The organism is Microcoleus sp. N9_A1, from assembly GCF_036701795.1.
GTDB lineage: Bacteria > Cyanobacteriota > Cyanobacteriia > Cyanobacteriales > Microcoleaceae > Microcoleus.
The window spans coordinates 91,889-149,559 of the sequence record NZ_JAUBRI010000009.1; the positions used below are offsets into that span (position 1 = coordinate 91,889).

The 57,671-nt window shown below is 45.2% G+C and carries 52 protein-coding genes and 1 tRNA gene (1 of these 53 cut by a window edge); 27 read left to right on the top strand and 26 right to left on the bottom strand.

What is annotated here, in order from left to right; genetic code table 11:
* Window positions 1–60: 60 nt before the first annotated feature.
* Entirely contained in the window at window positions 61–954 is an 894-nt protein-coding gene (locus QUA58_RS06440; protein ID WP_333393370.1) for a M28 family peptidase, read from the bottom strand.
* 47 nt (window positions 955–1,001) lie between these two features.
* On the opposite strand from QUA58_RS06440, the gene QUA58_RS06445 reads away from it, so the two are divergent.
* Together QUA58_RS06445 and QUA58_RS06450 are read left to right on the top strand one after the other, a co-directional pair.
* The gene (locus QUA58_RS06445) at window positions 1,002–2,141 is read left to right on the top strand and encodes an AAA family ATPase (protein ID WP_333393371.1); all 1,140 of its coding nucleotides are present in this window, start codon (window positions 1,002–1,004) and stop codon (window positions 2,139–2,141) included.
* 1 nt (window position 2,142) lies between these two features.
* Window positions 2,143–2,820, top strand: a complete 678-nt coding sequence (locus tag QUA58_RS06450) for a phage tail protein (protein WP_333393372.1) — start codon at window positions 2,143–2,145, stop codon at window positions 2,818–2,820.
* Between the two features lie 57 nt (window positions 2,821–2,877).
* Here QUA58_RS06450 and QUA58_RS06455 read toward each other — a convergent pair whose 3' ends face one another.
* Window positions 2,878–3,948, bottom strand: coding sequence for a DMT family transporter (locus QUA58_RS06455; protein ID WP_333393373.1), 1,071 nt, complete (start codon window positions 3,946–3,948; stop codon window positions 2,878–2,880).
* Window positions 3,949–4,312: 364 nt separating this feature from the next.
* Here QUA58_RS06455 and sppA (QUA58_RS06460) point away from each other — a divergent pair, with 364 nt between their 5' ends.
* The 4 genes from sppA (QUA58_RS06460) to QUA58_RS31480 all read left to right on the top strand — a co-directional run bounded on the left by sppA (QUA58_RS06460) (window position 4,313) and on the right by QUA58_RS31480 (window position 6,480).
* Window positions 4,313–5,131 carry a signal peptide peptidase SppA gene (sppA, locus tag QUA58_RS06460; RefSeq protein WP_333247894.1) on the top strand — a complete coding sequence of 273 codons (819 nt, stop codon included), beginning with the start codon at window positions 4,313–4,315 and terminating at the stop codon, window positions 5,129–5,131.
* 195 nt (window positions 5,132–5,326) lie between these two features.
* On the top strand, window positions 5,327–5,734 hold the full coding sequence (aroH, locus tag QUA58_RS06465; RefSeq protein ID WP_333247892.1) for a chorismate mutase: 408 nt from the start codon (window positions 5,327–5,329) through the stop codon (window positions 5,732–5,734).
* A 228-nt stretch (window positions 5,735–5,962) separates the two neighbouring features.
* Window positions 5,963–6,208, top strand: coding sequence for a hypothetical protein (locus QUA58_RS06470; protein WP_265237140.1), 246 nt, complete (start codon window positions 5,963–5,965; stop codon window positions 6,206–6,208).
* Between the two features lie 92 nt (window positions 6,209–6,300).
* Window positions 6,301–6,480, top strand: a complete 180-nt coding sequence (locus QUA58_RS31480; RefSeq protein ID WP_445301865.1) for an HNH endonuclease — start codon at window positions 6,301–6,303, stop codon at window positions 6,478–6,480.
* Window positions 6,481–6,782: 302 nt separating this feature from the next.
* Here QUA58_RS31480 and crtR read toward each other — a convergent pair whose 3' ends face one another.
* Window positions 6,783–7,673, bottom strand: coding sequence for a beta-carotene hydroxylase (crtR, locus tag QUA58_RS06475; protein WP_333393374.1), 891 nt, complete (start codon window positions 7,671–7,673; stop codon window positions 6,783–6,785).
* Window positions 7,674–8,128: 455 nt separating this feature from the next.
* Between crtR and pyk the strand changes: the two genes are divergently transcribed.
* The 3 genes from pyk (at window position 8,129) to QUA58_RS06490 (ending at window position 13,026) form a co-directional block, all read left to right on the top strand.
* On the top strand, window positions 8,129–9,916 hold the full coding sequence (gene pyk, locus QUA58_RS06480) for a pyruvate kinase (RefSeq protein WP_333247888.1): 1,788 nt from the start codon (window positions 8,129–8,131) through the stop codon (window positions 9,914–9,916).
* A 94-nt stretch (window positions 9,917–10,010) separates the two neighbouring features.
* Window positions 10,011–10,082: transfer RNA gene (locus QUA58_RS06485), tRNA-Thr, on the top strand.
* 586 nt (window positions 10,083–10,668) lie between these two features.
* Entirely contained in the window at window positions 10,669–13,026 is a 2,358-nt protein-coding gene (locus tag QUA58_RS06490) for a bifunctional serine/threonine-protein kinase/ABC transporter substrate-binding protein (RefSeq protein WP_333393375.1), read from the top strand.
* A gap of 195 nt (window positions 13,027–13,221) precedes the next feature.
* On the opposite strand, the gene QUA58_RS06495 is transcribed toward QUA58_RS06490, so the two are convergent.
* From QUA58_RS06495 to QUA58_RS06525, 7 genes are all read right to left on the bottom strand, one after another.
* Window positions 13,222–14,280, bottom strand: coding sequence for a potassium channel protein (locus QUA58_RS06495; RefSeq protein ID WP_333393376.1), 1,059 nt, complete (start codon window positions 14,278–14,280; stop codon window positions 13,222–13,224).
* 125 nt (window positions 14,281–14,405) lie between these two features.
* Window positions 14,406–17,231 (bottom strand): AAA-like domain-containing protein, encoded by a 2,826-nt coding sequence (locus QUA58_RS06500; RefSeq protein WP_333393377.1) that lies wholly within the window; start codon window positions 17,229–17,231, stop codon window positions 14,406–14,408.
* A 19-nt stretch (window positions 17,232–17,250) separates the two neighbouring features.
* Window positions 17,251–17,754: a type IV pilin-like G/H family protein gene (locus QUA58_RS06505; RefSeq protein WP_333393378.1), complete on the bottom strand. Its 504-nt coding sequence runs from the start codon at window positions 17,752–17,754 to the stop codon at window positions 17,251–17,253.
* 107 nt (window positions 17,755–17,861) lie between these two features.
* Window positions 17,862–18,377 carry a type IV pilin-like G/H family protein gene (locus QUA58_RS06510; protein WP_333393379.1) on the bottom strand — a complete coding sequence of 172 codons (516 nt, stop codon included), beginning with the start codon at window positions 18,375–18,377 and terminating at the stop codon, window positions 17,862–17,864.
* A gap of 143 nt (window positions 18,378–18,520) precedes the next feature.
* Complete coding sequence (locus tag QUA58_RS06515; protein WP_333393380.1) at window positions 18,521–19,081, bottom strand: SPFH domain-containing protein; 561 nt, start codon at window positions 19,079–19,081, stop codon at window positions 18,521–18,523.
* A 170-nt stretch (window positions 19,082–19,251) separates the two neighbouring features.
* The gene (locus QUA58_RS06520) at window positions 19,252–19,791 is read right to left on the bottom strand and encodes an NfeD family protein (protein ID WP_333393381.1); all 540 of its coding nucleotides are present in this window, start codon (window positions 19,789–19,791) and stop codon (window positions 19,252–19,254) included.
* Window positions 19,792–20,336: 545 nt separating this feature from the next.
* A complete protein-coding gene (locus QUA58_RS06525; protein WP_333393382.1) occupies window positions 20,337–21,164 on the bottom strand; it encodes a type IV pilin-like G/H family protein in 828 nt (275 codons plus the stop codon).
* Between the two features lie 175 nt (window positions 21,165–21,339).
* On the opposite strand from QUA58_RS06525, the gene QUA58_RS06530 reads away from it, so the two are divergent.
* Complete coding sequence (locus QUA58_RS06530; protein WP_333393383.1) at window positions 21,340–23,172, top strand: AAA-like domain-containing protein; 1,833 nt, start codon at window positions 21,340–21,342, stop codon at window positions 23,170–23,172.
* A gap of 7 nt (window positions 23,173–23,179) precedes the next feature.
* Here QUA58_RS06530 and QUA58_RS06535 read toward each other — a convergent pair whose 3' ends face one another.
* A complete protein-coding gene (locus QUA58_RS06535; RefSeq protein ID WP_333247869.1) occupies window positions 23,180–23,740 on the bottom strand; it encodes a Uma2 family endonuclease in 561 nt (186 codons plus the stop codon).
* Window positions 23,741–24,014: 274 nt separating this feature from the next.
* Between QUA58_RS06535 and QUA58_RS06540 the strand changes: the two genes are divergently transcribed.
* The 4 genes from QUA58_RS06540 (at window position 24,015) to QUA58_RS06555 (ending at window position 27,462) form a co-directional block, all read left to right on the top strand.
* The gene (locus QUA58_RS06540; RefSeq protein WP_333393384.1) at window positions 24,015–24,857 is read left to right on the top strand and encodes a type IV pilin-like G/H family protein; all 843 of its coding nucleotides are present in this window, start codon (window positions 24,015–24,017) and stop codon (window positions 24,855–24,857) included.
* Window positions 24,858–24,880: 23 nt separating this feature from the next.
* Window positions 24,881–25,813, top strand: a complete 933-nt coding sequence (locus QUA58_RS06545; protein WP_333393385.1) for a sterol desaturase family protein — start codon at window positions 24,881–24,883, stop codon at window positions 25,811–25,813.
* 24 nt (window positions 25,814–25,837) lie between these two features.
* Window positions 25,838–26,185 carry a rhodanese-like domain-containing protein gene (locus QUA58_RS06550; RefSeq protein WP_333393406.1) on the top strand — a complete coding sequence of 116 codons (348 nt, stop codon included), beginning with the start codon at window positions 25,838–25,840 and terminating at the stop codon, window positions 26,183–26,185.
* A 176-nt stretch (window positions 26,186–26,361) separates the two neighbouring features.
* The gene (locus QUA58_RS06555; RefSeq protein WP_333393386.1) at window positions 26,362–27,462 is read left to right on the top strand and encodes an iron-containing redox enzyme family protein; all 1,101 of its coding nucleotides are present in this window, start codon (window positions 26,362–26,364) and stop codon (window positions 27,460–27,462) included.
* A 172-nt stretch (window positions 27,463–27,634) separates the two neighbouring features.
* Here QUA58_RS06555 and QUA58_RS06560 read toward each other — a convergent pair whose 3' ends face one another.
* The 3 genes from QUA58_RS06560 to QUA58_RS31485 all read right to left on the bottom strand — a co-directional run bounded on the left by QUA58_RS06560 (window position 27,635) and on the right by QUA58_RS31485 (window position 29,474).
* Complete coding sequence (locus QUA58_RS06560; protein WP_333247861.1) at window positions 27,635–28,354, bottom strand: methyltransferase; 720 nt, start codon at window positions 28,352–28,354, stop codon at window positions 27,635–27,637.
* 636 nt (window positions 28,355–28,990) lie between these two features.
* On the bottom strand, window positions 28,991–29,278 hold the full coding sequence (locus QUA58_RS06565) for a YqhA family protein (RefSeq protein ID WP_333247859.1): 288 nt from the start codon (window positions 29,276–29,278) through the stop codon (window positions 28,991–28,993).
* Window positions 29,217–29,474 (bottom strand): YqhA family protein, encoded by a 258-nt coding sequence (locus tag QUA58_RS31485; RefSeq protein ID WP_445243723.1) that lies wholly within the window; start codon window positions 29,472–29,474, stop codon window positions 29,217–29,219. The genes QUA58_RS06565 and QUA58_RS31485 overlap by 62 nt, the downstream gene beginning before the upstream one ends.
* 24 nt (window positions 29,475–29,498) lie before the next feature.
* Here QUA58_RS31485 and QUA58_RS06570 point away from each other — a divergent pair, with 24 nt between their 5' ends.
* The 3 genes from QUA58_RS06570 (at window position 29,499) to QUA58_RS06580 (ending at window position 32,032) form a co-directional block, all read left to right on the top strand.
* Entirely contained in the window at window positions 29,499–29,657 is a 159-nt protein-coding gene (locus QUA58_RS06570) for a hypothetical protein (RefSeq protein WP_333247857.1), read from the top strand.
* A gap of 684 nt (window positions 29,658–30,341) precedes the next feature.
* Entirely contained in the window at window positions 30,342–31,217 is an 876-nt protein-coding gene (locus QUA58_RS06575) for a hypothetical protein (protein ID WP_333247855.1), read from the top strand.
* Between the two features lie 71 nt (window positions 31,218–31,288).
* Window positions 31,289–32,032, top strand: a complete 744-nt coding sequence (locus QUA58_RS06580; RefSeq protein WP_333247854.1) for a DUF4142 domain-containing protein — start codon at window positions 31,289–31,291, stop codon at window positions 32,030–32,032.
* A 181-nt stretch (window positions 32,033–32,213) separates the two neighbouring features.
* On the opposite strand, the gene QUA58_RS06585 is transcribed toward QUA58_RS06580, so the two are convergent.
* The gene (locus tag QUA58_RS06585) at window positions 32,214–32,582 is read right to left on the bottom strand and encodes a Lin0512 family protein (protein WP_190736353.1); all 369 of its coding nucleotides are present in this window, start codon (window positions 32,580–32,582) and stop codon (window positions 32,214–32,216) included.
* A gap of 316 nt (window positions 32,583–32,898) precedes the next feature.
* Between QUA58_RS06585 and QUA58_RS06590 the strand changes: the two genes are divergently transcribed.
* Window positions 32,899–33,813, top strand: coding sequence for a branched-chain amino acid transaminase (locus QUA58_RS06590; protein ID WP_333247852.1), 915 nt, complete (start codon window positions 32,899–32,901; stop codon window positions 33,811–33,813).
* A gap of 376 nt (window positions 33,814–34,189) precedes the next feature.
* Here QUA58_RS06590 and fghA read toward each other — a convergent pair whose 3' ends face one another.
* Window positions 34,190–35,044, bottom strand: a complete 855-nt coding sequence (fghA, locus tag QUA58_RS06595) for an S-formylglutathione hydrolase (RefSeq protein WP_333393387.1) — start codon at window positions 35,042–35,044, stop codon at window positions 34,190–34,192.
* A 91-nt stretch (window positions 35,045–35,135) separates the two neighbouring features.
* Window positions 35,136–36,245 (bottom strand): S-(hydroxymethyl)glutathione dehydrogenase/class III alcohol dehydrogenase, encoded by a 1,110-nt coding sequence (locus QUA58_RS06600; protein WP_333247848.1) that lies wholly within the window; start codon window positions 36,243–36,245, stop codon window positions 35,136–35,138.
* A 77-nt stretch (window positions 36,246–36,322) separates the two neighbouring features.
* Here QUA58_RS06600 and QUA58_RS06605 point away from each other — a divergent pair, with 77 nt between their 5' ends.
* The 3 genes from QUA58_RS06605 to sppA (QUA58_RS06615) all read left to right on the top strand — a co-directional run bounded on the left by QUA58_RS06605 (window position 36,323) and on the right by sppA (QUA58_RS06615) (window position 40,295).
* A complete protein-coding gene (locus QUA58_RS06605) occupies window positions 36,323–37,006 on the top strand; it encodes an SDR family NAD(P)-dependent oxidoreductase (protein WP_333247846.1) in 684 nt (227 codons plus the stop codon).
* 224 nt (window positions 37,007–37,230) lie between these two features.
* A complete protein-coding gene (gene fni, locus QUA58_RS06610; protein WP_333393388.1) occupies window positions 37,231–38,313 on the top strand; it encodes a type 2 isopentenyl-diphosphate Delta-isomerase in 1,083 nt (360 codons plus the stop codon).
* 161 nt (window positions 38,314–38,474) lie between these two features.
* Window positions 38,475–40,295 (top strand): signal peptide peptidase SppA, encoded by a 1,821-nt coding sequence (gene sppA, locus QUA58_RS06615; protein WP_333247843.1) that lies wholly within the window; start codon window positions 38,475–38,477, stop codon window positions 40,293–40,295.
* A gap of 475 nt (window positions 40,296–40,770) precedes the next feature.
* On the opposite strand, the gene QUA58_RS06620 is transcribed toward sppA (QUA58_RS06615), so the two are convergent.
* Complete coding sequence (locus tag QUA58_RS06620) at window positions 40,771–41,043, bottom strand: GlsB/YeaQ/YmgE family stress response membrane protein (RefSeq protein WP_333393389.1); 273 nt, start codon at window positions 41,041–41,043, stop codon at window positions 40,771–40,773.
* A 299-nt stretch (window positions 41,044–41,342) separates the two neighbouring features.
* Between QUA58_RS06620 and QUA58_RS06625 the strand changes: the two genes are divergently transcribed.
* Window positions 41,343–42,530, top strand: coding sequence for a tetratricopeptide repeat protein (locus QUA58_RS06625; RefSeq protein WP_333393390.1), 1,188 nt, complete (start codon window positions 41,343–41,345; stop codon window positions 42,528–42,530).
* 32 nt (window positions 42,531–42,562) lie between these two features.
* Here QUA58_RS06625 and QUA58_RS06630 read toward each other — a convergent pair whose 3' ends face one another.
* The gene (locus QUA58_RS06630; protein ID WP_333393391.1) at window positions 42,563–43,723 is read right to left on the bottom strand and encodes a transposase; all 1,161 of its coding nucleotides are present in this window, start codon (window positions 43,721–43,723) and stop codon (window positions 42,563–42,565) included.
* A gap of 340 nt (window positions 43,724–44,063) precedes the next feature.
* Window positions 44,064–44,774, bottom strand: a complete 711-nt coding sequence (locus QUA58_RS06635) for a carbonic anhydrase (RefSeq protein WP_333247837.1) — start codon at window positions 44,772–44,774, stop codon at window positions 44,064–44,066.
* Between the two features lie 234 nt (window positions 44,775–45,008).
* Here QUA58_RS06635 and QUA58_RS06640 point away from each other — a divergent pair, with 234 nt between their 5' ends.
* Entirely contained in the window at window positions 45,009–45,824 is an 816-nt protein-coding gene (locus QUA58_RS06640; protein ID WP_333247835.1) for an MOSC N-terminal beta barrel domain-containing protein, read from the top strand.
* Window positions 45,825–45,843: 19 nt separating this feature from the next.
* Here QUA58_RS06640 and ylqF read toward each other — a convergent pair whose 3' ends face one another.
* Together ylqF and QUA58_RS06650 are read right to left on the bottom strand one after the other, a co-directional pair.
* Window positions 45,844–46,698, bottom strand: coding sequence for a ribosome biogenesis GTPase YlqF (ylqF, locus tag QUA58_RS06645; RefSeq protein WP_333247834.1), 855 nt, complete (start codon window positions 46,696–46,698; stop codon window positions 45,844–45,846).
* A 342-nt stretch (window positions 46,699–47,040) separates the two neighbouring features.
* The gene (locus tag QUA58_RS06650; protein ID WP_333247832.1) at window positions 47,041–47,454 is read right to left on the bottom strand and encodes a universal stress protein; all 414 of its coding nucleotides are present in this window, start codon (window positions 47,452–47,454) and stop codon (window positions 47,041–47,043) included.
* Window positions 47,455–48,165: 711 nt separating this feature from the next.
* Between QUA58_RS06650 and QUA58_RS06655 the strand changes: the two genes are divergently transcribed.
* Together QUA58_RS06655 and QUA58_RS06660 are read left to right on the top strand one after the other, a co-directional pair.
* Window positions 48,166–49,365, top strand: coding sequence for a phosphoglycerate kinase (locus QUA58_RS06655; RefSeq protein WP_333393392.1), 1,200 nt, complete (start codon window positions 48,166–48,168; stop codon window positions 49,363–49,365).
* A 191-nt stretch (window positions 49,366–49,556) separates the two neighbouring features.
* The gene (locus QUA58_RS06660; RefSeq protein WP_333393393.1) at window positions 49,557–50,273 is read left to right on the top strand and encodes a pentapeptide repeat-containing protein; all 717 of its coding nucleotides are present in this window, start codon (window positions 49,557–49,559) and stop codon (window positions 50,271–50,273) included.
* A 290-nt stretch (window positions 50,274–50,563) separates the two neighbouring features.
* On the opposite strand, the gene QUA58_RS06665 is transcribed toward QUA58_RS06660, so the two are convergent.
* From QUA58_RS06665 to QUA58_RS06680, 4 genes are all read right to left on the bottom strand, one after another.
* On the bottom strand, window positions 50,564–51,229 hold the full coding sequence (locus tag QUA58_RS06665) for a response regulator (protein ID WP_333393394.1): 666 nt from the start codon (window positions 51,227–51,229) through the stop codon (window positions 50,564–50,566).
* Between the two features lie 324 nt (window positions 51,230–51,553).
* Entirely contained in the window at window positions 51,554–52,894 is a 1,341-nt protein-coding gene (locus QUA58_RS06670; protein ID WP_333247825.1) for an EAL domain-containing response regulator, read from the bottom strand.
* 578 nt (window positions 52,895–53,472) lie between these two features.
* Complete coding sequence (locus QUA58_RS06675; RefSeq protein WP_333247823.1) at window positions 53,473–53,739, bottom strand: hypothetical protein; 267 nt, start codon at window positions 53,737–53,739, stop codon at window positions 53,473–53,475.
* Between the two features lie 80 nt (window positions 53,740–53,819).
* A complete protein-coding gene (locus tag QUA58_RS06680; protein WP_333393395.1) occupies window positions 53,820–55,724 on the bottom strand; it encodes a serine/threonine-protein kinase in 1,905 nt (634 codons plus the stop codon).
* Window positions 55,725–56,022: 298 nt separating this feature from the next.
* Here QUA58_RS06680 and QUA58_RS06685 point away from each other — a divergent pair, with 298 nt between their 5' ends.
* Entirely contained in the window at window positions 56,023–57,573 is a 1,551-nt protein-coding gene (locus QUA58_RS06685; RefSeq protein WP_333393396.1) for a phenylacetate--CoA ligase family protein, read from the top strand.
* A gap of 85 nt (window positions 57,574–57,658) precedes the next feature.
* Window positions 57,659–57,671 carry the 5' end (the start) of an element excision factor XisH family protein gene (locus QUA58_RS06690; RefSeq protein ID WP_333393398.1) on the top strand. 404 nt of this gene lie beyond the right edge of the window, so the window shows 13 of its 417 coding nt (coding positions 1–13); its start codon is at window positions 57,659–57,661; the stop codon falls past the right edge of the window.

The window sequence follows — 57,671 nt, forward strand, 5'->3', positions numbered from 1 at the left end:
TGGAACAGGCATCTTGCCTGTTCTCGATCGAGGTACAAAATGTCAGTTAAAATAAAATTCCTATAAATGTCGAATAGCCTCAACCAATCCCTGACAAACACCAGCCAGAAAATCCAAATCCAAAGTCTCAATCCTATCACTTTCTCGATGATAATGCGGATTTCGCATATTAGCAGTATCAGTCACCATAATAGCCGGATAACCATTATCCCAAAAAGGAACATGATCGCTGCGACGAGTATCGGGGACAATTAAACCTCGATTCGGCACTGGTAGCCACTCGCAGGGCTGACCAGATTTGCGAATTTTGCCACTCAAATTAATCAAATCGGGAACCGTCCGCAAAGTGCCAATTAAAGCAATAAAATTGCCACTATTTGGATAAAAATATTTCAAGCCAGCGGGATAGCTTTGAGAATTAGGATTGTGGTTGCAATAACCCAACATTTCCAAAGAAATCATTAACCGGATTGACTTTTGCGGTTGATTGTATTTAGCTGCATGATGACTGCTTCCCAAATAACCGTATTCTTCCATATCGAAGGCGACTAATTGCACTGGATATTTGAGCGGCCCAGATGCGATATCCCTTGCAAGTTCCAGCAAAACAGCAACACCAGTAGCATTATCATCAGCCCCAGGCGTACCGGGTACAGAATCGTAATGAGCACCAATTACGATCGGCAAATTTTCTTGCTTCCCCCCCTTACCAAGGGTCGATCCTTCTTGCTTCCCCCCCTTACCAAGGGGGGGACTGAGGGGGGGTAAATCCAAGATAAAATTGTGATGAATTCGCCCGCGCACTGCAAAATCGTCGATTTCTACAGTGCCCCACTGTGCCAACTGTTCGCGGATGTATTGCTGAGCATAAAAATGCCCTTCGGATGCGAGGTATGGGTTGCGATCGCGTACAATTTGAATCAGATGGCTGTGCAGGCGTTCTTTGAGCTCCATGCGATCGCAGATACAATGAGTACACTAAGATTATATGGGATTGAATTATGATTGGAGAAGTCAGAATCGAAAATTATAAGTCCATTCAAAAGCTGAAGCTGGAATTAGGACGAGTCACCGTATTGATTGGTGAAAATGGCTGCGGCAAAAGTAATATCCTAGAGGCGATCGCCCTGGCTTCTGCGGCGGCTGATGATAAGCTGGATAACGAGTTTCTAGCATCTAGGGGCATCAGAGTTACAGAACCTCAATTTATGCGATCGGCTTTTGAAAAGGAAAATTTAGATAAAGATATCAGCATTGAAATTAGAGGAAATAATGACACAATAAAAATAAGGTTTATTTTAAATAACGATAATACACCCTATGCTCGATGGAGAAATCATTTTTACTATGGGATTTCAGAAGAAGAACGGAATTTAGAAAGAGCCTATAGGCCGCTTGCTGCTTGGGAATATAATAGTTTTTTAGACAGCCGAGATCGACAATATCAATTTATCCGCAAAACAAATATCAAAACACTTAAAATACAGGAATTTATCATTTACTCTCCTGAAAATATCGCCTTACGTACTTTTGAAAAAGAAGGGCAAATTCAACCATTAGGGATTAATGGAGAAGGCTTGTTTAAACTATTAAAAGTTTTGAATTCAGATAACCAGGAGCAGCTTAATGAAATCAATAAAAAACTGCAATTGATAGATTGGTTTCAAGATTTTGAAGCTCCTCCCAATTTATCAAGTATTCAAAACTCTCTCCAAATTAAAGATAGATACTTAGATCCAGATTTAGCTTACTTCGATCAAAGAAGTTCTAATGAAGGCTTTTTATTCTTGCTTTTTTACTTCACTTTATTTATTAGCGCTCTCACTCCTAAATTTTTTGCAATAGATAACATTGATGCTTCTCTAAACCCCAGATTGTGTCGCAGATTAATGCAAGAATTAGTCGAATTAGCAAAAAAACACGACAAACAAGTTATATTCACAACCCACAACCCGGCTGTTTTGGACGGTTTAGATTTAGATGATGAGGAACAGCGGCTGTTTGTCATTTATCGAAACCAATTAGGACATACCAAAGCCCGACGCATTCTCAAACCTGAACCTCTCGAAGGACAGGAACCTGTCAAACTATCCGAGGCTTTTTTGAGGGGCTATATCGGAGGACTTCCTAAGAATTTTTAATATGACTAATTTCGGATTAATTACTGAGGGATTGACTGACCAGATTGTGATTGAAAGTATTTTAGCAGGATATTTCAATAACCCCGATCTAGATATTAGACCGCTTCAACCAGAAAGAGATAAAGATGATGATAATAAATCTCATAATTATGGAGGCTGGAGTCAAGTTATTGCTTACTGCGAGTCAACAGATTTTAAGGAAGCATTTCAATTTATCGAATATATCATTATCCAAATAGATACTGATGTTTCAGAAGATTATAATATCCCCAAGCAAGATGAAAATGGTGAGTTAACTCCTCAGCAGTTGATTGAAAAAGTCATCGATAAGTTTAAAGGTTTGATAGGGGAAGATTTTTACAGAAAATACGAACAGCGGATCGTATTTGCCATATCCGTACATTCTATTGAGTGCTGGTTGCTGCCGCTGTACTATACAGATAAGAGAAAATCTAAGTTGATAAATTGTTTGGATACATTAAACCAGCAGCTTAGTAGAAAAGATAGTTTTACAATCGATCGCAATGCTAAAAATCCTGACTACTATCGACAAATAGCCCGCAAATACTGCAAGCAGAAGGTTTTAAGAGCCAGTTACCCAGACAATCCGAGTTTCAAAGTCTTTATAGAAGAACTTGAAAACAGAAATATTGCTGTAGAACCAGAGGACGATTTTTAATGTAAATTAAGCTGTTTTGCGGGACACATTTAATTGCCTTGAGAATGCAATCTAAATCTAAACTTCCGACTCCAACTCTGTAGCTCGTAATTTCACGGGAAATTCAACTTTCTTCAACTCAGACGACTCTAATAACTGCACTTTCTCCTCAGAATTAGCTTCACCCTTCCGCACTTTTCCCAACTTCTCGGCCAAAGTATCCCGCTGGTTGATCAAATAAATACTCACCAACGTCAGCCCGACTCCCATCGATTGCAGCGGATTCAAGACTTCACCCAAGAATAAATTGCCGAACAGCAAAGCAAAAACTGGGGTAAGAAAGGTAAGAGAACTTAAACTCGTCAAACTGCCGCTAGAAGCAAAATAAAAGAATAAACCGTAGGCGATCGCACTTCCGAACACGGTAGAATAACCTAACGCCATCCAGCCCGAAAAATCGATATTCACAAACTGTTCAGACTCAGTTGCAGCCGAAAGTGCTAACAGCGGCAAACCGCCCAAAATCATGTGCCAGCCCGTCGCCACCACCGGGTCAACATAGCGACAAACCCAGCGCACCAAAACCGTACCCACAGCCATCGACAAAGCCGCCAACAGCATCAACCATTCCCCACCCTCAAAGAACTGTTCCATACCCCCAGAAACCTGCGCGCTTTCAGGATGAAACAGCCCCAAAATCCAGCCATCAGGCAAACCAATTAAACTAATCCCAACTACGCCGATTGCTAGTCCCAACCAGCCCCAAAATCCAATTTTTTCTTGAAACAGCCACAAACACAAAATCGCCACAGCTAGCGGTTGAGAATCAATCATCACCGAACCCAAACCCGCATCGGTTCTCGCCAAACCTTCGGCTAAAAAGCCTTGAAACAAAGTACCGTCAACCAAAGCAAACAACGAAATCCACAGCCAAGCTTTCCAACCCTGCGGTTGCTGTTTTCCCATCAATGCCGCCGCCAGCAACACCAACACGCCCGCAGGTAATAAACGCACGACAGCCACAAACAGCGGTGTCGTGTGTGGCATCACCCCTTTCATCGCTACCATCGCGGTTCCCCACAGGAAAAACGGCGCGATTAGCAATAGCGGCGCAAAGGGCAGTTTAGAATCGGTAATTTTTAGCTGCATGGCGGAGGCTCCAAATAATTGATGAGAGTGGCTCTCACGGGAATGATGTAGATTTGTTAAGCAATTTTTACAATTATAGATCGAAGGTGGGTTAAGTGCGATCGAACTTAACGCCACACCTTTGATCCGGCAGGGAATTAATTCCCTGCCTCAAAGCGAAAGTCCTCTAAAAGAGGACTGCAGAACTCACTCATCAGTCCTCTTTTAGAGGACTTTTGCTATTAGCCAGGGGTTTGAACCCCTGGCGGACTGCGGGCTGAACGCGCTTGTTGGCACCCCTGCCCCCGTGCGGGCCCGACGAATACCTTCAGATGAGTCACACTAGAAGTTAGCTACAAAATTCCACATTGCCTGTAAACTGCCCATGATTTGGCCATTCAAGCCCCGCTACCGCAAACAAATCGCCCGTATCGAAGTCACCGGAGCCATCGCCGGAGAAACCCGCAAACGAGTTCTCGAAGCTCTCAAAACCGTTGAAGAACGCAAATTTCCCGCCTTGCTGCTGCGGATAGACAGCCCCGGCGGCACAGTCGGGGATTCCCAGGAAATTTACAGCGCGCTCAAGCGTTTGCAAGAAAAAATCAAAATAGTCGCCAGTTTCGGCAATATTTCAGCTTCTGGCGGAGTCTATATCGGCATGGGAGCTCACCATATCGTTTCCAATCCGGGTACAATTACCGGCAGCATTGGCGTGATTATCCGGGGTAACAACCTAGAAGGGCTGTTAGAAAAAGTCGGCGTTTCTTTTCAGGTGATTAAATCGGGGCCGTATAAAGATATCTTGGCATTCGATCGACAATTAACCGAGCCAGAACAGCAAATTCTGCAAGACTTGATCGACACCACCTACCAGCAATTCGTCGAAACCGTCGCCGAAGCCCGGAAACTCCCAGTTGAAAAAGTCAAAACCTTTGCCGACGGTCGCATTTTTAGCGGTCAGCAAGCCTTAGAATTGGGTGTAGTCGATCGACTTGGAACCGAAGAGGACGCTCGCCGCTGGACAGCCGAACTCGCAGGCCTAGACCCCGAAAAAACCGAATGCTGCACCCTAGAAAAACAAAAACCTTTCCTAAATCGCGTCTTGGGGAGTAGTCTGGATACATCCGGGCTTTCAGCTTACAAAAACTTGCTGGAATTCGAGCTTTCTACTAGCGGTTTGCCGCTGTGGCTGTATCGTCCGTGATTAAATAGTCAGTTGGCAGTTGGCAGTAGTCAGTTGGCAGTGGTAATTGGTAATTGGCAGTTGGCAGTTGGCAGTTGGCAGTGGTAATTGGTAATTGGTAATTGCAACTAACAACTAACAACTAACAACTAACAACCAACAACTAACAACTAACAACTGACTACTGACAACTAGCAACTGACAACTGACAAAAAAATGGAGAATATTTGCGTGGAATGGCAAGTGCGGGCGATTCGCGGGGCAACAACTGCCAGCGAGAATTCGGTAGAAGCAATTCGAGAATCGGTGAGAGAATTGTTAGATGAATTAGAAACAAGAAATAATTTAGAGCCGGAATTAATGATTAGTGCTACGTTTTCTGTCACCCGCGATTTGGATGCTATCTTTCCGGCTGCGATCGCCCGCGAACGTCCCCGCTGGTGCAATGTTCCTTTGTTGGATGTCCAACAAATGCACGTTAAGGGTTCTTTAGAACGCTGCATCCGCTTTTTAATTCACATCAATTGGCCGGCACATACCGAAATTTATCATCCTTATTTGCGCGGAGCTCAAAATTTGCGCCCCGATTGGAATTTAGCCGTCGCGCTTGCCGCAGAAAAATAAGAAAATCACTTTTTGATTGATTCAAGAGTTAACCCACCAGCAACGGTGGGTTTATTTTTAACTGAGTTAGCCCACTTTTAAGAAATGGGAAACGATACAGACGCTCTTCCGTTTCTCTACAAACTATCCTCTATAAACTTTATAAAAATTAACCCAGAAAAAATAAAATCGACTCAATTTTATGGTAAAATTAGTGTTTAAAATTAGTAATTAAGTCATTAAATAACCATGATAGCTGAACTTATGGTACAACCTTCCTACTGGATTGATAGTGACATATCAATTCAGAAAGTCAGAAATCTTTGCTTATTCAAATTTACCGAAAATCTGCAAGCTAGATTGGAAGAACTGGCCGAGGGAAAAAAGGCTAATGTTTTAAATTCAGAAGAGGTTGTAGAACTAGCAAGCTTACTAGAACTGGATCGGATTTTTACCTTAATTAACGCTAAAGTTATAGCAGCCTCATGTCCATAAACCGTGCTACTCGAAATTTAGTAAGAAGTAGGGCTAGTTTTTTTTGTGAATATTGCCATTCTGCCGAATAAAGTAGCTCTACTTTATTTACGATAGATCATATTTTACCTCGATCAATTGGTGGTAGTGATGAACTCGAAAACTTAGCTTTAGCTTGTCATCGCTGTAATAATAATCGCTATAACTTTATTACTGGTACTGATCCAGCAACTGAACAGGAAGTAACTTTATTTAATCCACGTCAACAGCAATGGTTCGATCATTTTATCTAGTCTGTAGATGGTTTAGAAATAATCGGTATTACTCCAACAGGTAGGGGGACTTGCGATCGATTAGACCTTAACGATCGATATCATAATGAAAGAGCGATTATCAAAGCTCGTCGTTTATGGATTAGTGCAGGGTGGCATCCTCCTAAGCGCGATCCTCGCCAAAATTCATAAGATAGATCTTATATCCATAGCGTATTGCGCTATAGTAAACTGACGCACCCTACAATATACAATAACTGCAGAAAAATAAGAAAATCACTTTCTAAAAAAAAACCGGCTTCTCGAAGAAACCGGGTTTTAGATCAATCAATGGCTTTCTTGTGATGCAGCCTAATCCCTAAAAAAATGTCATATATAAAACTCCAAAAGTCCTTTTTCCCTTCCAATATTCCCAGGCTTTGAGGAGAACCCTTTTCATCTAACAGCGGCTTCACAGCTTCGTAAGCTGGCTTGTAATTGTACCAAGGAATTGAAGGCCACAAATGATGGATCAAATGATAGTTCTGTCCCAAAATTAAAATATTCAGAATTGGACTCGGATATACTCTGGCATTTTTCCAGCGATCGCGCTCGTGAAACGGACGGTGCGGCAAATAATCAAAAAATAAGCCCAAGGCTAATCCTACCACCAAAGCAGGAGAAAACCAGAAATTCAGCACGTAACCCAAATGGTCGTATTGAATTGAGATATAAACCACTCCAATTACAAACAAGCGGCTGAAAAACCATTCCCAAAGTTCGTATTTCCGCCACAGTTTGCGCTTAAAGAAGAAAATCTCGTGGTAAAAAAACCTCGCAGCAATTAACCACAAAGGCCCGCCAGTAGAAACATAATGGTCTGGATCGTTTTCTGGGTCGTTGACGTGGGCGTGATGCTGCATATGTACCCGCGTAAACACCGGGAAAGCAAAACCCAACATCAGCGCGCTACCGTGTCCCAAAATAGCATTAACTGTGCGATCGCGATGGGCTGCATTATGAGACGCATCGTGAATCACAGTTCCGGCCATGTGCAAAGCCAACACGTTCAGCGAAAAACAGCACCACTGTGGCCATCCCCAACACCAGAAACCCAAGTTAGAAATCACGAGAATCGCTAATGCACTCAAAAACAGCAGCAGCGTCGGATTAAAGTCACCGGGAGGACTCAGAAACTCTTTCGGCACTGTCAGCGGCCGTCCTGCCTCCGACATCTTTGTTAAGACTCCTTAATATTTCACACTTGCGTAGTATAAGATACAAGCCAGACAATAGTAAAGTTTTGTCAGGAACCTCAGCCTAAAGCCATGAAACAACAGAGTGCGATCGCCAGAAACTAGCCTCTGCACAAACAGCAAAGTGTTGCTGTTGTGCAAGGATACCAGTGCTAGATTAGCCAAAAGAGCTCAGCAGACCAAATAAAATCAATGGGTATGTCTGTATTTATGTCAAGCCTGAGAGCAGAAAAATTTGCAAAAAAGGGCGCTCCCCAAGAAAAGATTACCGATGGGTAAAAAGTCAGATATTCTATATATTGTTCAATACCTGCTGTTTTGACGACAATCAAAATTTTTAAGACTTGAGACTAGCGTCATTGCTTGTAGTGCAAAAATGAAACGTTAGCCGAAATTTAAACAAGAAATCCACCTGCCTCCCCAGAACACCGCTGATGCAATTGCCAAAAGCCCTACGCCGGACTAAAATCGTCGCCACCATTGGCCCAGCAACTTCGGACCCACAAGTGCTGCGCCAGCTCATAGAAGCCGGTGCCACAACTTTGCGACTCAACTTTTCCCACGGAACAGAAGAAGACCACCAGCGCAGCATTCGCTTAATCCGGCAAACATCCTTTGAACTCAACCAGCCGGTTGCCATCCTCCAAGACCTCCAAGGCCCGAAAATTCGTTTAGGGCGCTTTGAGACAGGCTCTATAGTTGTCAAAAACGGCGATCCTTTCATTCTCACCAGTCGCCAAGTTCCCGGCACCGAGCTCATTTCTTCCGTCACCTACGACCCACTAGCAGACGAAGTTCCAGAGGGAGCAGTGATTCTGCTCGACGACGGGAAAGTGGAAATGCGGGTCGAAAAAGTAGACCGCAGTTCGCGGGAATTGTACTGCCGCGTGGTAGTCGGCGGGCCGCTTTCCAACAACAAAGGCGTGAATTTTCCGGGAGTTTACCTGTCAATTAAGGCGCTGACTGACAAAGACCGCAAAGATTTAATGTTCGGGCTCGACCAAGGTGTCGATTGGGTGGCCCTGAGCTTTGTGCGGAATCCCCAGGATATGCTCGAAATTAAAGAGCTGATAGCCAGTGCGGGCAAGCAAGTACCGGTGATTGCTAAGATCGAAAAGCACGAGGCGATCGAACAAATGGAAGCAATCCTGGCCCTGTGCAACGGCGTGATGGTCGCCCGGGGCGATTTGGGAGTGGAACTGCCCGCCGAAGATGTGCCGATTTTGCAAAAGCGCTTGATTGCTACTTCTAACCGCATGGGGATTCCCGTAATTACCGCTACCCAGATGCTCGACAGCATGGTAGGTAATCCTCGTCCCACCCGCGCCGAAATTTCCGACGTGGCAAACGCCATTCTTGACGGAACTGATGCGGTGATGCTCTCGAATGAAACTGCAGTCGGCAAGTTCCCCGTCGAAGCGGTGGCGACGATGGCGAGAATTGCGGTGCGGATGGAGAGGGAAGGAATTAAACGCAATATTAGGAATGTAGAAGATATTGGTCGATCGATCCCCAACGGTATCAGCCAAGCAGTCAGCCAAATCTCCGAACAGTTGAACGCGGCGGCTATCATGACGCTGACCAAAACCGGCGCCACAGCCCGAAATGTCTCGAAGTTCCGACCCAAAACTCCGATTTTGGCAGTTACTCCTCACGTAGACGTAGCCAGACAACTGCAATTAGTATGGGGAGTAAAACCCCTGCTGGTGCTGGATTTGCCCTCCACAGGCCAGACATTTCACTCTGCCATGACAGTCGCCCAGGAAAAAGAGTTAGTGTGCGACGGAGATTTAGTGGTGATGACCGCCGGTACTCTGCAAGGGGTTGCCGGATCGACGGATTTGATCAAAGTTGAAGTAGTGACAGCGGTTTTAGGCAAAGGCACCGGTGTCGGTTTGGGATCGGTGAGCGGCATGGCGAGGGTGGCTCGCACTGCTGCGGATGTAGCGAATTTCCACCCTGGAGACATTTTGGTAGTAGAACGCACCAGCGCCGAGTTTGTGGATATGATTCGCAAAGCAGCCGGTGTGGTGACGGAGGAGGAAAGTTTGACTTCTCACGCCGCGATTATCGGTTTGCGCTTGGGCGTGCCGGTGATGGTGGGTGTAGAGAAGGCGACACGGGTAATTCGGGACGGAACTATGCTGACGCTGGATATGCAGCGGGGTTTGGTTTATTCCGGGGCCAGAGGCGGCTCAACTGACACGGAAGTGACCGTTTAACTATTGGTGAGCTAGGAGTTGTGGAGTTGTGAATTAAATTCTACAACTCCTTGCTTTTTTCGCTATAGTTGTGCTATAATTGAAAATTGTCTGTGCCGATGTAGCTCAGGGGTAGAGTATTCGATTCGTAATCGAACGGTCGTGGGTTCAAATCCCACCATCGGCTTTGGGTTTGAGCGATTTTTACGAAACCAAAGCAATAAATAGATCGTCAATCTGTCGCCCAAAACGCAGTTTAACGACCTAAAAATGCCCTCGGCGACTTGCTGAGGGCATTTTTATACCAATTATGAAAATAATGTAACAGTATTTGTAGGGTGCGTCGCCATTCTTTAATCCCTGCATTCAATCGACTTTTCGAGCTGCGACGCACCTTAGACTTTTTGCATAAATATTTGATTAATATGTCAACCGCAGATGTCAGGCAGATAAACACAGATAAACGCAGATGTAATTTAAGAGAGTTTACTGTCGATCCGTCGTCAAAGTCCGACTGCTTAAAAAAGTAATATCGTTTCCCCGGGCAATTGATTAACCTAAAGCAATTTTAGCAGCCCAAGTTATTAAAGAATACCGCTGTTTGCGCCCAGTAGAATGCGATCTGGCATAACTAAATCAAGTATTTATAGCGATCGCACTTGGAATCACTATAGTTTTGATAAAACTTTACAGAAACTCAACAAAAATCTCTGTAAAAATACGGTATAATCAAACTGGACAATCGCAGCCTGTTCAAGAATAACAAAAAATTTATGTGTCTGCAACCAGGAGATATCCTGCGGAAACGTTACAAAATTGTCCGTGAATTAGGTCGGGGAGGGTTTGCAAGGACATATCTAGCTATCGATTTAGACATACCCGATCACCGCCTGTGCGTCGTTAAGGAAATTAACCAGCCCAGCAATTCGCAACTCTTATCAGAAGCAAAAAAGCGATTTAAAATAGAAGTTCGAGCTTTACACCGATTGGGCAGCCACCCGCAGATTCCACAGTTATTCGATAGCTTTCCAGAAAATGACCATTTTTATTTAATTCAAGAATACATTGAAGGACATCCGCTGAGGGAAGAATTAAATTCAAATACCCAATGGAATGAAACGCAAGTAATTGAATTTTTGCAGGATATCTTGCCAGTTATCGCTTTTGTTCACGAACACAATGTCATTCACCGCGATATCACTCCTTCTAACTTAATTCGGCGCGATGGCGATGGCAGAATAGTTCTGATTGATTTTGGGGCGGTGAAAGAAATCAGTTCCTTGGAAATCACAGATTCGGGAGAGACTAGAAGCAGAACTATTTATACGCAAGGATATGCGCCGGCGGAACAATTGGTTGGCAATCCTCAATTTTGTAGCGATATTTATGCTGTGGGTATTGTTGCTATTGAAGGCCTAACTGGCTTGCGTCCTGCTGATTTTGAGACAGATGGCCATAGCAATATCGTTGTGGGCCGTATGGTAAGAATTAGCGACGGTATGGAAAGAATTTTAAACAGAATGGTGCGCTACAACTTCCCTGAGCGCTATCAATGTGTTGCTGCTGTTTTGCACGATTTGAATTCGCCGCCAAAACCCAATTGGTTCGATCGATTTTGTCGATTTTGTCGATCGCACTTTCGCCGACTGCTGCTGGGATTTGCAGGAATTATGGCTGGAATTGCGATCGCCCTTTTTCTCCACAACACTCTTACCCCAAAAACTTGCCTTTTCGTGCAAGGTGATGCTTTAAGCTGCGGCGAAGAATCTATTCTCGAAGCCTCATCTCCTCGATTAAAGCAAAGCGGAATCAATGAATTTGCCAAATCCAATTATCGGGAAGCATTTCAATATTTTAAAAGGTCGTGGATTGAACAAGAACGAAAAGATCCCGAAACTTTGATCTACATGAATAATGCCTTGTTAAAGGCTAAAAAAGCCGATTATTACACGCTCGCTGTTATCATTCCCGTTCGCATAAACGAACAAGGTAGAGCCGAAATCGATTTGGCAAAAGAAATCCTGCGGGGAGTTGCTCAAGCGCAAACAGAAGTTAATTTAAAATTATTCAATGCTGAGATGGATCGCAACCTAAACGGTTTAGATGTTCAGCAAAATCAAATTATTAAAGGCAAAGGTTTACAAGTCATAATTGCCGCTGATGCCAATCTGAAAGCAGAGGCGATCGCCCGTGCTAATTCCCTAGTCAAACTCACCGATCTTTTAGGTGTTATCGGTCACTACACTAACCAAATGACAGCCCATACAGTCGATATTTACAACCAAAATCATTTAGTATTAATTTCCCCAGGCACTACAACGGAAGAAGTCACAGAAAAACCCCGGAGATTTTTCTTTAGAACTGTTCCTCGGACTAAAGTTAGCGTGGAAGTATTCACGAAATATCTGATTGAAAAGCAAGGTCAAACCAAAGTAGCTGGTTTCTACAACTCCAGCAGCGAATCCACTTCGACTTTTTGGGAAGAATTCAGAAAACAGTTTAGAGAACGGGGAGGAACTATTGCAAATATCACCGAATTCGACCTGTCCAAAAGCGACTTTGACGTTAAAAAAGCCATCCAAGAAGTCGGGGAAACAGAAAAAACAACGATTGTTTTAAGTGCGAGTCACGTCCCGATCGCAATCAACAATGCGATGGCACTTTTCCAAGCCAATCTCGATCGCAATTGGGTTGTCGGAACCGGGGGAATATACAGTCAAAAAACCTTAGAAGCTGCCAGTCAGTTACCGTCTTTTGAAAAAATGGCTGTATCAGTTTCTTGGCATCATTTAAACTCTCCCAATCGCACATTTCTTGAGGATACTCGCAAGCTTTGGGAAGGAAATGTCAGTCACCGAACTGCCTTAACTTACGATGCGGCGAAGACGCTGATTCAAGCCATAGAAGGGCAGCAGCAACCCAGCCGCGAAGGGATACAACAAACTATTGCTCATCCAAATTTTAGCGCCACCGGAGCCACCGGAACAATTCAGTTTGACACAATGGGCAATCGCACAAATTTTAGTCCCGTATTAGTGCATATTGTCAAGTGTTCTAAGGAGCAGTTTGGGGTGACTTTTGTGCCGATCGAATTTCCGACAGCCGCAGCGGCGGGTTTAAACTGCGATTGATATAGCCTTTCTCAGGTTTCAGGAGATGCTCCGGGGCATAGGGCTATGGCATAGGGCTATGCCATTGGTGGTTCCTGTTCATGCAAGGGAATTGCTGGGCCGGCTCGCGTGCGTACCTCGCTTCAAGAAATAACCGCTATAGAGAAGAAGGCATTCGGCAGAAGTTCTCATTTCTCATAGATAATTACCGGGCGACTACTTGGGAGGGCGGGGGACGCGAGAACTCAGCGGGCTGAGGATTTGATTCAGGGCGCGCAGTTGTTCGGCAGTACCCAAACAAATCAGCATATCTCCTCCTTCGATCGCAGTTTCTCCAGTTGGCCCCACAATCAAATGGCCGTCAGCCCGCCGCACCGCTAAAACTAAAGCCCCCGATTGCGATCGCAATTTCGCATTTCTCAAAGTTTCTCCGACGTAGACACAACTATTCGGATCTACCAGAAATTCTTCCATGTAAAAAGAACTATCGGTTCCCGTCAGAACCCCATCTAAAAAATCCATAACTTGAGGGCGCAAAGCAGCCGCCGCCATGCGTTTGCCGCCCGTAATGTAGGGGGATACGACGGCATCGGCGCCGCCCCGCTGCAACTTCTTTACAGCTTCTTCTGTGGTGGCGCGGGCGATCGCCCGTACCTTCGGATTCAGAGTTTTCGCCGACATGACAGTGTATAAATTCTCGGCATCCGAAGGCAAAGCTGCTACTATGCAAATTGCGCGATCGATCCCCACACTCAGCAAAGTTTCATCGAGTGTCGCGTCTCCTTGCACAGCCGTGTACCCCAGCGCCAAAGCTGCCTCAACCGACTGCACCGCCGAATCTACCACCACAAAAGGGATATTTTCGGCCTCAAATTCCAAAGCAATTTGGCGGCCCGTGCGCCCAAAACCGCAGAGAATGTAATGCCCGATAAAAGAATCTACCAATCGTCGCTGCTGCCTAATTCTTGCTCCTTCTTGAAAATATCCTTCAATCAGCGCTTCTGTAAAGCGGTTGACGATGAAACCAATCACAATCACGCCCATCAAAATCAGGCATATGGTAAACATTCGCCCGCGTTGGCCGAGGGGCTGAAGTTCACCGTAGCCCACAGTTGCTAGGGTAAATACTGTCATGTAAGCGGCATCGAGCAAAGACCATTTTTCCACCTGCCAATACCAGAGAGTACCCGTGCATAAAATGCCGCCAAGCGCGATGACTCCGTTTCTTAAGTCTTTTTGCAGGCGCTGATACTTTTGCTCTAGAGTTGAATACACCGATCGCCTTGACCTATTACTTATTAGCTGCTACCAATTTTAACCATATCAGCCCTAGACGCAGGGGCGGTCAAAAAGCCAGTTTCTGCCTAGATACTTTGCTGGAAAACTCAAGAGTTTGACTCTTAACCCGGTTTTTTTTGCGTGAGTTCCGACTGAGTTCCAATCCCGTCGCAGAGGTGGAGATTGTTTTGATTTGCGATCTGATTTGTCTGAAAATAATTGCGGGCGACCTTGCAACCCTGCACCAACAAATCGTCAAGATTAAAATTCCACAGCATCACCGTACCGTCAGCACTAGCACTAGCGATCGCCTTACCGTCAGGACTAAAACTCGCACTCCAAACAGCATCCTTGTTACCTTTTAAAGTTCCGATCAATGTACCATCAATTTTCCACAACCTCACCATTTTGTCTGTGCTTGCAGATAGCAACGTTTGACTGTCGGGACTAAAGCTAATATTTGTCAATCCACTTGTATGTTGCAAAATACTCACCGGCGTGCCGTCTTTTCTCCAAAGTCTTGCAGTTCCTCCAGCACTTGCAGCCGCTAGCATTGCACCGTCGGGACTGAAATTTACATTCATAATTTTATCACTTTCCACGTGTAAAATTTTGAGCAATTTGATATCCCTACTTGCATCGATTGACTGCTGTTTTTGCAATTTTTCCACAACCTTTGTCAAACTCCAAAGTTTAACAATGCCATCAGTACCAGCCGCCGCAAGTATCTGACCGTCTGGACTAAAAGTAGCGCGGGTTATCCAACCTTGATTTACTTTAAAACTTAACAATTTTTGCCCGTTAATTTGCCAGAGTTTAACAGTTCCGTCGGCAGTGGCTGAAACAATTATTTTACCATCTGGACTCAAACAAACGCTGGTTAATTTAGCGCTGTGTCCTTTTAAATTGTGCATCAATTTTCCGTTGTTTTGCCAAATCTTGACAGTTTGGTCGTCGCTGGCGGAAACAACTATCTGACTGCTAGGATTGAAGATTGCACTTATAATTTTATCTGTATGCCCGGTCAATGTTGCTTGTAAAGTTCCATTAGTTTGCCAAAGTTTGATATCATTGTCATCGGTAGCCGTAGCCAGTATTTTGCTGTCGGGACTGAAGCTGGTGAAAGCAAGATTGCTGGCTTGACTCTGGAAAGTGCGGCGTGCGGTGAAGCTGAAAACTGCGTGTTCTAGGGCGATCGCCACTCGCGTCTGAATTTCTGAACTCACTCCGAGCGATCGCTTAATTTCAGTAGCCGCCTTGATGCTTTCTAGCAAAGCTTCATGTTTTTTGCCAGCAGCAAATAGCGTTTCTGATAGTACGCTGAGAGTCAGAATTTTGTTATTTCTTTCTTCGATTGACGGTTTCACCCAAAATGCTACAATCAGGATTGATATTAATATTGCTGCGGCCCCTGTAATAGTTGCTAATCTGAGGTTGTACTCGCGCCATAACTTATATTGAGTAATTCTTTTCTGTTTTTGTGCTTCTGCTAGTTCCTCTAGTAACTTTTTTTCGCGGCGCAGTTGCTCCATTTCAGCTTTAGTTTGTTTTTCGCGATCGCGAAATCGGGCAAATTCCGCTTCTTGACTAGCACCTAAAAATTGATAATCTTGCGCGCTCAAGCTCTTATTTGCCGACCACTCTCTAGCCTCTTCCAGTGCTTGACCGCGCAACAAGCGAGATTCATCTTGACAATCTGATGCTATCCATGCTGTTAGCGATTCGGCATAGGGGCGCAAGTCACAGAGTGCTTTTTCTACCCAGTTTTGATTGAATATAGCTGCATAAATGCGGTTGGATACGGTTAATTTTCCGGCTCGTTTTACTACTAAGCCGCTCAGTCGCAATTCTGTTTGTTCGGGAGTATCATCGGCTGTACCCCCCCCTGCCCCCCCTTGGTAAGGGGGAGAGAAAGAGGTTTGAGATTGGTTGGGGAGAGATAAGGTTTGAAATTGCCCCCCCTTAGTAAGGGGGGGTTGGGGGGGGTTCAAGATTTTTTGATACAATCCCAATAACCTACTGGCGCGGTGCTGACTTCTGAAAAGGCGATCGCGAATTGTCTTCAAATGCACTGGCTCATCAGCAGCTTCCCAATTCTCAATAATCTGAGATTGCACTATCTCCCCAATCGACAATCGGTTCGTAGTAAGGACTTCAGTCATTCTTCCTAATTCCTGCCCTTGAACAATCAATTTACAAAGCTTTTGAGTCAGAAACGGTTGACCGCCCGTCCACTCCAAAATCTCTTGTAAAACTTCTTGATAATTGTCAACTTTACCCTCAAACCCCTTAACCAAAGGCAAAGATTCGTGTAACTTAAAACCCTGAAGTTCGATCGCGCGACCAATATTAAACGGCGTGCGAGTGGCATCGCTAATTAAATCCGACGGCGTAGCGACTCCCAGCAAAACAAATGTCAACCGCTGATATTCTGATTTGTGCGCCCGTTTATTGTAGCAAGACCTAATCAAGGCAAAAAAGTCATCTAGCGATTCTTTAAAACTGAGAATGCTATCAATTTCATCAATAAAAATGACAATGTTTTGAGAAATCTTTACCAGCAATAACTCTTCAATTAACTCTCCTAAACGTTGGACTGGGGACATCAATTCTCTCTCCCGCCACCAAGTCATAAACTCGACCGCGTTAAACAGGTTGAAATTGCACAAAAGTTTGTAAGCAACGCCGCCGTACCACTTGTCTAGAGAGACTTGCTGGTTGCCAATGTCCGAAAGGTCGATCGTAGCACAAGCAACGCCATCAGCCGAAAGCTTTTGTACAGTTCGCACCAACAAACTAGATTTACCCATTTGTCGGGAATTGAGCACGTAACAAAACTCTCCCGCTTTCAGGGCTTGATAAAGTTCCGAGTCAGCTTGTCGCACCACATAGGTAGGTGCATCTTGCGGGAGACTGCCGCCGATTTGGTATTGGTAATCGACTGTCATAATTTTGCCTTGAGTTAAATTATTTTGTCACTTCGGTTGTGCCTTTACCGCAAATAACTTTGCCATTTTGATAAATTGGTTCTGCTGGTTCAATTGTACCGTCAGAATCAGTTTCGCACAAGATGGATGTTGTTGTCATTTCATCTTTAGCAGCATTTGGCTCAACTGCTTTAGCAGGAACTACAAACACACCGCCGACATAACTTTTAGGTCCTTCTTGCTTGGATACTCCGTAATTAAAGGCTGCCTTATCAGTAGCGCGAATTGAATATTTGTACCATTTTGTTTTTGTTTCAATGTCAAGTCCTAAATCAGGAATATGATCGCTAAAAGCACCTTTTTTTGCAAATTTAGCTTGCTGAGTTTTGTTCATAAAACTAATATACTGTTTGCCTTCCGATTGCTTACCACCATTTACACTACTCAGATAAGATGGTAGAGCGATCGCGGTCAATACTCCAATGCACATTAAAAGCACTAAACATCCGCAACCATTAACTGGCTTAGAATTTTCTTGACGCATGGTATTAGTCTCCTATTTGTTTGTAGTAAGGACTTTAGTCCTTAAAAAGTCAATTAAATACCGATTTGAACTCGTAATCGGCTGTCATTATCCGCCCTAGAATTCGACTATTCTGTTACTGCTGTCGTGCCTTTACTGCAAGCAGTTTTACCATTTTGATAAGTCGGTTCTGGCGGTTGAATTGCACCGGGAGAATCAGCTTTGCACAATATGGCTATTGTCTTGAGTTCATGTTTGGCAGCATTTGGCTCAACTTCTTTAGCAGGAAATACAAAGACACCGCCGACATAACTTATACTTTTTGAGTGCTTGGATACTCCGTAATTAAATGCTGCTTGCTTGGTGGCGCGAACTAAATACTTGTAATTTGGGGTTTCAGTTTGAATGCCTGTTCCCAACGCTTCAACAGAATTAGCAAAAGTGTTTTTTTGAGCAAAATAGGCTTTTTGCTCTCTGTTCAGTGAGCTAAGATAATGTTTTGGTTCCGATGGAATTTCCAGAATTACCCGATCAATAAATGAGGGGCGAGCTAGCACGCCAATTACTCCGACGTAGATTAAAAACAACAAGCATTCGTAACGATAAAGTGAAAGGCTAGATAACGGAAATTTTTCTTTACTCATGGTATTGCATCCTCTTTGTTTGTAGTCAGGACTTTAGTCCTAAAAATCTCAATTAAATGCAGCGAAGCAGAGCCTCTGGATCTGCGTTACCAGGCAGAGCCTGGCAACGAGGAGGAACGAGGAAGACGAGGAAATACTAATCTCTAATATCGCAACTTTTGTGCTTCTTTTTTGTCGGAATATTCGGGTTTAATCGCTTTAGTGCCGACTACAAAATCGCGCAATTCCACCCTCGTAAACTTCACACCCCAGGGATCGGTCGTTGTATCCAACTCCTCCACTAAAGTATTATTGAGTTGATGGCGAGCTGTATGAAGTTCCTCGACACTTAATTGAGCAATCTGAGTCCGAATCGAAAGAATCAGCATATTGAACATAGCTTCTTTGAGATTCTGCACTTTGTAGGAAGCTTTTTCTAAGTCAATGATTCGCCAGTACACAATAAATTCAAGAGTGACAAAAACCCGATCGCGAGTTGCACATTGTTGCGGTGGCAGTTTTAACATTTGCTCGCGCAGAGTTTGTTTGTAAGCAACTGTTTCGACAAAGGGAATCAGAAATGTCAAACCCGGTTCGAGTTTTTTGCGATCGTACTTTCCGAAAATCTCAACTAAAGCTTCATCTCCTTGACGGACAATTTTAACGCTGCTGATTAAAGATACTCCGGTGATTGCAAACAACACCATCAAAAAATACTGATACATAGTGAATCTCCTGGTAAATAGTTGAAGTTGAAAGTTGATTTCTTAGTCCGCGAAGGCGGACTTTGTTTGACAAGAAGCGATTTCAATCGCCGCTCGATCTTGATTTCTTAGTCTGCGCAGGCGGACTTTGTTTGACAAGAAGCGATTTCAATCGCCGATTGATTGAGCAGTTAACTGTTGCTAATTAATCTGTCAGGTATGACAATCAACGTGTTTCCTTCGCGGCGCAAAACGTAAACTTTTTGTCTGGGTGCGATTCCTTGGGAATCTTCATTGCGAGCTTTCCAAGAAGCACCTTCATAAATCACCATTCCGATTTCTCCCGATAAAATTTCGGAGATAGTTGTGGCTGCGGTGGCTTCGGGAATCACAAACTTTTTGCGAACAATGAAAATCGGTCTAATCCAGATACTCAGGGCGAGAGAGATTCCCATCCAGTAGGATATCTGCCAGTCAAAATCTTCATACATTACATTCGCCCAACTAAACTGAAATGCTACCGATCCTCTCCACAAAATAAAGGATGAAATTAGAGCAGCCGCCCCCATCATCAGCAGGTAAAACCTGTATCTTTGGGGCTGAGTTTTTTGGATAAATAGATCGATCGCACTTAGTACAACCCCCAGCAGCAACCAAAACATCGGCGGTGTGAAAGCGAAACCCGGTTGATTAGTGGCTAATGCCAGCGACCAAATTAGGATAGAATGCACAATGCTTTTACCTCGTTTTGATATGATTCAACCTTGTTATTTCTCATCTAATCAGGTGGCTATTTGAGTTGGTGAGTGAGTTATTTGAGAATTCATCGACTTTTCATCGACTTTGCATCGACTTGGGGCGGTTAGCAGTCAATTTAAGGTCAAACCCGCAGTCCGGCAGGGGTTTAAACCCCTGCCTCAATGCGAAAGTCGGTTTTAACCGACTATCAATTTTAGATTTGAGATTTTAGATTGGTAATTATTGATTTGAGATTGGAGTTTTTAGATTTAAAATTGAGGATTAAGAGGTTTATTTAATTGGCTTTTCAGTCCTCTTTGAGAGGACTTTCGCTATGAGACAGGGAATTCATTCCCTGTCGGACTGTCGAACTTACAAACGATATCGGTACAGCATTTAAAGCCCATAACACTCGGCGGTTGAAACCGCTACTACACAAACAAAATCGGCCTGCGCCGATTAAAGAATAAAGGGGGTAAAAAACTCGGATCTGGTATTAGTTATCAAGCTGAAATATTGTGAGAGTTGCTTAGTTAGATTATCTGGTCAATTCTGTTGTGCCTTTACCGCAAATAACCTCGCCATTTTGATAAGTTGGTTCCGCTGGTTCATCTGCTGGTTTAAATTTAATTAAACGGTTATCTTCAGCTTCGCAGAGTATGGTCTCAGTCATCATTTCATCTTTGGCAGAATTTGAATATACAGGAACTATAAAGACACCGCCGACATAATTTTTAAGCATCGATTCTTTGGCTACTGCGTAATGAATTGATGCTGTTTTAGTTGCACAAATTGAATATTTGTAGTTGTTTGTTTCTGTTTTAAACCCAAGTTCTAAAGCATCAAAAGAATTGGTCAAAGCACTGTTTCCTGCATAATAAGCTTGCTGACCTTTGTTCATTGAACTAATATACTGTTTAGCTTCCGATTGCTTAGCCTTATTTACCTTAAGAAGAAATGATGGAAGAGCGATCGTGACTAGTATCCAAAAAACTATCAAAAATACTAAGCAATCATTGAAATTGCGTCCTCTGACTCTCATAAAAATTGGTCGAAAGCAGATACTCAGGGCGAGAAATATCCCCATCCATAATAATATGTCAAAATTCCACGAGTTAAAATGCCCGTTCAAATCTTCTTCATTTATTATCCTCCATTCATCATAATTTCCCCACAAAATCCATGATTCAATAAGAGCAGAAGCTCCCATTATTGGCAAATAAAACCTGTATTTTTGTGGCTGAGTTTTTTGAATTAATAGATCGATCGCACTTAGCACAACTCCCAGCAACAATATCGGCGGTGTGAAGGCGAAACCTGGTTGATCGGTAGCTGACGCCAGCGACAAAATTAGGAGAGAATACACAATGCTTTTACCTCGTTTTGATGGGATTCAACCTTGTTGTTTCTCATCTAATCAGGCCGCTATTTGAGTTGACGAGTGAGTTATTTGAGAATTCATCGACTTTTCATCGACTTTTTATCGACTTTAGGGACAATAGGCATTTATCATGGTTTTAGTGTTTCGATCGTTATAAGCAATGCCTCGATCGCTCAGGCTGCATCTCCAGTACATTCCCGCAGTTAAATCGTCTCTGCTGAGAAATGGCTTTCCCAGTCAGAAAATCTTGGCTGAGGATTTAGGGATAGCCCAATCTACTGTCAGTCATTTCCTGAATGGCAAACCTGTGGATTATGCCAATTTCATCGAAATTTGTCGCGGCTTGGGCCAGGAATGGCGCGATATAGCCGATTTTGAGACCCAGTGCGAATCGGTAGAAACACAGTCGATAGCAGCCAAAATAGCCAAAATTGCGATCCTCTTCGTTGATGAGTCTCCCGTAGGGGCGGGCTTTCCTTCGGATCGCTTCGCTAACGCTAACGCGCTTGCGAACCCAAACCACACCCTGATTCAACAATTGCACCAAGCTTTGACTTTTGCTAGCCACGAAGTCTTTTTAGTTAACAACAGCAGCCAAGACAACTCATATTTAAAGCTTTGCGATTATTTGCTATTACCGATCTCCGCAGAATATGCCGCTAGCGAAATGATCTTAGAACAAGTACAGCTAGCCCAAGAATTGCACAGTTTAACTAATAAAAAACCAGCGATATTACCAATTTGCATTGAATTAAATGCACCATTTTCTTTTGATTTATTGCATTATTTAGCAGGAGTCCAGTCTTGGCATTGGCGGTCTGCGGCCGACTCATCAAAGTTAATTTCAGAAATTTTAACCGTAGTTAAAGAAGGTCGCACATCCTTAAATGCAGACCATGAATTAGCTGTCAATTTGAGCGAAATTCCTAGCACAAAAAATTCGATAATTCAACCCATACCAGCAGCCGCGCCAGAATTGCCGGGAGGACAGGTAGATTTAGCTTCTCGCTTTTATATCGATCGCCCTCCGATAGAATCCCGCTGTTACGAGGCGATCGCCCAACCGGGAGCCCTGATCCGCATCAAAGCACCCAGACAGATGGGGAAAACTTCTTTAATGGCGCGGATTTTGCATCATGCAGAAGAGCAAGGTTCTCGCACGGTAGCGCTGAGTTTCCAGCTAGCAAATAGGAGAGTTTTCGCGAATTCAGATACATTTTTGCAGTGGTTTTGTGCTAGCGTCGGTCAAGAGTTGGGAATGCTGGATCAGTTACCTAAATGCTGGGAATTAGCAGATTTAATTGGCAGCAATCAGTGCTGTAAAGCTTTTTTTGAACAGTATTTGCTGTCGGAATCGTCACCACCTCTGACATTGGGTTTGGATGAGTGCGATCGCCTTTTTGAATCGCCGGAAATTGCCGATGACTTTTTTGGGTTGTTGCGCGCTTTGCACGAAGAAGCAAAACGGCGAGATATTTGGAAAAAGTTTCGTTTAATTGTAGTACATTCCACGGAAGTTTATATCCCGCTGGATGTCAATAAGTCGCCGTTTAATGTCGGATTGCCGATCGAATTGTCGGAGTTTAGCTCGCAGCAAGTGCAAGAGTTAGCAGCGCGACACAAACTGAATTGGAGTGCGACAGAAGTTGCAGAATTGATGGCGTTAGTAGGAGGACATCCCTATTTAGTGCGGCTGGCTATGTATCGCATTGTCTGTCAAGATGTGACTTTAAATAATTTGGTGAAATCGGCGACAACGGAGGCAGGAATTTACAGCGATCATTTGCGCCGGCATTTGTGGAATTTAGAAAAATATCCAGAATTAATCGAGGCGATGAGAGAGGTTGTGAGTGTCTCAAATCCGGTTAGATTGAAGTTAGAATTAGGGTTTAAATTAAATAGTATGGGGTTGGTGAAACTGGAGGGCAATTATTGCAGTGCGAGATGCAGTTTGTATGAGGAGTATTTTTGCGATCGCCTACAATGCAAATAATCCCAATTTAGCCGATCGCCAAATCCACACTAACTACAAATTCGGGAAAAGCCAGCGGCGAAACTTCGTCGCCCCGCCAAAACCTGAGCATTAAACTGTAACCGTTAACAGTCGGCTGGCGGTAAACCTCCAAGCAGTTTTCCTGTAAATTGACAATCCATACTTCCTGAATTTGCGATCGGGCATAAATAGGAAGTTTCACATCTCTATCATAATCTATGGAACTGTCAGCTACTTCTATTAACAGTAAAACTTCCAATGGGAGGGGATGGGCGGTTGAATAGTAATCGGCGCGAGGTTGCAGCAATACTATATCAGGTTGTGGCTCCGTGCGATCGCTCAACTGGACGGGGTTCTGCACGTCAAAAGTAGCCAAATTTTCGGGAATTTGGCTGCACAGTCTGGCTAAGCGCCTCACAGATGAAGCATGACGAGTTCCAATAGCAGCCATTTCAACAAGTTCTCCTTCTATCAATTCTACGCGATCGCCCTCGGAAAGAATCCCAGCTTTACTCATATGATGGTATTCTTCTACGGTGAAAAGTCTTTTGAGCAACTGCACAGCCATAACTTACCGTTCCTCTAATCATTTATTCAATTATAGTCAGTCGCGCTATTAAATACCACTAATGTCTAAAGTCGATGAGAAGTCGATGAGAACTCACTCATGTTCTCAAATAGTGACGTGATTTAATAGAAATATGGTAGAAAGTGCGATCGCCCAGGTTGGCAAATCCTCGATCGAAGGTCAAAGAGGCGCTACCTCAAAGCCGAATATCGCACATCTCCTCAAACGAACAATCGTCTAAAAACCTCTCGTGTAAAACATTTGGAGAACAAGTATGCAGCTTAAAGAAAAGCCTGAACTAAACCAAATCAACCAAAAATCCGAAGCTTCGGTAAAAACTTATCAACCCGATCGGCCCATCAAAGAACCTAAATCTGTCGCCAGAGTCGATATACAGCCCAAAGAAAAGCCTGAACTCAATCAAATCAACGAACAATCGAAATTTTTGGCAAAAACTTATCAACCCGATCGGCCCATCAAAGAACCTAAATCTGTCGCAAGAGTCGATCGCACAAACTTGCAACCCATCAAAGAACCTAAATCTGTCGCAAGAGTCGATCGGCAAAATTTGTGGCCGATAAAAAAGCTTAAATCTGTGGCAAAAACTTATCAGCCAGATTTGCGTTCCATAAATGAATATAAATCTCGTGGAGGAACTTCACGGATTATTGACTTTTTTGTGGTTGTGATAATTCTTGGGATACTTAGTGCGATCGCCCTCCCTGAATTTGCCCGTTGTAAGCCGTATAAAGCCATGCAGTCAGAAGCTAAGCAATATGTTTCCTCAATGAACAAAGGTCAGCAAGCTTATTTTGCGGAAAATAGTGCTTTTGGCAATTCTATTTCTGCTTTAGGACTTGGCATTAAAACTCAGACAACCAACTATAACTATTCAGCCATAGCTACCAAAAATGCTGCGTTTAGTTATGGGGTAGCCCGCAACAATAATCTTCGCAGCTATGTCGGGGCTATATTATTCGTACATCAAGGTGATGCAATGACCACAATATCGATTCTGTGTGAAGCAGATTCCCCTGGCAAGATAAAACCAGCCAACCCGATCCTTCAAAATAATGTTCCTGTCTGCGCTGCTGGTAGTAGTGAAGTGTCTAAGTAAATATCGACATTAATCAGAATCTCATGTCACTTGAAATTCTCAAAGGTTTCATCATCTTAGCTTGCATCTTCATTCCCCTAGAAAGAATCTTTTCCTTGCACAAGCAAAAGATATTCCGTCTCGGATGGGCAACCGATGCTACCTATTTTTTTACAGGCCACTTTATTGGCAGGGCAGGCGCTATTGTTGTGGCTGTAACCTTGTCGCTGATGACTGATTTACTCAAGCCGGAATTGCAAAGCAAAATAGCCTCTCAACCTATCTGGTTGCAGTTTTTAGAAGCAATTGTAATTTCCGATCTGGCATATTATATCGCTCACCGAATGCTGCATGAAATACCCTGGCTTTGGCAATTTCATGCAGTCCATCACAGTATCGAACACATGGATTGGTTAGCAGCAGTGCGGGTGCATCCCTGCGAGCAACTCTTTACTCAGATTTGCAAAATGATGCCTCTTTACTGGTTGGGATTTAGCAAAGAAACTTTCGTAGTTTATGCTCTTTATTCTGCGGCGGTCGCGTTTTTGATTCATGCTAATATTACTATCAAATTTGGCGTGCTAAAATGGTTTGTGGCTACCCCACAATTTCATCAATGGCATCACAGTAAAATTCCCAAAATAAATAACAAAAACTTTGCTGTTCAGTTACCACTGTTAGATTTACTGTTTGGCACTCTGTATATGCCAGCAGGGAAAAGACCCCGAAAATATGGTGTCTCCGATCGCATACCTGTTGGCTATATCGGACAATTACTCTATCCGTTTTTCGGAAACATTAAAATGCTCAATGACAAATTAAAACAAGGCATGAGTCGCTATTTTCGCCCTTTGCCTGTAACGCTTGGTGCGATATTAGTTGCTGTGAGTTCTCTGAGTGCAGTTTCCTTAATTAATCGCATGGATATCCCTACTTTTATTGCCAGTTTAAATTCAGAAAAAGTAACTGTTGCCTAATTGCAGCAGGGTAAGTTGAAACCGGTGATTTTGATTGACGTGCGATCGCCGGAAGAGTACGCAGAAGATCGCATCGGTGAAAGTCCGCTGGTTCCCCTCATTGACATTGAAGCTGGATTCGGTGTCCAGCAAGTGCAAGCTATTGCTCGATCGATTGTCAAATCTAATCAAACTCAACCAACTATTGTACTTTATTGTGCGCGGGGAGGGCGATCGGTTAAAGCCTACCAAAAATTGCAAAAAATAGGTTTTAATTTAGCTTTCCTCTCAGGCGGTATCACAGCGTGGCGGGAAGCAGTGCCTGCTAAACAAGACGCTGAAATATTAGCGCCAATTACTCGATCGCTCCCAGAGGCAGTCAGAAGTAATTAGTGAGTTAAAGCAAGAGCAGAGAACAAGGAAAACTAAAAAATATCTATCAATAGAAAGGTGTATCGTGCTGAGAGATTAGCTATCTTCAAGAAAAGTAGCCATTATTCCCAGCAATCTGCAACGGTTGGCTGTTTTGGCAGACAGCACAATAATCAGATCCAGAAGAATTCTATCCCATGCAAAATACCGCAGACTTACTCCCAAAAATAGACTCGCCGAGTCTTCCTAAAAAGCAACCCGCACTTCCAAATTATGAAGCAGCCGATCGCCAATTTGTCAACTTATTAGAGGTAGATGATTTAGACAAGACGGTGGCGGCAAAACCTTTACTCGTCAGCGATTTTGAAAGCGCGATCGCCTTTGCCCTGGGATCGGCTTATCAGGAAGATGCCGCCGACGAGGCCGCTCACCGCTTCTTGCAGCGGGTACTGTACCGCATCAACCGCCTCAACTTGTTTTGGTACGACGATTTGCGCCGCTACAACAACGAGCGATCGCACTATTTGCGGTCAGTGCGCGATCGCATCGAAGCACCCTGGCAGCAATGGGAAATCGCCCAAATCGACGTTGCAGCGCTGCAAAACATCGAGGATGTCAAGCAAGCCCTGCGCGATCGCGCCGCCGCCGATGTCGATCCAGAGCTCACTGAGATCGATCGCTACCTGCGAGAACAGATGACTGAAGCGGGATACAAGCACTTGCTGGCGATCGCCTCCTTTGACGGTTTAGTGGAAGCCAGCCGCGTTTCTCGCATCATCGGCGGTGCCGGCAACGAAATTCAGTGCACCCTTACCCGAGTGCTGATCGAAGAATACGGCGGCGGTCGCTTAGCCCGCAAACACTCGACCTATTTTGCCCAAATGCTGGCAGAATTCGGGATGAGCACGGAACCGGAGGCGTATTTCGATTTGGTGCCTTGGCAAGTGCTCGCCAGCATCAATCACAACTTTCTCCTCACCGAACGCAAGCGCCATTTTCTGCGCTACAACGGCGGACTCACCTATTTTGAAGTAGCCGGGCCCGTGGCTTACCGCAATTATCTAGCCGCCGCCCAGCGCCTGAACCTCTCGCAAGCTGCAATGGGTTATTGGGAACTGCACATCAGAGAAGACGAACGTCACGGGCGCTGGATGTTGGATGAAGTGGCGATTCCACTGGCCGACAGATACCCGCAGGAGGCGTGGGAGTTGGTGTTGGGGTACGATCAGGAGAAGTCGATCGGCGATCGGGCTGGTGCTGCTGTGGTGCGATCGATCCAAGCCGCAGAACAGAATTAACGGCTATATAGTAGGGTGAGTCAGATACTGATGCACCCTAGATATTGCACCGTTCTCAATAAGCCTTTGAGGAACAGGCAAGATGCCTGTTCCACAAAGAGTGTATTTCTTGTGGAACAGGCATCTTGCCTGTTGCTGACAATGGTGCAACATCTCAGATGCACGCTGTATTTTAAAAAGCTGTCATTAACTGAATTAGTTCGATCGACAAATCTCTTTGCGACTTTTGCTGCTTCTTAAACAAAACTCCAGCCAGCAGATAGATATTTTCCGAATAAAAAGCCATGCCCTGTTTTCGGAGATTGGCGATCGCGTTTTTCACCTTGGGTTCCGAACTGTAATAGCCAAAATTTAAAGGTGCAATCTCAAAATTCGCAACCGAGTAACCTCGATCCAAGGCATAATCGATCAAACCCACAGGATTAGAATAGCTAGAAACCATCAGCAAAACTTGGTCGCAGCCCAAAGATAAAAGTTTCTTAGCAATTGTAGAACCATCACTCCCGCCGTGCAACAGCGGCTGATAAATCTTGTTATCCACCGCCGGCAAGTAAGGCGGATTGGAGATCACACAATCCGCCGACTGGTATAAAGGCGAATCAAAAAAAGAACAATTGTTGACCGTGTATTGTTTGCTGAGTTGATATTGCTTAATTTGAGACTGAGCAATTTTCCAAGCTACATTATTTAGCTCAAATCCCTGTATTTCCCCGTCAAAATCTGTTCTCAGCAAAGACTTAATAACTGGACTTCCCTCTCCCGAACCAAACTCTACGATAATTCTAGAATTGTCGCTGGCATTTAACACTAAACTTTCCAAGCAGTGCGAGTAAAAATCAGATTCTTCCGGGCAGTGGAATACTTGTTTCAGAGGATTGGATGAAGTGAGCATAAATTCTGTAACAAAGTTTACTATTTTTAAAATATCGAATAAGTAATAGTGCAGCCATCTGTCCCAAGAGCTATTTAATCAATTTTATAGCAATTAGAGGAAAATATGAGGAATATATCTCTCCCTCATGTTTCCTTCGATTCCCCAATTTAAAATTTCTACTCAAAACATGGAAGATCTATAGCATTTTCAGCCAAAAATGAGGGATTGAGCGCTCTAGTTCTCAATTCCTCAATCCTTCAATCTCAAATCTAAAAATGAAAAATCTCTTTCTGTTTGACTTGATGCGATTGTCAAATTATCACTTCCGAGCGAACGTAAAATTAATAATATTCATCCTATTGATAGATGACAATTATATAGCAATCGGTTGATAAATTTAAATAAGTGGTTCCCAGTTCGCTCGAAAGAAAACCGTGTCAGCGAGGAAGAGCCTCAGCACAGAATTAGATCGGCTCTTCCTCGCCTGTGAACCCTGCTTTCCCTTGAACTGGTAACGAGCATTCCTACAAATCCTGCGAGGATTGCTATAGTGATTAACAGGTTTTATCTAAAATTTATTGTGAGCCGAGAGTCCCATTTTGTTACCGTTGCTCAATTAGCAAAATTTGGGTCGTTTCGCTGCTCAAACAGGCCTTACTCTGACTTGGACTTTTTTACCTGCGAATTCAAAAAATACGTCAGTGAAGCGATTACTAAAGCGATACTTGCTCCCAAGGGAAGGATGTTATCCGCGCCGTTCCACTTAACTACCTGACCGAGATATAATACGCTCAATACGACGACGATCACGCTGGTGAGTTTGCTTTTGAGGTCGTCTATGGTGTGAATTTCTAGCCAGTCTGGTACTTTGATGCGATCGTCAATAAACAGTTCGTAAAGTCCGAGTGCCGTAATGTAAAATACTGTGGCTAGCAGAAACAAATCTACAACTTCGACAAAAGGACAGAATCAGTGTTTTAGAGTTTTCGCTGGAAATTGGCCCTGTAGTGATAATGTAGCCGATGGTAGCGATCGTTTCCAGGGCACCGTAGATCAAAAGCGTCCCAGAGGCTACAAAAGAACCGAGTACAGCAATTATCATTAGATAGCGACTTTTGGCAAGAATTCGATGCAGCATAGTTGATATCCGCTGGGGAAATTTGTGAGAGAAGAACCGCTCTCTGGCATACCTTTGGCTTTACTATATCAAGGTTTTGCCCGATCGCACTCACAAGCAATTCTGACGACTGCGCCGCCGCTGGTTAATTTAATGTCGTGCGGGCCCGACTCGGATAGCCCTCAGTTCGCCTTTCTGTTTTAGGCAAGTCAAAATCCAGTCAAAAGCCTTGCTTTTTCGGGCTTACAGGCGCTCTGGCGACTCAAAACGGTCGATCGGGCGTTTTGAGATAATTTAGTTTCTGGGAAAGTTTGAGCGGTATTCTGCCAGTGTCCAAATAGCCAGCAGCAAGTTAAGGAAAAATCACGCTCAAAAAATTTGAAACTAACTCCTAGGGCGTAGGGCTAACCCAAAATTGACGGTGAGAAAATCAAGAATTTCTGTCTCAAAGCACCAGGCGCCGGAGAAAATTTACAGGAAGAACCGCACGCTTGTTTCAGAAACCCGGTTGATGCGTATATGTTTCGTTACTCAACCCAAAATTTTTCAGTTCAACCCGCTTTTTATCCCCCGTACACAAATTTTGATTTAGCTAGTCTGCCGCCCCATCAAATATCATCCACCACCTGAAATAAAACGCCATTTTGCCAAATATTCCTAAAGATGAATGGCGAACTTGAACGATACCTAATAGCTTATAAACTGTTAACGTGGCAGTCTAATTTATCCGGGGGAAATAATCGAGGAAACGGGACTAAATATGCTCCTTTACCTTCATTATTATTCCGCAGCAAAGGTTAGAAAAGTTGCACGTTACGCTGTCAATTTGGCCCTGGGGTTTTGGCATCACAAGCGATCTCAGGATTCTACGCAAAAGCAAGCATTACCATGAAATCTTCTAAATTGTTGAAAGTTGTTTTAGCAAGCGCTTGTACTTTAGGTTTAGCAACGGTTTCCTTCGCAGTGCCTGCTTCTGCCCAGTCAGGCGACGGTACTGGAAGCGGCACGGGCACAACCGGTACAGGCACGACTGGCACAACGGGTACGACAGACGGCACGACGGGCACGGGTACAACCGATACGACTGGCACCGGCACAAGTGGTACAACCGATACGACGGGCACGGGTACAACCGGCACAACCGGTACAACCGATACGACGGGCACGGGTACAACCGGTACAACTGGTACAACCGATACGACGGGCACGGGTACAACCGGTACAACTGGTACAACTGGTACAACCGATACAACCAGCACTGGTACAACCGGCACGGGTACAACGGGGACAACCAGCACTGGTACAACCGGCACCGGCACAAGTGGTACAACCGATACGACGGGCACGGGTACAACCGGCACAACTGGTACAACTGGTACAACCGATACGACGGGCACGGGTACAACCGGCACAACTGGTACAACCGATACGACGGGCACGGATACAACAGGGACAGGTACAACTGGTACAACCGGTACAACAGGCACGGGTACAACGGGTACAACCGATACAACAGGGACAGGTACAACGGGTACAACCGATACGACGGGCACGGGTACAACGGGTACAACGGGTACAACCGATACGACGGGCACAACGGGTACAACCGATACAACCGGTACCACATCGACGCCGGCTGATACTAATTCTGGAGTTTTGAGTGCTCGGCGCGATCGCCCCAACAATTTGGGGTGGCTGGGGGCCTTGGGCGCGTTTGGTTTGATCAACTTGTTTAGGAAAGGCAGCACACCCTCCCATCGGTAGTTTCTGGCGATTCCCTACGGGATAGCTTCGCTTCACATACTTTTGAAAACAACTTAGAGGCTTAGAAATTCATGACTTCACTCAATCGCAAAAGTTTGTTCAAAAAATTGGTAACAGTTGCCGGAATTGCGGGCGTTAGTTCCTTGATAGCTGTGCCCGGATTCGCAGAATTAAACCGCCAGACTCACGGCTTCAACCAGTCGGGCGATCGGGTTTTTCAGCTTGCTGATAACGCTACCGACGATGCTACTACTCCCAACACTCCAAATACCCCCACCAATAACACTCCCGGCAGTTCTCCAAATACCCCCATCAACAACAATCCCAGCCGTTCTCCCAACACTCCAACAGGTGGCGAAACTTCGCCTAATTCTCTCAGCAGCCAAGACAAAAACTTTGTCATGCAAGCAGGTCAAATTGGTATGCTGGAAGTGCAGCTAGGTAAGTTGGCCGTGGAGCGGGGTTCGAGCCCTAGTGTGAAACAATACGGGCAAGAAATGGTTGAGGAACACACTCGGGCTAATGAAGAACTGATGCAGTTAGCAATGCAAAAAGAGGTAAAACTGCCAACCGAGATGAGCAGCCAGAACACAGCTTTGATGGAGCGACTTTCGGGACTCTCTGGTACAAGTTTTGACAGCGCTTACAAGCAGGCTATGATCGAGAGCCACAATCAGGCTATTGCTTTGTTTCAGGCTCAATCTCAACAGGGACAAGATCCCGAGTTGAAGGCTTGGGCTACCCAGAAGTTGCCGAACCTTCAGGCACACTTGCAAATGGTTAACCAAATGTTGGCAGATACCAGCCAGCCGTAATATTAGGTAGATGAGGTAGAGTGCGATCGGGTTTGAGACGATCGCACTCTACCTTTGGCGATCTGAGACTTAGCCTAAATTAATCATTTTTTAACAGACAGGCGCCCGATCGCGGAAACAGGCAAGTGCGATCGGGCGATCGTAATTTCACCGCAGATTTATTCAAACAACACCCAATTAATTAGTCCTCAGTGTCCACAAAAACAGTCACAGCCGCCACAGCGATTAGCATTTCATCATTTTTATCATTCAGAGAGGCGATCGCCCTTCCTGGGACAATCATGCCTCCTTGCTCCACAATCAGAGTTTTGCTACCAAAAGGCAGCACCGCTAACACCTCTTGTTCCCGCACTTGTTCCGGGTAAGGAACCGCCACCTTAACCTCAACAATCATCTGATTCGGGTCAGTCAAACCCGCCACTTCCCAGACCCCCAGCAAAGCATTGTGGGCGATCGCATTTCGTACAGCCCTTGCACAGGCTACAGTCGGTTCCTGCCCGTGCTGGTCTATACCCATCCCCATTTCAATGATGAAACATTTACGTGCCATAGTTGCCCCTTGGTTGATTTTTGTTTGTAGTCGTTAGCGAAGCTTGCAGAAGAGGATCGCACTTTTTCCCAAAACAATTATCAACCCAAATGACCGCATTTTATATTATTTTATCGCTCCCTCGAATAACACAATAATCATCTCATTTAATAAAAAAAAGGGTAACTTTTGACAACCTCCAAACTGATATCAAATCAGTCATTGTAAATCTAAAATATAAAATATAAAAGATAAAATCTAAAATGGTATAACTTATGGTAATATAACCAAATTCAGCTTTCCTCGCGGACTGCAAAACTCATCGCCAGCTTGAATCATGGATAGTTTTCTACCAATTGCCTACTTTCAAAACCAATTTCTCCCATTTACCGACGCCAAAATTTCCATAGCCACCCACGCACTGCACTACGGAACCGGAGTTTTAGGCGGGTTGCGGGGAATTCCAGACCCCCAAAATGCCGATCGCATCTTACTATTTAGATTAGACCGCCACTGTCAAAGATTAAGCCAAAGTGCCAGCTTCCTCCACTGCGATTTGCCAGCCAGCAAAATCCAACAAATAATCATTGATTTTGTCCAGAAAAACCAGCCCACAAAATCCTTTTACATCCGCCCCTTCATCTACACATCCAGCTTAGGAATTGCCCCCCGACTGCACAACGTAGAAACAGACTTCTTTGTCTACGGATTAGAACTCTCAGACTACTTGCCCAAAGCAGGAGTCAACTGTAGAATTAGCTCTTGGTACCGGCAAGAAGACCGCAGTTTGCCCTTAAGAGGTAAAATTAGCGGCGCCTACATCACCTCAGCCTTAGCAAAAACAGAAGCCGTAGAATCTGGCTTCGACGAAGCTATTATGATGAACACTCAGGGAAAAGTCAGCGAAGCTTCAGGAATGAACATATTTGTCGCCAGAAACGGTAAATTAGTTACTCCCGGTTTCGAGCAAGATATTCTCGAAGGAATTACCAGAGACAGCGTTATAACTATCGCCAGAGACTTAGGAATAGAAGTCATTGAAAGACCAGTTGATAAATCAGAACTGTTGATTGCAGACGAGATTTTCCTCTGTGGAACCGCAGCCAAAATTACGCCAATTAATCGAGTGGAAAACTATCAATTGTCCCAAAATAGACCCATCACCGAAAAGATTTTGGACAAACTAACCGGGATTATCGAAAATCGCGACAGCAAGTACAAAGACTGGGTATTTCCGATTAATCTTAATTAACCGAAAATACCTGTCGTCGTACAAGCGAATTTACTCGATTTGTAGGGTGCGCGCACCTGATCCCATAGATAGTGCAAAAATACTCGTTTGTATCATTCGGCTGTAACTGAGATGTTGCACCATTCTCAATAAGCCTTTTATGGGCAGGATGCCCACCCCACAAGAAATTCACTTTTTGTGGAACAGGCATCTTGCCTGTTCTTGAGAATGGCGAAGATGTAAGATGTAACCGGATTTGATATTACCAGAAAGAATTGGTTTAAAGCCTCTCCCTTAAAGGCGAGAAATTAAAAGAAAACTATTCATTACTCCAATCCTCTTCCTTCTAGGTAGAGGTCGCCCTCAACTGTCAACTGTCAACTGTCAACTGAATGAATTACCCGCACAAAACAGCCGCATGATGGCGAATGTGATCTTCCATAAAAGTAGCTATAAAATAATAGCTATGATCGTAACCTTCCTGCATCCTTAAAGTTAGTGGCTGTCCCGCTTTTGCACAAGCTTGTGCGAACACTTCCGGCAACAACTGCCCGTCAGCAAGAAACGAATCAGCCGTGCCACAGTCAATCAGAATCGGACGGTTGTATTGCGCCTCAAGCACCAATTCGCTAGCATCCCAAGCCCTCCAAATCTCTTTGTCGCCACCGAGGTAGTTTGCAAAAGCTTTTTGTCCCCAAGGGCAGCTCATTGGCGCGGAAATAGGCGCAAAAGCGGAAACTGAAAGATAGCGATCGCCATTTTTCAAAGCGCAAATTAAAGCCCCGTGGCCGCCCATCGAATGACCGAAAATTCCCTGTTTTTCCGGTAGCGCTGGAAAATTTTTGGCGATTAAATTGGGCAATTCATCAACCACATAACTGTACATTCGATAGTGAGAATTCCAAGGTGCGGCTGTCGCATCAACATAAAAACCCGCACCACTTCCTAAATCCCAATCCTCATCTTCCCCAGGAATACCAGTATTGCGCGGGCTAGTGTCGGGCGCCACCAGCATTAACCCGTATTTTGCCGCAAATTGTTGCGCCCCCGCTTTTGCCATAAAGTTCTCTTCTGTGCAGGTTAAACCTGATAGAAAATATAGGACGGGTACGGGTTGAGACAAAGCTTGCGGCGGCTGGTAAACAGCGAATTTCATCTCGCTGTTGCAAGCGGAGGATTGATGGCTGTAAAAGCCGAGTTTGCCACCGAAACTTTTCTGTTCTTTGTGCAGTTTTAGGGAGTCTGATATCATGTTAATTCTATTTCATTTTTGAATTAGATTTTTTTTAACCGCAGAGGGCGCAGAGGGCGCAGAGGAAGAGAGAAGAGAGAAAGATTTTTGTTCAAAATGTCAAAACTGTGCGAATTACTTCGCCTTTGTGCATCAAATCAAAGGCTTCATTGATTTTATCGATCGGCATTACTTGAGTTATCAAGCTGTCAATGTCAATTTTACCGTCCATGTACCAATCAACAATCTTAGGAACATCAGTTCTGCCTTTCGCGCCGCCAAAAGCCGTCCCTTTCCAAACCCTACCAGTTACTAGCTGAAACGGGCGGGTACTAATTTCTTGACCGGCTCCCGCTACCCCGACAATTACGCTCACACCCCAACCTTTGTGACAGCATTCCAAAGCTTGGCGCATCACATTAATGTTGCCGATACATTCAAAACTGTAATCAGCTCCGCCTTTGGTTAAATCTACCAAATAAGGCACTAAATCACCTTCCACTTCGCGGGGATTGACAAAGTGAGTCATGCCGAATTTTTCCGCCATCTCTCGCTTGTCGGGATTCAAGTCTACGCCGACAATCATGTTAGCTCCCACCATGCGAGCCGCTTGAATTACATTCAAACCCACGCCGCCCAAACCGAAAACTACCACATTAGAACCAGGCTCTACTTTCGCAGTATTAATGACAGCGCCGATGCCAGTTGTGACGCCGCAGCCGATCAAACAAACTTTATCAAAAGGAGCATCTTCGCGAATTTTTGCTACCGCAATTTCTGGCAATACTGTATAATTAGCGAAGGTAGAAGTTCCCATGTAATGGAAAATTTTCTCGCCATTAATTGAAAAACGGCTCGTGCCGTCGGGCATCACTCCCTGGCCTTGAGTCACGCGAATTGCTTGACAGAGATTTGTTTTGCCACTCAAACAATATTCGCAGTTGCGACATTCGGGAGTATAAAGTGGAATTACCCGATCGCCCACTTTGACACTCGTGACTCCCGGCCCAACTTCTGCGACAATCCCGGCTCCCTCGTGGCCTAAGATAGCAGGAAACAAGCCTTCAGGATCGGCACCGGAAAGAGTGTAAGCGTCAGTGTGACAAACACCCGTGGCTTTAATTTCCACCAGCACCTCTCCAGCCCGCGGCCCATCCAGATCAACCATCTCAATACTCAAAGGTTTGCCGGCACTGCGAGCAACTGCTGCTTTTACTTTCATGCTTTCTCCTGCGATAGATTTGTCAATTCACCAGTCAATATGTATTGTATTACTTAATGTCAAAATTCAGCAAATCTATGACCAAATTAATTGTAATTACCGGAGTCAGTCGCGGTCTAGGTCTTGCCATGACCGAAAAGTTTATTAAATTGGGACATACAGTTGTGGGATGCGCCCGTTCTTCCGAAGCGGTGGAAAAACTCAACCAAAAATATAGTGCGCCCCACCATTTTACTTGTTTGGATGTAGCAAGCGACGAGCAAGTCAAAGCTTGGGCAACAGAAATACTAGCCCAAAAAGAGCCACCAGAGTTGCTAATTAATAATGCAGGTGTAGCTAATCATCTCGCGCCTCTTTGGAATATCAGCAACGAAGAATTTTCCCAGGTAATTGATGTTAATATTAAAGGTACGGCTAATGTAATTCGCCACTTTGTTCCGGCAATGATTGCTCGAAAAAGCGGCATAATTGTCAACTTTAGTTCTGGTTGGGGAAGGTCAACTTCGCCGGAAGTCGCGCCCTATTGCGCTTCCAAGTGGGCAATAGAAGGACTTACGCGATCGCTCGCTCAAGAATTGCCCGCAGGTATGGCAGCAGTTCCTTTGAATCCGGGGATAATTCACACCGATATGCTGGACATTTGTTTCGGCGAAGATGCAGCAAGTTACACATCAGCCAAAGCCTGGGTGCAAAAAGCAGTTCCTTTTTTACTAAAATTAAAACCTTCCGATAACGGAATGCCGATGACCGTTCCTGGATAATACAGCAACCCTGGCAGGATTTACGCACATCTCTCTTTTCTTCTCCTCTGCGCCCTCTGCGCTCTCTGCGGTTCATTAAAAAATTCAAAAATGAAATAAAATTGCTATATTCCCCAATCATATCAAATCCGTTAGCTTCGGAATAGTAAATTCGAGTTCACTGTCAACAGTCAACAGTCAACAGTCAACAGTCAACAGTCAACATCATTCCGGTGTAACCGGAAATGATATCACAACTCTTTCCCCAAATAGCCACTGTGAACTTGCCGCTAACCTCCCCCTCGCAAACAGAAACTCGCAAAGCAGACCACCTGCGGATTTGCCTCGAAGAAGACGTACAATTTCGCGAAACTACCAGCGGTTTAGAACGCTACCGTTTTGAGCACTGCTGTTTGCCAGAACTCGATCGCACTGAAATTGATTTAACCTCCACATTTCTCGGCAAAAAACTAGCCGTTCCCCTGCTAATTTCCTCGATGACCGGGGGCACAGAATTAGCCCAGACAATCAATTATCGCCTCGCCGATGTCGCTCAAGAATACAAACTAGCAATGGGAGTCGGTTCCCAGCGAATTGTTGTAGAAAATCCTCAACTAGCTCCTACATTTGCCGTCCGTCGCCGCGCTCCCGATATTCTCCTGTTTGCCAATATCGGAGCCGTTCAATTAAATTACAATTACGGTTTGGAAGAGTGCCAAAAAATTGTTGATATTTTAGAAGCAGACGCACTAATTTTGCACCTCAATCCGCTGCAAGAGTGCGTTCAAACCGAAGGCGATACTAACTTTAAAGGACTGCTAGATAAAATTGCCAAATTGTGCGCTAAATTACCAGTACCAGTTATTGCTAAAGAAGTCGGCAACGGTATTTCTGGAAAAATGGCACATAAATTGCTCGCGGCTGGAGTAAGTGCGATCGACATTGCCGGAGCCGGAGGCACTTCTTGGGCGAAAATAGAAGGAGAGCGAGCTAAAGATGGCAAGCAGCGCAGGTTGGGCGCAACCTTTGCCGACTGGGGAATACCAACAGCCGAGTGTATTGTCAGCACCCGCGCCGCAGCGCCGAATGTTCCTCTGATTGCCTCTGGAGGCTTGCAGAATGGGTTGGATGCAGCGAAGGCTCTCGCCCTCGGCGCCGATATTGCGGGGCTGGCGCGGCCGTTTCTGCAAGCTGCAGCGGAATCGGAATCAGCCGCAGCCCTCCTAGCTGAAGTTTTGATTGCAGAAATCGCCACGGTGATGTTCTGTACGGGCTGCGGTAATTTGGATGAGTTAAAAAATTCTGGGGTTTTGGAAAGGTTAAGATAAAAGTGAGTCAGTTGGCAGTTGGCAGTTGGCAGTTGGCAGTTGTTAGTTGGCAGTTGTTAGTTGGCATTAGTCAACAGTTAACAGTCAACAGTCAACAGTCAACAGTCAACAGTCAACAGTCAACAGTTAACAGTCAACAGTTAACAATTACCAATTATCTAATGAAAGATTTCCTAAAATATACCTGTGCAAGTTTGCTGGGAACCTTCCTAGGACTGTTGCTGCTGGGCAGCATAGGATTAGGCGGACTGGTACTGCTAATTGCTCTGGCGGCATCGTCGTCTAAAGATTCAGGCCCGCAAGTTAAAGATAAGTCGGTATTGGTATTAGACCTTTCTTTAAATATCACCGACAGCAAACCAAGCCGTAGCACTAGCGCGGCGATTGAAGAAGTGCTTTCGGACGATTCCGGCGATACAGTGACGCTGCGGACTGTTTTAGACTCGATCGAATATGCGAAAAAAGACCCGAAAATCGTTGGCATTTATCTCGAAGGCAGCTCGGAGTCGAGCAGCACCGGGTTTGCCAATCTCAAAGAAGTTCGATCGGCCTTGCAGCGTTTCCGAGATGCCAAAAAACCCATTTTTGCTTACCAGATGGACTGGAATGAGCGAGATTATTACCTTGGTTCCGTTGCTAATACAATTGCCGTCAATCCTTACGGCGCTTTGGAAATCAACGGTTTTAGCAGTCAGGGAATGTTTTTCACCGGTGCTTTGGAGAAATACGGCGTGGGAGTGCAAGTGACTCGCGTCGGCAAATACAAGTCAGCCGTTGAGCCGTTTTTGCTCACAAAAATGAGTCCCGAAAATCGTCAGCAAACTCAAAAGTTGCTCGGAGATATGTGGGGAGAATACCTGAAAACAGTCGCTCCGAGCCGCAAAGTGACTGTTCCGCAACTGCAAGCGCTTGCAGATAATGGCGGAACTTTGATGGCTGACGAAGCTCTCAAAAACAAGTTAGTTGATAAGGTTGTATACTTTGACGAAATATCGACCGAACTCAAAAAACTCACAGGAACAGATGGCGAAAACAAATCTTTTAAGCAAATTAGTTTGAAAAACTACGCGAGAGTTGCTGAGGATAAAAACTCAACTCGCGCTGACAAGAAAAACCAAATTGCTATACTTTACGCCGAGGGAGAGATTGTAGACGGCGAAGGGGGCCCGACTCAAGTAGGAGGCGATCGCATCGCTCAAGAAATGCGGAAAATTCGAGAAGATAACGACGTAAAAGCAGTGGTTTTGCGCGTCAACAGTCCCGGAGGCAGCGCCACGGCGGCCGAAGTAATCGGACGCGAAGTTGTACTGACGGGCAAAAAGAAACCAGTTATCGTTTCGATGGGCAATTTAGCAGCTTCCGGCGGCTATTGGATTGCGATGGGTTCCAGCCGCATTTTTGCCGAACCCAATACGATTACGGGTTCGATCGGCGTTTTTGGAATGTTGCTCAACGTCGAAAAGTTGGCTGCTAACAACGGCCTGAGTTGGGACGTTGTGAAAACCGCCCGCTTTGCGGATACTAACACGATTTCCCGTCCGAAAAATCCTCAAGAATTGGCGAATATTCAGAGAATAGTCGATCGCATTTACGATCGATTTATTACTAAAGTCGCCAACTCCCGCAAACTGCCGAAAAACAAGGTACAAGAAATTGCTCAAGGCAGGGTGTGGTCTGGTACGGCCGCGAAACAGTTGGGTTTAGTCGATGAAATTGGCGGGCTTGAAGATGCTGTCAGAGAGGCGGCGAAGCAAGCTAAACTCGGCGACGATTGGCAGTTAGAAGAATATCCAAAACGCCGCAGTTTGGAGGAGCGAATTTTGGAAAGAATTTCCGGCGTTCACGTTTTGAAACCAGCCGCCAAACTCGACCCGCTAACGGCAGAATTTAAGACAATGCAAGATGAATTGGCTGTGATCAAGTCGATGAACGACCCGCAGGGGATTTACGTTCGCTTGCCTTTCAATTTGCGGATTGATTAATTATATCAATTCCGGTAGCATCGGAATAGTAAAATCCAGTCAACAGCGATGCCATGAGCGAAGCCGAAGGGTCAACAATTCCGGATGGTAAAACCGGCATCGATCTAATTCATCTGCGTTAATCTGTCTGTATCTGCGGTTTAAAAAAGAGAATTTCAGCAAGCGCAGATGACAAGGGATTGACGCTGATTCACGCGCTTGTCGAGAATAGAGATATCAATAATTCCGATGCTAACAGATTTGATATTAATACCAAATCCGGGATTTTTACCTCTTTATTCTTCAGTCCCCCTCTGTGCGGACGAAAGTTTTGCTATTGAACCGTTGCAAGCGCTGAGTCTGATCGAGGTTTTTAACGCGGATTTGGTAAAAGTAGGCTGACGCATCCTACCAACAACTGAAAAACCCGGTTTCTTGAAGAAACCGGGTTTATGAATACCCTAAAAGTCGATCGACTGGGAATTGGCAATATTTGTTATGCTGCACGCTGAGTTAACAATCCCCAGATGAATAGTAGAACGATCGCACCTACGACTGCAAAAGCTATGCTGGGTAGAGTCAATGCTCCGAAGGATGCTCCCCCGCTCGTCCCCAATAAGACTTGACCTAGATAACCTCCCACTAGGGCGCCCACAATTCCTAAACCTGTTGTTGCCAGAAAGCCACCGCCTTGAGTTCCCGGATAAATGGCTTTGGCGATCGCACCGGCAATCAGTCCTAAAACGACCCAAGCAATAATTCCAAACATTTCTTTTTCTCCTGAATACTTAAACTTTTCTTGTGCCTTGTCTTATGTTCTAAGAATAACAACTCCTATCCCGCCCTTACCTCTACCGCAGGGATGAACCGAAAGTGGTAGGATTTCTCATGAATCGTCCGAGTTTGAGGCTTTTTAATATCTCAAAAGAGTTAACCCACTTTTTCTAGGGAAGAAAGGTACTTATGCTCAAAGCAAAAGGGAAATAGGAGAATGTTTTCTGGGACTTTTTGTGTTTTACTGGTAAAAAAATTACAATAATTCAGTGAAATGAGGAAAGTTTGCGCCCGATGGATCTGACTCTGTGCATGATTGTGAAGAATGAAGAGGCAACACTGTCGCGGACTTTGGACAGCGTTAAGGGTGTTGTTGACGAAATAGTCGTGGTGGATACGGGATCGGGCGATCGCACCCGTGAAATTGCCCGAGAATCCGGGGCGAGGGTTTATGACTTTGAATGGTGCGACGACTTCGCAGCGGCGCGCAATGAGTGTCTCAAGCACGCCCAGGGCGACTGGATTTTGGTGTTGGATGCCGATGAGGTTTTGGTACCGGACATTGTACCTGCGATCGAGCAGGCAATTAAGAGCGATCGGCTGCTGCTGATCAATCTCATCCGCCAAGAAATCGGTGCATCTCAATCTCCCTATTCCCTAGTGTCGCGCTTGTTTCGCAATCGCCCCAACATCCGCTTTTCTCGCCCTTACCACGCCATGGTAGACGACAGCGTGGCTGAGATTGTGCACAGGGAACCAAATTGGAAAATAGCTTCTCTCCCCGATGTGGCGATTTGGCACTCTGGTTATCAAAAAGATGCGATCGCCGCAAAAGGTAAATTCCAAAAAGCTCAAGCAGCAATGGAACGCTACATCGCTTATTATCCAAACGATGCTTATGCTTGTAGCAAATTAGGTGCGCTGTATGTAGAAAGCGGGCAAATCGGGCGAGGAATTAATTTATTAACCAAAGGCTTGACTGCGGCGGCAATTGATGATTCTATTGTTTACGAACTCAACTATCATTTGGGAATTGCTTATCGCCAGCAGCAGCAGTTTGCCAAAGCAAAAGAACATTATCAAGCGGCAATTAATACCAATGTGTTCCCGCCAATCAAGTTGGGTGCTTACAATAATTTGGGCAATTTGTTCAAAGATGAAGGAGATTTGAAATCTGCTGAAAAAGCTTACAAAGCAGCTTTAAAAATAGACCCCAATTTTGCAGCAGGTCACTATAATTTAGGACTAACGCTGAAGGCAGCCGGAAATTTAGCAGATGCGATCGCCTATTACCGACAAGCCATTAAAATTGCTCCCGAACACGCCGAAGCTCATCAAAACTTGGCAGTAGCCTTGCTGAAAATTGGCAAAATGCCAGAGAGTTTAGCAGAATTCAAAAGAGCGATCGCCCTTCACGAACAGCGCCGCCCATTTGAAGCAGAACGCCTGCGCCGGGGACTGCAAGAAATGGGTTTAATTTGACATACTCCCCAGCCTGAAGGCGTGGGGATTCTTTACGCTTCATTGACGGACGCTACCGAGGTAGTCTTACTCTGTCTCGACGTACATTTAGAGTCGTGCCGATGCCCCAGGCCGACTTTTTCTATATTTACCGAAGCGTTTTCATCTCGGTCGTGTTCTGTACCGCAATTTAAGCAAAGTATAGAACGCACAGACAAATCAATTTTTCCCCATTTATATCCGCAATCAGAGCAAGTTTGGCTTGTAGGTTCCCATCGACTAATAATTACGAACTCACGTCCATACTTTTCCGACTTTGCCTCAACTAAGACCCTAAACTCTCTCCAACCTTGCTGGCTAATTGCTCTAGACAGTTTACGGTTTTTAACCATTCCTGATACATTCAAATCTTCCAAAACGATAGTTTGGTTTTCACTAACTACTTTGGTTGATATTTTGTGCAAGAAATCTTTGCGAGTCTCAGCAATCTTGTTGTGCTGTTTGGCAAGTTGAATACGGGTTTTGCTTCTTCGTTTAGAGTCTTTGTGTTGACGCGCTAACTTGCGCTGAAGTTGGCGTACCTTGCGGTCTACCGCTTTATAGCAGGGGCTTACAGCTTTTTCACCGTTGCTCATCACAGCAAAAGTTTTAATACCCAAGTCAATCCCGACACTTTGGTTTTTGGCGTCGAGTTGAACGGGTTCTACTTCTACTACAAAGCTCAAAAAATAGCGGTTAGCGCAGTCTTTAATTATCGTAACTGAGCTAGGCTCTGACGGTAGATCTCTAGACCAAATCGGCTTGACAATACCCATCTTTGCTAAATAAACACCCTGCCCCTTGACTGAAAACCCACCGCGAGTTAGTCTAGCTGACTGACTAGAGGTGCGTTTTTTGAATTTAGGGTAGCCAACCTTTTGCCCCTTTCTCTTACCTTTACAGGCATCGAAAAAATTCTTGAAGGCTGCCTCTAAATCAGCTACCGACTGCTGCAAAGGAATTGCCGACACTTCACTAAGCCAAGCTCTTTGATCAGTCTTTTTTGCCTGAGTGATAACAATCTTTTGGAGTTCAGCCGATTTAGGCTTCTTTTGAGATTGTTTGCAGATTGCAAGAGCATCGTTATACACAACACGAACGCAACCGAACAACTGAGCTAAGCTCTGCTGCTGTTGGCTTGTTGGATAGAAACGGTACTGATATCTTGCTTTCATGCTTACCATGATAACATAATAGGGTAGCAATTGGGTAGCCCAATAACCAGAGAAAGATTAAGTATTCGCATTGCCGTGAGTCGGCTAGAGAAGTTGCGGAGAATTGCCAAACAGAAAGAAAAAACAATGACCCAACTTATAGAGGGCTGGATTGATAAACTTAAAGAGGAAAAGCCGTCCTAGAAGGACGGGGCTTTAGACCCAGTTTTTCGGTAACTGAAATTATGGCTTTTATGGGCGGGCAGGATGCCCACCATAAAATCAAATTCTCGGAGTGTGGAACAGGCCGGAAAGCCTGTTCATTAAAAATATTCCAAGATCTGAGATGCAACCAGCAAAATCAAGCAATTATCTCTACTTTGCCGCTATCCAAATCGTAGCGACCCCCAACAACTTTAAGCTTGCCCGCTTTGACTGCCTCAGCTAAAATAGGCGACGAGGATTGTAACTTATTTACATTCATTTTGACATTAGCTCTGACTGCGTTATCCCACGCATCACCTGTTTGACCTTTAGTCGAATCAACTGCGGGTTTAATCGCCGCCACCAAAGTGCTAATGTGACCAGGCACAGCTTTGCCATCTAAAGCTGCTTTGACAGCACCGCAGCGTTCGTGACCCAGAATTACTAATAGTGGCACGCCTAATTCTAAGGCCGCATATTCTATATTTCCGAGAACTACATCGTCGAGAAAATTGCCAGCTACTCGAATATCAAATAAGTCCCCTAATCCTTGGTCGAAAATAATTTCGGGAGCAACGCGCGAATCAGAACAAGCCAGGATGGTTGCAAACGGATGTTGACCCTGTGCTACTTCTACAATTCGCGATCGGGCTTGGTCGGGAAATGTCCGTTTTTGCTCCATGTAGCGTTGATTCCCCGCCATCAATTTCTTAAGAGCACTGCTAGGAGTAATGTCAGAGATTGCCTCTGCCTTTGCTGCTTCGGCTTGTAAAAAGGCAGGTGCCAAGCTTGCCGCCAGCATCCCTGCACCAGCCCTCAACATTAAATTGCGTCGCGAAATCATGCTTCTACTTCCGCTTTCAGTCATTGCTTGTAACTCGGTTCAATTTTTTCTATTTTATACCATAAGATATCCCACAAGCTCAGCCAGACTTGTTTGATTTTTCTTTACACGCAGCTCCGGCACAATGTAAACTTCAAAAAAGTGACCCATTTTTATTTCATTCATATTTTATTTAGTAAAGTCAACTGCGGTCATCCTTCTACCGGCAGGGGATGCTAGAATGTATCTAAAACGACAATTATTTATCAATGGATCGAAATGTCCTACGTCGCCAGCATTCATATCTATCCGGTCAAGTCCCTTGACGGCATAGCAGTCAGTCAAGCCACTATTCTAGCCAGCGGAGCTCTATCCGGCGATCGCTCTTTTGCAATCTGCGATGCAGCAGGAGAATTGGTTAACACTAAGCACAACAGCGGAGTCTGTTTTCTACGCTTATCCTTTGACATCGAAAATAGAATTGCCGGCCTGAAAATTCAAGACACCGAACAAGAATTTTTTTTTCATGTAGATAGAGAACGCCCGGGAATAGAATCTTGGTTGAGCAGCTACTTCGGTTTCCCCGTCAAGTTAATTGAAAACTTGCTGACAGGTTTTCCAGACAATACCGCTGCACCAGGGCCAAGCATTATCAGTACCGAAACAATTGCCGAAGTTGCATCTTGGTTTCCGAGAGTTTGCGTTAACGAGATGCGCCATCGCTTGCGAGCTAATATTGAAATAGGAGATGTCCCGGCGTTTTGGGAAGACCAACTTTTCCCACAAGCAGATGAAATTGTGAGGTTGAAAATAGGAACAGTAATATTTGAAGCTATTAATCCCGGTCAGCCATGTATCCTATCTACGCGAAATTATGGGGCGAAAGCAGGCGATCCCAATTTTAAAAATATACTAACAGCCAAGCAGAAGGAAATCATGCCTGACCTGGTAAACAAAGGGCATTTAAATCACTTTAGTCGGCTGATAGTTAACACGCGACTCGCACCTCACGCAGCAGAAAAAATATTACACATAGGAGACGAAGTTCACATTCTGGGCGTCAGCAACTCTCTATTGAATACCATTTCTGATTAGTTGTAGTTTACGAGTCCGATCAAGCCGGCGGCAACTCCAAATTAAGCTGACCCAACACACCTGTTCTAAAATCGTTTAACATCTGCCGCGCCGTTCGTTCGACATCTCCTTTATACCTGTCTTTTGCTACCTCGTGCAAATAATCTTCGCCATTACTAGATGCTATATCTAATTTATACCTGGATTTGAAACCAGATACTGACATCAAAGTTTCATCAGCAGCCTCAAGCTCTATGAGCAAATCTACCATAGCCGCGGCTACTACCTGATTGTCGTAAGCTGCTTCGCCAATATCTTCGCAAATAGCTAATTTTATGGCATTTTCTTGATTGTTAATGCGGGTGGGGATGATTCCGGGGGCATCTAATAACTCAATTTCGTCAGAAATGCGAATCCATCTGAGTGATTTAGTTACTCCAGCTTTGCGGGCACTGTCCACTACTCTCCGCCCTAACAGCCGATTGATTAAAGCAGATTTTCCGACATTTGGAAAGCCCATTACCACTGCCCGAACTGGACGGGGCAGCATACCTCGATCGAACCTGCGTTTATTTAACTGCACCCCAGCATCCTGCACGGCATCCGCCACATCGTGTACTCCTTGCCCGTGTTCGGCATTAGTAAAATACGCAGTTTCCCCTTGAGACTCAAACCATGTTTCCCACGCCTCGCGCGATCGAGGCGTAATCATATCCATGCGGTTGACGACCAATACTCGCGGCTTGCCACCCACCCAACTCGGCATTTGGGGGTGATAAGTAGCCAATGGAATGCGGGCATCTCGGACTTCGAGCACCACATCTACCCGCTTTAGCTGTTCTTTTAATGCCCGTTCAGCTTTGGCAATGTGACCGGGATACCAGTGAATTTTCATAATATGAAGGAAGAAGGAAGAGGGAAGAAGGAAGAGGGAAGAGGGAAGAGGGAAGAGGGAAGAGACTTAACATAAATCTTTGATCGAGCCAGTCAACCGCAGACGAAAGGCAGATAAATGTAGATAATTTCCTAATTGGAAAGCGACTTTTACAATAAATCTCAGGAATAAATAAGAAGGAACTAACCACAGAGGGCGCAGAGAGCGCAGAGAGAAGAAAGGAGAGGGAAAAAGGAAGAAATCAGGAAAATGGAGAAGGGATCAAGGAAAAGGTCAGAAGCAATAAGAAAGAGTTGTCTTACTTCTTACTTCTTACTTCTTCCTTCTTCCTTCTTCCTTCTGTTAAGGTACAATCAAAACTGCACAAGGAGACAGATTGATCACCCGATTGGTAACGCTGTCAGACGCCCCATCATCGGTTAAACCCATCCCCCGACAGCCCATCACAATCAAATCGGCCCCAATTTCGTCAGCCACATCACAAATCGTGAAAGCAGGTTTGCCTTCCCGTTCGATGATTTCAGCTTCGATTCCCTGCTGGGAAAACATCGATTGGGCCTCAGACAGCAGTTTAGCGACTGCTTCGGGGGAACTCATCACCTCTCGCGCGGGGGCGTCGGCCTCCTCGGCTGGGGGCTCGACTACCGAGAGAATAACTAAGCGAGAGGCGTAGGTTTTCACAATATTGATAACCTTTTCCGCGGCTTCGCGGGCTTCTCGGCTTTGATCGACAGGAAATAAGACAGTCTTGAACATAACGCACATCTCCCGGTACGGACTCCGATAAAATGTTTACCAAGAAATTGGGTTTAAAGCCCTGTCCTTCTAGGACGGCTTTTTATTCAATGTTTTAATATAGTCCCTGAGAACCTCAGCAGGCCATACTTGCTCCAATTGAGCATCAGCAACTAACTCCTCCCATTCCATTTCAGTTAGCCGTAAGTTGTATACTTTGGTTCTTGCCATTGTCGCCTGTTTAAGGTACTGTGCTAATTATAGTGGCAAAGGTAATCAACCACTTACAAAACCTTGCTGCCAAACGGCAAAGCACTGAACATTGACAATTAAATCTATGCGGTTCTACTGCATTGTTCTAGTTTTTTCCTAGCAGTGGGTAAAGGATTTATAGGGGCTAGACGAACAGTATTGTGAAACAAATTTGTTTCTTTCCTCAAACAGGACTTGCAGCAATGCAAATAGGGTAGGGCATACCCGAATTAACGCTTTGGGAGAATCCCACCTCTGGTCTAGATGACGCAAGGACTCTAGGTTAAGTGGTTTCGTTGAACCAAGAATCTCCCTGCCTGATAGTCGGAGAGTGCCAAGTTGAGCCAATCAGTGCCGTTTGTTTCATCTTCCGTTTTTTGTACGGACGCGGTTGAATGCGTCCGAGGCCCAAGTGCAAGTGACCAGTGCCGCCATTTCAACGGAATTCGACAAAAACACACATATTAGGAGGTTAATCCTGTGACAAAAAAAACTGTAGCAAATTTATCGGCATCGGACTTATCGGGCAAACGGGTATTGGTGCGGGCGGACTTTAACGTGCCGCTCGACAACGGCAATATCACCGATGATACTCGCATCCGGGCGGCTCTGCCGACAATTCAAGATTTAGCGTCCAAGGGCGCTAAGGTGATTTTGTGCAGCCACTTCGGCCGCCCCAAGGGTGTGACGGAGAAGTTGCGCTTGACGCCGGTTGCCAAACGCCTGTCGGAATTGTTGGGCAAAGAGGTCAAAAAGACTGACGACTGCATCGGTGATGAAGTCGCTGCTACAGTCGCCGCGATGGCTGATGGCGATGTGGTTTTGCTGGAAAATGTCCGCTTCTACCCAGAGGAGGAGGCAAACGACCCGGAATTTGCTAAGAAGTTAGCTTCTGTGGCCGATTTGTATGTCAATGATGCTTTTGGTACGGCTCACCGGGCTCACGCTTCTACTGAGGGCGTTACTAAGTATCTGAGTCCTTCTGTGGCTGGGTTTTTGATGGAGAAGGAATTGCAATATCTCGGTAGTGCGATCGACAATCCTCAGCGTCCTTTAGCTGCTATCATCGGTGGTTCTAAGGTTTCCAGCAAGATTGGAGTCATTGAAAAACTGCTCGAAAAGTGCGACAAACTGCTGTTGGGCGGTGGCATGGTTTTCACGTTCTACAAAGCTCGCGGCTTAAACGTTGGCAAGTCTTTGGTGGAAGATGACAAGCTGGAACTGGCTAAGTCTTTGGAAGCTAAAGCAAAGGAACGGGGAGTTACTTTTCTGTTGCCTACTGATGTGATAGTTGCTGATAAGTTTGCTGCTGATGCTAACACTCAAACTGTCTCCGTTGAGAACATTCCCGACGGTTGGATGGGTTTGGATATTGGCCCGGATTCTGTGAAAACTTTCCAAGATGCTTTGGCCGATTGCAAAACGGTAATCTGGAACGGGCCGATGGGCGTGTTTGAGATGGAGAAGTTTGCTGCGGGAACCGAAGGTATTGCTCATTCTTTGGCTGGAATTACTAAAACTGGTACTACCACAATTATCGGCGGCGGTGATTCGGTAGCGGCTGTGGAACAGTTGAATTTGGGGTCTGAAATGAGCCACATTTCTACTGGTGGCGGTGCTAGTTTGGAACTGCTCGAAGGTAAGGAATTGCCTGGTGTTGCTGCTTTAGATGAAGCTTAATTAAGTTAAGTAGGGCGGGCAAAGCCCGCCTTGCTGGAAGCAGGTCTAAATTGTTGGCTGCGAATCATGTTTTTGAAGATTTACCGCAGAGGGCGCAGAGAACGCAGAGCAAGAGAATAGAGAGAAGGATATGGGTTTAAAGTCTACAGTTTGCTAGTATAATTTGTTTGAAGTAGCAGTGAGGTTTGTTTGTGAAACTTAAACTCTTGGCAACTGTAACGGCCTGTTTAGCTTTGTTTGGGCTGGCAGCTCCCGTCAAAGCTCAAAATCCAGATCATGTTAGGCAATTGCTGGAAACTAAAGAGTGCGAGGGCTGTGACTTGAGAAATGCTGATTTGTTCAAGGCTAGCTTGTACAGGGCTAATTTAAGAGGAGCGGATTTAAGCGGAGCAAATCTCTATGAAGCTAATTTGCTAGAAGCGGATTTAAGTGGTGCTAATTTGGCGAATGCTAACTTAGTTAATGCGGAGATGTATGGTGCTGAATTGAATGGTGCTAATCTGCGAAATGCGGATTTGTCTAATGCTTTTTTGGGGCGAGCGAATCTGACGAGTGCGGATTTGCGCGGTGCTAAACTTTTTAATGCGAATCTGGGGGAAGCTTATCTGCTGCAAGCTAATTTGTCGAATGCGGATTTGAGGCGTTCGCTGCTGTTTAGAGTTAATTTGAATCGCGCGAATTTAAGCGGAGCGGATATGTCTTTCGCTGATGTGCGCGATACTAATTTGCAGAATGCTATTTTGTCAAATACTAGGCTTCCTCGGGCTCAATTGACCGGGACAAATATTGATGCGGCGAATAACGTGCGGCAGGCTGATTTGGAACGTGCCAACTTGCGGGGTACGAATTTGGGGCCGGGGGTTTGCGTGATAACTACTTTTCCTTATTGTGTTTTGAATTTAGATTGAATCTTTGGGGCGGGCTAGAAGCCCACCCCACTCATTTTTTCAAGAAACAGGATTATTAAAATTGATGCACACCAGCTTAGAGTGCGTCAGCCGCGATTATTTTGGCAGCTACGGGAGTTTTTGACCCCGCCCCAAAAACCGATATCGTGCCACGTAAGCTCCTGAGTGGTGAACCCAAATGTTAGACCCTAATTCAAGCTCCTAGATTCATCTGCGGAGTCAATCTAAAATCTAAAATCTAAAATCTAAAATCGACTGACGGGCTGGCGCGCCCTAGGTTGAGTTCCGAGCTAAGTTTGAGGTGGTTTGTATCCTCTTTCTAGGGCAAATTTCACAAGCTGGGCACGATTTTCTAACTGTAATTTACTGAAAATGCTGCCTAAATGAGCTTGCACAGTCCGGGGGCTAATAAACAGCCGATCGCTAATTTGTTTGTTAGTATAACCCTGGATCACTTCCCAAAAAACTCTTTCCTCGGCTGGTGTTAAAGGCAAAGGTGCAGGTGCTGGCAATACTGCCACCAATTGTGGTTCCACCGCCCTACCGCTAGAAGTTTGAAGCAGTCGGACAATCTCGGCGTGAATCCGGTGAGAGCGCTCTAACTGCGCCTTTACCTTAGCTAAGATTTCTTCAGACTGAAAAGGTTTTACCAGATAATCGTCAGCGCCGATGGAATGACCTTCAACTTTTGACTCCAACTCGCCTTGACCCGACAAAAAAATAAAGGGGACTAACTGTCCCAAACGGGTAGTTCGCAAACGGCGACAAAACTCAAAGCCGTCCATTTCCGGCATCATGACATCTGAAATTACCAAATCTGGGGGGGCATTTTCAAAAATCGAGAGCGCCTCAACCCCTGAATTAGCGCATTCCACCCGATATCCTTGACTTTCCAGGTACATTGCTAAGACTGTTTGACAGTCTGCTTCGTCGTCAACCACTAATATTCTTTCCATGACAGGCTTGCACCAATTCCAGTTGGACAGTTCTTGAAACTGCCAGTCCCAAAGTAGGAACTTAAATGAGTGTACCTCCTGCAACTTGATAAAGGCTCGCAATTTCAAGACGCCACACTTTCTCAAATATTCCAATTAGGGGCGCCTAGCGCATAAAAGGGGAAGCAGTAGAGCAATATGGGGAACAATATCCTTCTTTGATTCGCCTATCATCAAAAGCTACAACTTTTTATGAGGAAGCGTCAACTTTTATGCAGAAAATAGAAGGTAAAAGAAAGAATTTAATCCTATAAAACAGAAATCTTGGTGACACTTACACTATTCCTATCCTAGACCCGACATTGAAAGGTTTTTAGATTTTTCTGGTTCGGACACAGGTACAAATGGGATAACGCGATCAGGTGCTACTACTGGGGGCGGCGCGAACAAACTCGGGTCGGCAACCAACATACTTTCAATTATCGCTGCTGGTTCGGGGCGACTGAACAGATACCCCTGCATGATATCGCACTGATGTTGTTTCAAAAAATCTAGTTCTGCTTCTGTTTCCACTCCCTCAGCAATTACTGTCATATTCAAACTGTGACCAAGTAAAATTACTGCTGTAGTAATAGCAGCATTTTGAGTATCTTCGTTGGCATTACGGACGAAAATTCGATCGATCTTTAAACTGTCAAAGGCAAATTGCTTAAGATATCCTAAAGTAGCGTAACCGGTGCCGAAGTCGTCAATAGCAATCCGAATTCCTAGAGCTTTTAGTTGGTTTAAAGTAGCGCCTGCTACTGTCGCATTTTCCACCAAAGCGCTTTCGGTCATTTCTAATTCTAAATTAGCCGGCTCCAAGCCTGTAGTTTCCAATATTTGGACGATTCGCGCCTTGAGTTCCGGGTCGGACAACTGCCGGGCCGACAAGTTTACTGATATTGTAAAGGGCGAAAACCCTGCAGCCAGCCAACTAGCGGCTTGAGCGCAAGCTGAAAGCAGTACCCACTCGCCAATCTGAATAATTAAACCTGTTTCTTCTGCTAAGGGAATAAAATCGGCGGGAGAAATTATACCTCGATCGGGATTTTGCCAGCGCACTAAAGCTTCGGCGCCGATAACTTGGCCGGTAGCAATATTCACTTGTGGCTGATAATATACCTGAAACTCACCTTGTGCCAAAGCGTGGCGCAACAAAGCTTCGAGAGCAAACTTTTCAGGAGAGAGGGTTGTAACCTTGGTGGAGTCGTTAACTAAATCTTTGAGTCTGGCTTCTGCTTGGTGAAGCGCGACTGTCAGCGGTTGAGTAATAGTTTGCCGTTTCAAGACGCGAGAAGCAATGGCTCCCAGCAATTCAGCTTTGGTAAACGGCTTTGTCAAGTAATCGTCTGCCCCCAATTCCATCCCCCGACGAAAATCGGTTTTGTCACTTTGAGCCGTGAGGAAAATAAATGGAATTGTTGCAGCTAGCGAGTTTTGCCGCAGAGTCCGCAATACGTCATAACCGTCGAGTTCCGGCATCTGCACGTCGCACAAAATTAAATCCGGTATCTCCGAAAGTGCCATCTGCACCCCAGCTCGACCGTTTTCAGCGGCAATGACCCGGTAGCTGTGAGATTCCAGGAGATGCAGAAGAGTTTCCCGGATTAATTCGTCGTCTTCAATCACCAAAATTTTGAGCATGATACTTAGATAATAGATGGCACTATATATCTGAACCTGACTAACTCTAGCATACTCAAACTAGCAAATTAATAATTCAGCTAATTAGCCCATAAATGATTAGCCAAATGGCTGAATATTTCCCCTCCGTTCTTAAGTCACAATCAAAGATCGGCCCAAATTGGGAAGATTTCGATCTCTTTCAAGAGCCGAAAACTGCTGCGCCCGACTCGTTTGATAAATTTTTATTACAAAATAACCGATATTTCTCATAAAAAAAATTTCAGCTAACAGTTTCACTGCGCGGATGGCGGAAATTACTCAGGCAATAACTTATATGATGTCTGATTAATTGTTCATAATTAGTCAGTGTTTGTACTGACAAGTAGAGTTTTCTCTCAATGGATGAATCAGGACGCAGCGTCCTGATTCATCCAAAAAAGGATACTTGCTTTCAGAGAACAGTCGTGGAGAGATAAAAATTTGAGATTAAGGTTCAATCTGCCAGATTTATCTGTGAAGTGAATCTAAAATCTAAAATCGACTAATGGAGAACTTAATTATGGTTCTATAACCGGAAATCATAATTATCCACGGCCTTAATTCACAGGCTTACTGGAATTCGCGCAAAATTTTTCATCTACAATTGCAGAAGTGATACTGACAGCCTGCATAGATGACGGAATGATTAGGTCTTGCGGAACTACCAGGGTCTTTTTACAAACCAGCTCGCTACTGCCTACAGAGGCAAAGTTCCAAGCATAAAATTCGGGAGTGCTGACTGTCGCATTGGCAGGATGTAAACCTAGTGCAGTCACTAATACTAATCCCAAAGTCACTAAAGCTACGATCGCGAATCTCAGCATATTCTTTGTTTGAACCGGATAACTTACCTGATTGGTATTACCTTATTATTGCCTGGGTGGATCGAGAGCGTCAATAGCAGTTATTCCGCCGTTAGGTTCAACTCGTAAGCGATCGGCTCAGATGCTTGAGAAACTACCACAAATTCATAATAACCAGTATCATCCAGCAATCCAGACCAACTCAGCCCCTCTGCATCTTCTAGCAAAGCTCGCGCGCCCTTTGTCCGCCCCGGAGTATAAATTGACAGTAGCGTAGATTTGCGCGGTGCTTGCAAATTCACTCGCAAAGTTTGATTTTGAGCGAACCTGGCAATATAAGCTTTCCCTTCTCCGGGTTTGAGATTGCCTGTGAGGCGTTTGCTCTTCGATAGGCGGTCAAATTCAACGCTTTCGACAGTTGATCCCGCTTGTAAGGCTTCGAGTTCGTCGGCGGTAATTGCTTGCCAAATTTGTCCGATCGGCAAACCAATGATATTGCGATCGCGCGGCTGTTGGGGAAACCAATAAAAAAACTTAGCATCAGCCAAATCGTAGAGAGCTCGACTGCTCAAATTCAGCTTGTTAACCTCTGTTTTCCAGCGATCGATATCAGTGGTGTCGTAAGTGCCCAACCGCGCTCTAGCGTCGCTGCTGAGATTTTCCAGCTTATCGAGCAACTCGTCGCCGATTTTCTGCCACCTTTCGCGCCATTGGCGATCGTCATCGCCTTCTTTTAACAGCCGTCCGCCCAATTCCGGGTATTTGGCATAGAAAGTCTCGTCCACAAGGTTGACGTAACCGCTATAGAATCGATCGTCAATTTTGAGCTTTACAAAGCGATCTTGCAAAGCATCTTCTTGCTGCTGCCTCGGGCTTGAAGGCTGAGAAACTTTCTGCACTTTTGATTGCAAATTTAACAAAGAATTGCCCGCAAACCAGCCAACTCCCCCCATAGTTGATAGCACAGCCACCACAAACAAAAACATTTTCCAAGCAGGCATTTTTTGCTGATTGCCAATAGCAGCAATTCGCACCGGAGTTCCCGGCAGTTTTGGCGTGGGGGCGGGCACGGGTATAGGCGAGAGATCCGGTGGCTGCGTGGGCCCAAAATCCGGGGCTGGTGGCAAAGGTGGCTGTAAAGGCGGATTCCCCGAGAGAGCGAGCATTACCTCGCGAGCCGAGGAGTAACGCTGGCTCGGCTGCTGAGCAAGCATTTTATCCAGCACCAGGGACAAATTTGGAGACAGAGAACATTCCCCCCGCCAGTTCCAATTCAGGGTATGGCTGTCGAGCAATTGATGCGGTTCCTTCCCCGTCAGCAACACCAAAACCGTGGCCGCCAGAGCGTACAAATCGCTGTGGGGAGAGACGATTCCCATCTGCATCTGTTCGACGGGAGCATAGCCGAGCTTGCCGATGCGAGTCGCGGGGGCGAGAGTGCCGTTAGCCTCAGCGAAAAGAGACTCTACGGTGGCGGCGACTTGTTTTACTCCGCCGAAGTCGATCAGCACGGGCATCCCGTCAGAACTCCGCAGAATCAGGTTGTCCGGGGAGATGTCGCGGTGAATCACTCCCAAAGAGTGAATGTATTCAAGCACGGGCAAAATCTGGATTAGCAGTTGATTGATTTCTGCTTCTATGAACCGCAAACCTTGACGCTTGCGGGCGTCGAGCAGAAAGCGGTAGGTTTGGCCGGGCACGTAGTCTTGGACGAGAAATAGGTAGCCTCGATCGCTGATACTGACGCGGAAGAGTTCGCGAAAGCGCGGGATTTGATTGTGTTGCAGCTTGTAGAGCACTCCCGCTTCCCGCTCGAACAGTTCCTCGGATTTTTGTAAAGCGTAACTTCCGTGTACTTGGGGCGCAAATTCTTTTAAAACGCAGGGTTCGTTAAATCGGTGGGCATCTTCAGCGAGGTAGGTGCGCCCGAAGCCTCCGTGTCCCAATTCGCGGACGATGCGGTAGTGGTTGTTGAGAGTTATGCCGGGGTAGATGGGATTGTTCATGGGAACTTGCTGCGTCGGATTTTCACGCTTGACTGAGACTGGGAGTTTTGGGCGATCGCTGAATTAATCTTGACATAGTGTGTCGGTGTTTATTACTCGATCGGCAGCTTGGCTATCCCCTGTGGTTATTGTGAAAACAGCGTTTTCGTGCTATGGAAGTTTATCTACTGCGCCATATTTTCGATCGACCTCAAAATGTGTTCAAATTTTGAGTGTCCAGCCCAATGTGCGATCGGGCGTTAGCGCTACTAAGTGAATCTCGATCGAGGTGCCCAATACCCATTTTAAGGAGCAAATCATGCAGCCAGAACAGCGTCAGCGAGCAATTGGGGCGTTTGAAGAGTTTTTGAGCACGCCGCTTGAGGAACGATTGCAACACCAGCAGAATCGAGTTGCCGAAGCGGGGGCGATCGCCCTTTTCCAAAAAGTCGCTGCCACAGTACCAGCTTACCAGAGTTTTCTAACTGAACATAACATCAATCCTGCCTCAATTCAAACCTTTGAAGACTTCCAAAAATTGCCGCTAATTACCAAAGAGAATTATTTACGCTGTCACCCGCTACCTCAGTTGTGTCACCAGGGCAAATTAGAAACTTGCGATTTCATTGCTGTTTCATCGGGTTCGACAGGAAACCCGACATTTTGGCCGCGTTTTATCAGCGACGAGTTGCAAATTGCGGCTCGTTTTGAACAAATATTTCACGACAGTTTTTACGCCGACACTCGCTCAACTTTAGCTGTGATTTGCTTTGCGTTGGGAACTTGGGTAGGCGGAATGTACACGGCAAATTGCTGCCGCTATCTAGCGAGTAAGGGTTATCCCGTTACAGTTGTGACACCTGGGAATAATAAGACTGAAATATTTCGAGTTGTGCTGGAACTTGGGGAGCATTTTGAACAAGTAGTATTGTTGGGATATCCGCCGTTTATCAAGGATGTGATTGATAGCGGAATTGCTGGGGGTGTGGAATGGCAAAAATATCGAATTAAGATGGTGTTTGCGGGGGAAGTGTTTAGCGAAGAATGGCGGAGTTTGGTGAGCGATCGCACTAATTCTGACAATCTATATTACAACTCTGCGAGCCTTTACGGTACGGCAGACGCGGGCGTTTTGGGCAACGAGACACCGCTGAGCATTTGCATCCGTCGCTTTTTAGCAAACAATCCAGAAGCAGCACGCAATTTATTCGGGGAATCGCGGTTGCCAACGCTGGTGCAGTACGATCCGAAAAGCCGCTTTTTTGAAGTGAATAATGACGGCACGCTGTTATTTTCTGGCGATAACGGCATCCCGCTAATACGCTATCACATCTCTGATAACGGCGGTTTAATTTCTTACGAAGCAATGCTCAATTTTTTGGCAGAATGGGGATTTAACCCCGTGGCAAGTTTGCAGCAAGCAGCAGGTATGAAAGTTTCTGATTTCCCCAGAGGCATTCGCTGCTTGCCCTTTGTGTATGTATTCGGGCGATCCTCTTCGAGGGCTTCGCTAACGCACTTTACCGTTTCCTACTTCGGTGCTAACATTTACCCGGAAAATGTCACCGTAGGTTTAGAAGTTCCCACGATTCGGGAATGGGTGACGGGAAAATTTGTATTGCAAGTCAAGGAAGATGCGGATCAAAATCGGTTTTTATCGGTGGTTGTGGAATTAGCAGCGGGGGTGGAGGGCGACGAGGAGATGAAGCAGGCGATCGCATATTCAATTCTGGCGCAATTGCGGCGGCTAAACAGCGAATTTGCTAATTACGTGCCGCCAGAATATCAGTTACCTGTGGTGACATTAACGGAGACGGGCGATGCGGAGTATTTTCCGATTGGGGTGAAGCACCGATACACGCGGCAATAAGTAGTTTGAATTGATGAGCTATGAGTTTTCAAAAGTCTTGTGTTATTATATAATTAGGGTAACAGTTGATGGTTCAGCTTAAAATATGCCAGCAAAAG

Coding starts and splice junctions, on each gene's coding strand:
- QUA58_RS06440 (WP_333393370.1), bottom strand. CDS start 954: ATGGAGCTCAAAGAACGCCTGCACAGCCATCTGATTCAAATTGTACGC.
- QUA58_RS06445 (WP_333393371.1), top strand. CDS start 1,002: ATGATTGGAGAAGTCAGAATCGAAAATTATAAGTCCATTCAAAAGCTG.
- QUA58_RS06450 (WP_333393372.1), top strand. CDS start 2,143: ATGACTAATTTCGGATTAATTACTGAGGGATTGACTGACCAGATTGTG.
- QUA58_RS06455 (WP_333393373.1), bottom strand. CDS start 3,948: ATGCAGCTAAAAATTACCGATTCTAAACTGCCCTTTGCGCCGCTATTG.
- sppA (WP_333247894.1), top strand. CDS start 4,313: ATGATTTGGCCATTCAAGCCCCGCTACCGCAAACAAATCGCCCGTATC.
- aroH (WP_333247892.1), top strand. CDS start 5,327: ATGGAGAATATTTGCGTGGAATGGCAAGTGCGGGCGATTCGCGGGGCA.
- QUA58_RS06470 (WP_265237140.1), top strand. CDS start 5,963: ATGATAGCTGAACTTATGGTACAACCTTCCTACTGGATTGATAGTGAC.
- crtR (WP_333393374.1), bottom strand. CDS start 7,673: ATGTCGGAGGCAGGACGGCCGCTGACAGTGCCGAAAGAGTTTCTGAGT.
- pyk (WP_333247888.1), top strand. CDS start 8,129: ATGCAATTGCCAAAAGCCCTACGCCGGACTAAAATCGTCGCCACCATT.
- QUA58_RS06490 (WP_333393375.1), top strand. CDS start 10,669: ATGTGTCTGCAACCAGGAGATATCCTGCGGAAACGTTACAAAATTGTC.
- QUA58_RS06500 (WP_333393377.1), bottom strand. CDS start 17,231: ATGACAGTCGATTACCAATACCAAATCGGCGGCAGTCTCCCGCAAGAT.
- QUA58_RS06505 (WP_333393378.1), bottom strand. CDS start 17,754: ATGCGTCAAGAAAATTCTAAGCCAGTTAATGGTTGCGGATGTTTAGTG.
- QUA58_RS06510 (WP_333393379.1), bottom strand. CDS start 18,377: ATGAGTAAAGAAAAATTTCCGTTATCTAGCCTTTCACTTTATCGTTAC.
- QUA58_RS06515 (WP_333393380.1), bottom strand. CDS start 19,081: ATGTATCAGTATTTTTTGATGGTGTTGTTTGCAATCACCGGAGTATCT.
- QUA58_RS06530 (WP_333393383.1), top strand. CDS start 21,340: ATGCCTCGATCGCTCAGGCTGCATCTCCAGTACATTCCCGCAGTTAAA.
- QUA58_RS06535 (WP_333247869.1), bottom strand. CDS start 23,740: ATGGCTGTGCAGTTGCTCAAAAGACTTTTCACCGTAGAAGAATACCAT.
- QUA58_RS06540 (WP_333393384.1), top strand. CDS start 24,015: ATGCAGCTTAAAGAAAAGCCTGAACTAAACCAAATCAACCAAAAATCC.
- QUA58_RS06545 (WP_333393385.1), top strand. CDS start 24,881: ATGTCACTTGAAATTCTCAAAGGTTTCATCATCTTAGCTTGCATCTTC.
- QUA58_RS06555 (WP_333393386.1), top strand. CDS start 26,362: ATGCAAAATACCGCAGACTTACTCCCAAAAATAGACTCGCCGAGTCTT.
- QUA58_RS06560 (WP_333247861.1), bottom strand. CDS start 28,354: ATGCTCACTTCATCCAATCCTCTGAAACAAGTATTCCACTGCCCGGAA.
- QUA58_RS31485 (WP_445243723.1), bottom strand. CDS start 29,474: ATGCTGCATCGAATTCTTGCCAAAAGTCGCTATCTAATGATAATTGCT.
- QUA58_RS06575 (WP_333247855.1), top strand. CDS start 30,342: ATGAAATCTTCTAAATTGTTGAAAGTTGTTTTAGCAAGCGCTTGTACT.
- QUA58_RS06580 (WP_333247854.1), top strand. CDS start 31,289: ATGACTTCACTCAATCGCAAAAGTTTGTTCAAAAAATTGGTAACAGTT.
- QUA58_RS06585 (WP_190736353.1), bottom strand. CDS start 32,582: ATGGCACGTAAATGTTTCATCATTGAAATGGGGATGGGTATAGACCAG.
- QUA58_RS06590 (WP_333247852.1), top strand. CDS start 32,899: ATGGATAGTTTTCTACCAATTGCCTACTTTCAAAACCAATTTCTCCCA.
- fghA (WP_333393387.1), bottom strand. CDS start 35,044: ATGATATCAGACTCCCTAAAACTGCACAAAGAACAGAAAAGTTTCGGT.
- QUA58_RS06600 (WP_333247848.1), bottom strand. CDS start 36,245: ATGAAAGTAAAAGCAGCAGTTGCTCGCAGTGCCGGCAAACCTTTGAGT.
- QUA58_RS06605 (WP_333247846.1), top strand. CDS start 36,323: ATGACCAAATTAATTGTAATTACCGGAGTCAGTCGCGGTCTAGGTCTT.
- fni (WP_333393388.1), top strand. CDS start 37,231: ATGATATCACAACTCTTTCCCCAAATAGCCACTGTGAACTTGCCGCTA.
- sppA (WP_333247843.1), top strand. CDS start 38,475: ATGAAAGATTTCCTAAAATATACCTGTGCAAGTTTGCTGGGAACCTTC.
- QUA58_RS06620 (WP_333393389.1), bottom strand. CDS start 41,043: ATGTTTGGAATTATTGCTTGGGTCGTTTTAGGACTGATTGCCGGTGCG.
- QUA58_RS06625 (WP_333393390.1), top strand. CDS start 41,343: ATGGATCTGACTCTGTGCATGATTGTGAAGAATGAAGAGGCAACACTG.
- QUA58_RS06630 (WP_333393391.1), bottom strand. CDS start 43,723: ATGAAAGCAAGATATCAGTACCGTTTCTATCCAACAAGCCAACAGCAG.
- QUA58_RS06635 (WP_333247837.1), bottom strand. CDS start 44,774: ATGACTGAAAGCGGAAGTAGAAGCATGATTTCGCGACGCAATTTAATG.
- QUA58_RS06640 (WP_333247835.1), top strand. CDS start 45,009: ATGTCCTACGTCGCCAGCATTCATATCTATCCGGTCAAGTCCCTTGAC.
- ylqF (WP_333247834.1), bottom strand. CDS start 46,698: ATGAAAATTCACTGGTATCCCGGTCACATTGCCAAAGCTGAACGGGCA.
- QUA58_RS06650 (WP_333247832.1), bottom strand. CDS start 47,454: ATGTTCAAGACTGTCTTATTTCCTGTCGATCAAAGCCGAGAAGCCCGC.
- QUA58_RS06665 (WP_333393394.1), bottom strand. CDS start 51,229: ATGGAAAGAATATTAGTGGTTGACGACGAAGCAGACTGTCAAACAGTC.
- QUA58_RS06670 (WP_333247825.1), bottom strand. CDS start 52,894: ATGCTCAAAATTTTGGTGATTGAAGACGACGAATTAATCCGGGAAACT.
- QUA58_RS06675 (WP_333247823.1), bottom strand. CDS start 53,739: ATGCTGAGATTCGCGATCGTAGCTTTAGTGACTTTGGGATTAGTATTA.
- QUA58_RS06680 (WP_333393395.1), bottom strand. CDS start 55,724: ATGAACAATCCCATCTACCCCGGCATAACTCTCAACAACCACTACCGC.
- QUA58_RS06685 (WP_333393396.1), top strand. CDS start 56,023: ATGCAGCCAGAACAGCGTCAGCGAGCAATTGGGGCGTTTGAAGAGTTT.